This is a genomic window from Streptomyces sp. NPDC051567, from assembly GCF_044454165.1.
GTDB lineage: Bacteria > Actinomycetota > Actinomycetes > Streptomycetales > Streptomycetaceae > Streptomyces.
Map to the genome: position 1 here is coordinate 1 of NZ_JBITDK010000012.1, position 56,430 is coordinate 56,430.

The following is a 56,430-nucleotide window of genomic DNA, read 5'->3' on the forward strand; positions in this document are numbered from 1 at the left end:
GGGGGGGGGGGGGCCGGGGGGGGCCGGCGCGGCGCGGGGGGGGGGGGGGGGGGGGGGGGGGGGGGGCCGGCCCCCCCCCCCCCGCCCCGCGCCCCCGCCCCCCGCCGCCCCCCCCCCCCCCCCCCCGGCGCTCAGGCACGGAGGGAGCGTCCGGGTCGGACGGGTCAGACCTGGAGGGCCTTCGGGCTCGGGCCGTACTGGTTCTGCTCGCGGTTGCCCTCGATCGCCAGGAGGACGATCGCCCAGATCCAGCCGACGAGCGGGATCAGGCCGACGAGGATCCACCAGCCGGACTTGCCGGTGTCGTGGAGGCGGCGGACACCGACCGCCAGGTTCGGGACGAGGGTCGCGAGCACGTAGAGCAGGTAGAGCAGCGAGCCGGTGCCGAGCACCGAGTCGAGGATCGAGAGGACGATCAGGACGGCCGCGTTGAACAGGAAGAACATCCAGTACTCCTGGCGGCGGGCGCGCCCGGAGAAAACGGCGTACTTCTTCAGAACATCGGTGTAGTGGTGCATGTGCGTCCCCCCAGAGGACAGTTCTTCGGCCCGTTCCTGCTGGAGCGGGCCGGGGCAGAATTTATGCCCCCTTTATGGCTGGGTCAAGCCAGTTCCTGACGGCCGAAGCGCCTCCTTCCGGCAGCTTCCACGGCCAGAAAACACCGACCTCGCCCCCCGCCGGAACCCACCGCTCCCAGCCCGTCACCCGAGGTCACCGAAGGGAATGGACGGGGGTTCAGTGGTGGGGCGTGGGAGCCTCCCGGCGATGGAAGATATCCGTAATGTCCGCTCTATGCGTGTACTTGTCACCGGAGGAGCCGGATTCATCGGCTCACAGATCGTTACCGTACTGAGGCTCCGCGGCCATGACCCGGTCGTCCTCGACGCGCTGCTCCCGGCCGCGCACCCCGGCCCGCCCCACCCGGTGGACGCCGAGTTCGTCCGGGCCGACGTGCGCGACCCCGCGGCCGTGCGCGCGGCCCTGCGCGGGGTGGACGCCGTCTGCCACCAGGCCGCGATGGTCGGCCTCGGCAAGGACTTCGCCGACGCGCCGGAGTACGTCGGCTGCAACGACCTCGGCACGGCGGTGCTGCTGGCCGCGATGGCGCGGTCCGGGGTGCGCGCGCTGGTCCTGGCCGGCTCGATGGTCGTCTACGGGGAGGGCCGGTACGCGTGCCCGCGCCACGGCGTGGTCCGGCCGGGCCCGAGGCTCGCGGCGGACCTGACGGCGGGCCGGTTCGAACCGCGCTGCCCGGCGTGCGGGGCCGAACTGACGCCGGGCCTGGTCGACGAGGACGCCCCGGCGGACCCGCGCAACGTCTACGCGACGACCAAACTGGCCCAGGAACACCTGGCGGCGGCGTGGGCGCGGTGCGTGGACGGCCGGGCGGTGGCGCTGCGTTACCACAACGTGTACGGGCCGGGGATGCCGCGGGACACCCCGTACGCGGGGGTGGCCTCGTTCTTCCGCTCCGCGCTGGCCCGGGGCGAGGCCCCCCGGGTGTTCGAGGACGGGGGCCAGCGGCGGGACTTCGTCCACGTACGGGACGTCGCGGAGGCCAACGCGCTGGCCCTGGAGGCGCTGACCGCGCGGGCCCCGGCCGGGTTCCCGCCGGGCCGGTGCACCCCGTACAACACGGGCAGCGGGGACCCGCACACGGTCGGCGAGATGGCGGCGGCGCTCGCGGCGGCGCACGGCGGCCCGGACCCGGTGGTCACGGGCGAGTTCCGGCTCGGCGACGTCCGCCACATCACGGCGGACTCCGGCCGTCTCCGCGCCGAGCTGGGCTGGCGCCCCCGGATCTCCTTCACGGCGGGCATGACCGCGTTCGCCCGGGCCCCCCAGCGCACCTCGGCGGCCACCCCGGCCTGAGGGGGCCCCTGGCCGGGAGGCTCCACGGACGGGCGGAGGCTCCGGCCGGGCGGGGGCGGCCGTCCCACGGGGCGGGCGCATGCCGTCCCACGGGGCGGGCGGGGCCGGGCCCGTGGGACGGCCCGTGGGAGACCGGAAGGGGACGTCCGCGCAGGACCGGGAGGGGGGGACGTCCGCGTTTCGCGGGCGGCGGACGGCCTTCCGCCCGGCCCCGGTTCCTACGGTGAACCCGTGACCCCTGTGACCCCTGTGACCCCCGAGGTACCGGTACCCCCCACGGTCCCCGCCGCCCCCGTGACCGCAGACGTCGTCCTCCCCTGCCTGAACGAGGCCGAGGCCCTGCCCTGGGTCCTCGCCCGCGTCCCGGCCGGCTGGCGGGCCCTGGTCGTGGACAACGGTTCCACCGACGGCTCCGCCGGGATCGCCCGTTCCCTGGGCGCCACCGTGGTGACCGAGCCCCGGCGCGGTTTCGGCGCGGCCTGCCACGCCGGGCTGCTCGCCGCCGAGGCGGACATCGTCTGCTTCTGCGACTGCGACGCCTCGCTGGACCCGGGGCTGCTGGCCGCCTTCGCGGCGGCCGTCGCCGCCGGTGAGGCCGATCTCGTCCTCGGCCGCCGCAGACCCAGGGGCCTGCGCGGCTGGCCGCCGCACGCGCGGGCCGGGAACCTGGCCCTGGCCCGGCTGCTGCGCCGGCGGACCGGGCTGCCCCTGCGCGACCTGGGCCCGATGCGGGCCGCGCGCCGGACCGGGCTGCTGGGCCTGGAGCTGTCGGACCGGCGCTCGGGGTACCCGCTCCAGATGGTCGTACGGGCGGCGGACGCGGGCTGGCGGGTCCGGGAGGTGGACGTGCCGTACCTGCCGCGCGCGGGCAAGTCCAAGGTCACCGGCACCTGGCGGGGCACCTGGCAGGCGGTCCGCGACATGAGCCACGTCCTCGCCGAACCACCGCTCCCCCCGGGTGCCCCGGCCGGGGCGAGCGGGGCGAGCGGGGCGCCCGGCACTGCCACCAGCACCAGCACCAGCACCAGCACCGGCACCGGCACCGGCACCGGCACCGGTCCGGACGCCCCCGCGCGTCCCCCCGGCCCTCCCGCCGGGGGCGCCCGGTGACCACCCTGCTCGTCATCGCCAAGGCACCCGTGCCCGGCCGGGTCAAGACCCGGCTCACGCCGCCCTTCACCCCCGCCGAGGCGGCCTCGCTGGCCGAAGCCTGCCTCGCCGACACCCTGGCGGCCGTGGCCCTGGCCCCGGCCGCGCGGCGGGTGCTGGTCCTGGAGGGACGCCCCGGACCGTGGCTGCCGCCCGGCTTCGAGGTGGGCCCGCAGGGGGCCGGGACCCTGGACGAGCGGCTCGCGGCGGCCTTCGCGGGCTGCGCCGGGCCCGCGCTGCTGATCGGGATGGACACCCCGCAGGTCACGCCGGAGCTCCTGGCCGCCGCGACCGGCCCGGCGGGCTGGTCGGCGTACGACGCCTGGTTCGGCCCGGCGGTGGACGGCGGCTTCTGGGCGCTCGGCCTCGCCGTCCCCGACCCGGCGCTGCTGTACGGCGTCCCGATGTCCGTCCCGGAGACCGGAGCCGTCCAGTACGAACGGCTGCGCGCCGCCGGGCTGCGGATCGGCCGACTGCCGACGCTCCGCGACGTGGACACCGCCGAGGACGCCCACCTGGTGGCCGCCACCGCCCCGACCACCACCTTCGCCACCCGCCTGACCGCCTTGACCCGGCCCCCGACTCGTGCTCCGACCCCGGCGCCGACGGCGGACCGGTGACCCGGGGCGTACGTCTGGATCACGCACAAGTGGCCCTGCCCCCTACGCTGTTCGACGTCGAGCTGTGCAGAGAAGGGGCAAGGCCGTGTCATCAGATGCTTCCCCGACCCGTATGACAACCCCGTCCGACAACCCCGTCGCGTTCGGACAACGTGTCCAGATCTATCGCAACCGCCGAGGCATGACCCGCGAGCAACTGGCCGGGCTCCTCGGCCACCACACCTCGTGGGTCAAGAAAATCGAGACCGGCACGATGAGAATGCCGAGGCTGCCGGAGATCCTCCGCATCGCCGAAGTCCTCCATGTCCGCCGCCTGAACGACCTCGTGGGCGATGTCGGGGCCGAGCCGCACACGGACCTCTTCCTGGGGCCCGGACACGACCGGCTCCCCGCGGTCCGTGCGGCCCTGTCCTCGTTCCCGGCGCCCTCCTCCCGACAAGCTCCGTCCGTGGCCTACCTGCGGGCCGCCCTGGACGCCGCGTGGAGCGCACGGCACGGGGCACCGAACCATCGCGAGGTGATCGGCGGTCTGCTGCCGGGGCTGATCCGCGACGCCCGCCTCGCCGTCCGGGAGGCGGACACGACCGCGGCCCGGCGCTCGGCCCAGGCCATCCAGGCGGAGGTGTACTTCCTCGCCCAGTTCTTCGTCGCGTACCAGCCGGACCCCTCGCTGCTCTGGCGCGTGTCCGAGCGCGGAATGATCGCCGCGCAGGAGTCGGAGGACCCGCACGCCATCGGCGTCGCGGCATGGCTGGCCGCACAGGCGCACCGTGACTCCGGGCCCGGGCACTACGACGCGGCCGACACCGTCGTCATGGACGCGCTCCGCGTCCTGGAGCCGACCGTGTCCGGCGCTCCCCTGGACGTACAGGCCATCGTGGGAGCCCTCAAGTTCGAGGCCGGGTTCACCGCGGCCAAGCGCCGGGATTCCGGCACCGCCTGGGGGTGGTGGGACCGGGCGGACCGCGTGGCGCAGCGGCTTCCCGGTGGCTACTTCCACCGTGTCACCAGCTTCGGGCGGGCGGTGATGGGTGCCCATGGTGTGACCGTCGCCGTGGAGCTGCGGTCCGGGGGCGAGTCCGTGCGCCAGGCGAACCGGGCCGAGGCCGCGGCGATCCCCTCACGTCCCCGGCGGGCCCGGCACCGGATCGAACAGGCCCGCGCCTACTACCTGGACGGCAGGCACGAGACCGCGCTGACCACACTGGAACAGGCACACGCGGCCGCGCCGGAGACGATCCGCTACAACGGCTACGCCCGCTCCATCGTGCTGGAGGAGTCCACCTCCCGCACCCCCGGACGCCGACAGCGCGCCAGCCGGCTGGCTGTCGAGATCGGCCTGACGGCCGCCTGACCGAGGGGGCCCGGACCGGGCCCCTTCCCTCCCCGGACCGCCCCTACCGTCGTCCCACCACCCACTGACGACGGCAGGGAGCACCGCCATGGCATGTACGCGCGCTGAGCTGAACACCGGTACGGTCCTCGTGCTCAGGGCCCTCTCCCCCTACGCCGAGAAACCCGACGAACAGGGCGTCGCGGCGCTCACCGACGAGCTGCTGAGCCACGGTGAGCTCCTCCTCGGCCATGTCGCCCACCTCCAGGCCGCCGCCCCCGCACTCACCGACTGGCACACCCTCACCACCACCGGACCCCAGGACCACCCCGACGGGAACTGGAACCACACCCGGGCACTCGCCCGCACCCTGCGGACCCTCCACCGCATCCTCGGCATCGGCATCCCCGCACCCACCGACCACCACCCCGAACCACCCCGGAACCCCACCACCACCGGAACCGGGACCTCTGTCACCACCGGCACCGGCACACACGGGGCCCAGGGGCGGGCCGGTGCCTGAGCCGTTCGGGCACCTGCCCCACCCCCTCCCGCGCACCCGCGTCCGCGACCTCGCCTCCGGAGCCGAGGGCACCCTGACGGCCGTCGTCCACCAGAACCTCTCCGACGCACCCGCCCGACCGCACTGGACCGAACTCGCCTACGTACGGGCCCCCTCCGGGCTCGCATGGTCCACCGCCCTCGGCAACATCGAGCCCGCCGCGTGAAACGGGCCACGGGTACGGAAAGCCGTACGTCGTCGACCGCCCGACGCATCACGCACACCGGGTCCGGGCCCGGCCCGGTCACCCGCCCGCCGGGGCACCGCGCTGCCACGCTGACGCCATGACCCGCCCGCGCGTCCGCGCCGTCCTCACCCTGCTCCTGCTCGGCGCGCTGACCGCCGTCCTCGTGGCGGCCGTCCGTCCCCCCGGCCGCACCACCGGCGCGGCGGAACTCACGTGGTGGTACGCCGCCGCCTGGGGCCTCTTCGCCGCCGCCGCGTGGTCGCTGCGCGGGGTGCCGGGCCGGTACGTGGTGCCGCTCGTGGCGGCCGGGGCGGTCGCCGTCTGCGCGGCCGGGCTGGCCGGGCCGCCCCGGACGAGCACCGATTCCTTCCGCTACGCCTGGGACGGCCGGGTCCAGGCGGCCGGGATCTCCCCCTACGACCACGCCCCGGCGGACCCGGCGCTGCGCGCCCTGCGCGACGGCTGGCTCTTCCCGCCGGCCCCTGGTGGCTCCGGTACCTGCGGGCCGGACCGGGTCGCCGTCGCGCCGGGGCTCTGCACGCGGATCAACCGGCCCACCGTCCACACCCTCTACCCCCCGGCCGCGGAGGGCTACTTCGCCCTGGTCGACGTCCTGTCGCCGCCGGGGGTGCGCCACAAGGCCCTCCAGACCGGCGGGGCCCTGCTGTCGCTCGCCGTCACGGGGGCCCTGCTGCTGATCCTGCGGCGGCGGCGCGCGGAGCTCCGTACGGCCGTGTACTGGGCCTGGTGCCCGGCGGTGGCGGTGGAGGCGGTGAACAACGCGCACGTCGATGCCCTGGGCGTGCTGTTCTCCGTGGCCGCGCTGGGCGTCATCGTACGCCGCCGGGCCCTGGGCGGGGTGCTGTTCGGGCTGGCGATCGCGGCGAAGCTGCTGCCCGCGCTGCTGCTGCCGGGCGCGCTGGCGGGCGTCCGCAGATGGCGGGAGGCGGCGGCGGTGCTGCTGCCCGCCGCCGGGGTGGTGACGCTGGCGTACCTGCCGTACGTGCTCGTCTCCCGTTCCTCGGTCCTCGGCTACCTGGGCGGCTACGCCGAGGAGGAGGGGTACGACGATCCGGGCGCGGGCGGCCGGTACGCGCTGCTGCGGCTGGTGCTGCCGGACTCGTGGTCCGTCCCGGCCGTCGTGCTCGGCACGGTCGCGGTGGTGGCGTACGTGTGGCGGCGCGGCGACCCGGAGCGGCCGTGGAGCGCGGCCCTGCTGGTCACCGGGACCGTGTTCCTGCTGACGACTCCCGGGTACTCCTGGTACGCGCTGCTGCTGGTGGCCCTGGTGGCGCTGGACGGGCGCGCGGAGTGGCTGGGCGTCGCGGTCGCGGGCGCGGCGGCGTACGTCTCGGCGGACGCGCTGGGCGGGGCGACGGGCACGGTGGCGTACGGGCTGGCGGGCGCGCTGGTGGTGACCGGCTGGGCGGTGCGCAGGCGGGCGGGGGCCGGAAGTTCCTCCCCGGGGTGACCCATCCGGGAGGGCGCGGGCTCCGAAAGCAGAGAGAAGGCAGAGGGACCGGCCCCGATCCCCCTGCCCCGATCCCCTGCCCCGCCACCGCCGCCCGCCGCCCGTCACCCGTCACCCGCCGCCGCCGCCGCCCAACGCCGTACCGGAGGACCAGCCCATGACATGTACGCGCTTCCGACCACCGCACGGGCGGAGGAGGCCCGCGTGAGGCAGGCGGTGACCTTCGGCGCGCAGGAACGGCCCGGCGGCCCGGACCTCCCGGGGCTCATGGAGCGGATCGCCCGCGGCGACCAGGACTCCTTCGCCGCGCTCTACGACGTGGTGGCGGGCCCCGTCCTCGGCATCGTCGTCAAGGTCCTGCGGGACCGGGCGCAGTCCGAGGAGGTCGCGCAGGAGGTGCTGATCGAGGTCTGGCGCCAGGCCCCGCGCTACCGCGCCGACAAGGGCTCCGTCATGACCTGGGTGATGACCATCGCCCACCGCCGCGCGGTGGACCGGGTCCGTTCCGCCTCGGCGGCGACGGCGCGCGAGCAGGACAACGCGGTACGGGAGCACAGCCGCCCGTACGACGAGGTGAGCGAGCAGGTGGAGATCCGGCTGGAGGGCGAGCAGGTACGCCGCTGCGTGCGCGGGCTGACCGATCTCCAGCGCCAGGCCGTCACGCTCGCCTACTACGGCGGCCTCACCTACCGGGAGGTCGCCGAGACCCTGGACACCCCGCTGCCCACGGTCAAGACTCGCCTGCGCGACGGGCTGATCCGCCTGCGCGACTGCATGGGGGTGACCGTATGACCATCGACTCCGACCACCTGCACGCCCTGTCGGGCGCGTACGCCCTCGACGCCCTGGAGCCCGGTGAACGGGACGCCTTCGCCCACCACCTGCCCCGGTGCCCGGTGTGCGCGCAGGACGTGCGGGAGTTCTCGGCGACGGCGGCCCGGCTGGCCTCGGCGGTCGCGCTGGCGCCGCCGCCCGGGATGCGGACCGCGGTCCTGGGCCGGATCGACTCGGTGCGCCAGCTCACCCCGGCGCGCCGGACCATGGTCGCGCTGCGGCGGCGGGCGCTCCCGCTGGCCCTCGCCGCCTGCCTGGCCGGCGCCCTGGCGCTGGGCGGCGCCGCCCTCCGGGAACGCGACGAGGCCCGGCAGGCGGCCGTCGCCCTCCAGGAGCTGACGGCGGTGATGACCGCTCCGGACGCCCGTACGGTCGCGGGCCGGTCGGCGGGCGGCGCGGCGGCCTCGGTCGTCGTCTCCGCCCGCCAGGACCGGGCCGCCTTCCTCAGCTCCGGACTGCCCCCCGCGCCGGAGGGCAGGACCTACCAGCTGTGGTTCGCGGACGGCTCCGTGATGCGTCCGGCCGGGCTGGTCGGCGGCAACGGCGGCACGGTGCTGACGGGCGCCCTGGGCGGGGCCACGGCGGTCGGCCTGACCCTGGAACCGGCGGGCGGCTCGCCCCGGCCGACCAGCGCGCCGCTGGTGCTGCTGACCCTGTGAGCCGGCCCCGTGGACCGGCCCGGTGACCGGAAGGGGCGCGCCCCTTCCCGACCGCCCCGCCGGCCGGTGCGTTCAGGCTCCCGCGCACCGGCCGGCGGCCCCGCCCGGCCGCATGCCCTTCCTGTGCTTCCTCTACTGCTTCCTCTGCTTCCTCAGAGCCAGCCGTTGCGCCGGAAGCCCCGGTGGATGAGGAAGCAGGCGAGGGCCATGACCCCGAGGACGGCGGGGTACCCGTAGGTCCAGTGCAGTTCGGGCATGTGGTCGAAGTTCATGCCGTACACCCCGCAGACCATGGTGGGGACGGCGACGATCGCCGCCCATGCCGTGATCTTGCGCATGTCCTCGTTCTGGGCGACGGTCACCTGCGCCAGGTGGGCCTGGAGGATCGAGTCGAGCAGGGTGTCGTAGGCGGCGATCTGCTCGGTGGCCCGGGAGAGGTGGTCGGCCACGTCGCGGAAGTACGGGCGGATGTGGGGCGGGACGACCGGTATCGGCTGCGTGGCCAGTTGCTGGAGCGGGCGGCCCAGCGGCGCCACCGCCCGGCGGAGTTCGAGGAGTTCGCGCTTGAGCTGGTAGATCCGGCCCGCGTCGCCGCTGCCGCCGTGCTCGCTGAAGACGGCGGTCTCCACGGCGTCCACGTCGTTCTGGATGGCGTCCGTGACCGCGAGGTAGTCGTCGACCACCTGGTCGGCGACGGCGTGCAGAACGGCCGCGGGCCCCTTGGCCAGCTGCTCCGGGTCGGCCTCCAGCGCCTCGCGGACCGGGCCGAGGGTGCCCCGGCCGCCGTGCCGGATGGTGATGACGAAGTCGTCACCGGCGAAGGCCATCAGCTCGCCGGTCTCGACGACCTCGCTCGTCGCGGTCAGCTCCTCGTGCTCGACGTAGCGCACGGTCTTCAGGACGGCGAACAGGGTGTCCCCGTACGGCTCCACCTTGGGGCGCTGGTGGGCGTGGACGGCGTCCTCGACGGCGAGGGGGTGCAGGCCGAACAGGTCGGCCAGTCCGGCCAGTTCCTCCTGGGAGGGCTCGTGCAGGCCGATCCAGACGAAGCCGTGGCCCGCCTTGCGGACCTTCCGCAACGCCTCCTCGGCCTCCGCGCGGCCGTCCTGGCGTACGCCATCCTGGTAGACCACGCAGTTGACGACGGCGCTGCCCAGCGGGGAGCGGGCCGGATGGCTGAGGTCGACGGCCCGGCGGTAGCCGCGCCGCGCGGCCCGGCGCAGGTTCCTGAACATGGACACGACGTACTCCCCTTCGGCGGATCAGCGGCCAGTGTGCCACCGCTGCCGGGCCGCCCGCCCCTCACACCCCGCCGGGCGCGGGCCGGCGGAGCGACTCCCGGGCCACCTCGGCGACCACCTCGGCCACCGTCGACAGCACCGGCGACTCCAGCTTCCACTGCTGCCAGTACAGCGGTACGTCCATCGGCCGTCGCGGAGCCAGCAGCACCAGCGCTCCCGTCCGTACCAGTGGCCTCGCCTGTGACTCCGGCACCAGCCCCCACCCCAGCCCCGCGACCACCGCGTCGCAGAACCCTTCCGAGGTCGGCACCTGGTGGCGCACCGGGCTCGCGCCGTCCGCCGCGCCGTCCGTCAGCGCCCGCACGAAGGCGTCCTGGAGGTCGTCCCGCCGGTCGAACACGATCAGCGGCGCCTCCGGCAGTGCCCGCGCCAGGTCGCCCGTCAGATGCCGGGCCGCGAACCCGGGCGCGGCCACCGGCAGGTACCGCGCCAGCCCCAGCGGACGCACCGTGCACCCCGCCACCGGGTCCGGCGAGGAGGTCACCGCTGCCATCACCTGCCCCTCCCGCAACAGTTCTGTCGTGTGCGACTCGTCCTCGCGGTGCAGCTCGAAGCAGACGGGCGGGTCCTGCGGCACCCGGGTGAGCGCGGGCAGGAACCAGGTCGCCAGCGAGTCCGCGTTGACCGCGATCGGCAGCCGCGCCGGACCCGTCCCGGGCGCCATCCCCAGCTCGGCCCGCGCGTCCCGCTCCAGCCGGGCCAGCTGGCGGGCGAAGCGGATCACCACCTGCCCGGACCCGGTCGCCCGTACCGGCTTCGTGCGTATCAGCAGCACCCGTCCGGTCCGCTGCTCCAGCGCCTTGACCCGCTGGCTGACGGCGGACGGCGTCACGTGCAGGGCTGCCGCCGCGGCGTCGAAGGTGCCCTCGTCCACCACCGCCAGCAGGGTCCGCACCTGGTCCAAGGGGAGTTCGTCCATCACGAACGCTAAGGGTACGTAAAAATCTTTAGCTGTACTGAAGCCATGCCCCTTGCCTACGGTCGGGCTCATGACACACGGCATCACGGCGGCCCTCGCCGGTTTCGGAACCGGGCTCTCCCTCATCGTCGCCATCGGCGCGCAGAACGCCTTCGTCCTGCGCCAGGGCGCGCGCCGCCACGCCGTCCTCGCCGTGGTCGCCATCTGCGCCGTCTCCGACGCCCTCCTCATCGCCCTCGGCGTCGCGGGCGTCGGCGCCTTCGTCACCGCCTGGCCCGCCGCGCTCACCGTCGTCGCCCTGGCCGGGGGCGCCTTCCTGGTCTGCTACGGGCTCCTCGCCGCCCGCCGGGTCGTCCGGCCCGCGCCCGGGGCCGCCCTCACCGTGAGCGGCGCCGCCCCCGGCTCCGTGCGCCGGGCCGTGCTGACCTGCCTGGCGATGACCTGGCTCAACCCGCACGTCTACCTGGACACCGTCCTGCTCGTCGGCTCCCTCGCCGCCGACCGCGGCGACCTGCGCTGGGTCTTCGGCATCGGCGCCGTGCTGGCCAGCCTCACCTGGTTCGCCACCCTGGGCTACGGGGCGCGCCTCCTCAGCGGCCTGCTGGCGCGGCCCTCGGCCTGGCGGGTCCTGGACGGGCTCGTCGCGGCGACGATGATCACGATGGGCGGCCTCCTGCTGGCCCGCGCCTGACGCCCCGGCCTGCGTCCCTGGTCTGCGGCTCCGCGGTCTCGGGGCCCCGGCCGGGGTGAAGAACCGGGGTGAAGATCCGGCCGAAGAACGCGCGCCCCTCGGCCCCGGCCCCGGCAACGGACCCGGAGCTTCCCGCCGCGTCCCGTCGCTCCGCGTCCCCGGACGGGGGCGGCAAGTGCTCCTCCCCGGCGAGAGCGCGGGGGCTCCCCCGCGCGGACGTGCGGTACGGGAGCCATGCCGGGGGGCGGAAGCGAAGACTCCCCCTCCCGAACCTCATCGGCGCAGGTCAGGCCGGTCTCTACGGCAAACGGAGACGCTCGTTCCGGCCCCCGCTCCAGGCTGCGGCCCGGTCCGGCCGGGCCGTCTCGACGTCCCGGGAGCGGGGGCGGGAGCGGAAGGCGGGGGCGGCGCCCCACGGTCCGGACGGACACGGACGGCCCCGGACGGACACGGAGCGGCCGGTGACGGACCGTCTCCGAAGCTGGCTCGATCAGGCTCAACCCTTCCCGCCCGGTCAACTCCGCCGGACGCCCCGGGGTCCTTCCGCCCGACCGTGGCCGTTCCGGACCACGGCGGACTCCAGCAGTGAGGAAGACCATGCCCATCGCGACGAAGCGGACCTCCCGCGCCATCGGCCCCGTCCTGACGGCGGCGGTGATCTCGTCCCTGTCCCTGTCCCTGTTCGCGGCGCCCGCCTTCGCCGCGCCCGCCCCCGAGGGGAAGGCGTCGGAGGCGATGGCATCGGAGCGCACCCGGTACGCGGACACCCAGAAGGCCATGGACGACGTGGTGCGGGCCGGGATACCCGGCGCCCTCGCCTCGGTGAAGGACGGCCAGGGCACCTGGAGCGGCGACTCGGGCGTGGCCGACCTGCGCACCGGACGCGAGCGCGAGGCGCGGGACCACTTCCGGATCGGCTCGATCACCAAGACCTTCGTCTCCACCACCGTGCTGAAGCTGGAGGCGGAGGGGAAGCTCGGCCTGGACGACACGGTCGACAAGTGGCTGCCCGGCCTGGTCTCGGGCAACGGCCACGACGGGAGCAAGGTCACGATCCGCCAGCTCCTCAACCACACCAGCGGCATCTACAACTACACCCAGTCCGCCGAGTTCGACGAGACGCACGGCGGGGAGCGGTTCCTGAAGCACCGCTACGACGACTACACGCCCGAGCAGGTCATCGGCACGGCCATGCGCTACGCGCCGGCCTTCGCGCCCGGCACCGGATGGGGCTACTCCAACACCAACTACGCCCTCGCCGGACTCATCATCGAGAAGAGCACCGGCAACAGCTACGCGCAGGAGGTCGACCGCCGCATCCTGCGCCCGCTGGGGCTGCGCGACACGGAGGTGCCCGGCTCCAGGTCCGCCCTGCCCGGCCCTTCGGGTCGCGGCTACTCCAAGCTGCTGGGGCCGCAGGGCAGGACGTACGACGTCACGCGGCTGAACCCGTCGATGGCGGGGGCGGCCGGGGAGATCGTCTCCACCACCGGTGACCTGCACCGTTTCCTGCGCGCCCTGATCGCCGGTGAGCTGCTGCCCGCCGCGCAGCAGAAGGAGCTGACCACCACCGTGCCCACCGGGCAGCCGGGCATGCGGGCGGGCCTCGGGATCTTCAGCCAGACGCTTTCCTGTGGTGTGGAGGTGTGGGGCCACAACGGCGGCATCCACGGGTCCGTGTCCAACGCGTTCGCCACGAAGGACGGCGGCAAGTCCCTGACCATGAACCTCAACGGTGACTGGCTCAGCAGCGGCGACACCATCGTCGACGCGGGATTCTGCGGCAAGAAGTAACCCCGGCGGCGCGCCCGCACCGCCCTGCCGCCCGCACCGCGCGGTCAGCGGCGCGGGCGCGCCCGTCCCCGCGCCCCCGCCCGCGCCTGTGCCCGCCCTCGCACCCGTGCCCGTACCTGCCGGAGGGTGTCCGCCGGGTTCCACACCGGGCCCCGGCGGCGGGTGAGCGGGTAGCAGGCCAGGCCGATGAGGACGGAGGTGAAGTGCCCGAGGTCGGTGAAGGTGCGGCCGGTGACGAGCGGGGCTCCGTAGACGACGAGGACACCCGCGAGGTACCCGTACCGCCAGGGCGCGGCGATCCGGTAGGTGAGCACGGCCACGACACCCGCGAGCGCGTAACTGACGCCCACGTCCAGGGTGTTGACGGAGGACTGCGGCGCGAGGCCGTGCCGGATGCCCCACAGGAGGGCGCCCTCGCTGAGGAAGGTGGCCAGGACGTGCGCGGCGGCGGCGACCGCCAGCCAGCGGAGCGTCCCGAGCCAGCGTTCGGCCTGGGCGTGGAAGACGGTGTAGAGGACGGCGTACGGGAGCCAGCGCCCGCCGTCGATCCAGAAGGCGCTGGAGACCAGCACCCGGACGGGGTTCGTCGACAGTTCGTGGATGTTCGTCGAGCGCTGTCGCAGGAACTCCTCCTCGAACTCCGACGACATGTGGTGCATCAGGACCGTGGTGACCAGGAGCAGACCCAGCCAGAGGTAGGTGCCCGGCGCGCTGCGCACATAGGCGAGGACGTGGACCGTGCCGCGACGAAGAGCCGTGGCCACGGCTCTGGCCGGGCGGCTCGCGGTCACACGGGAGAAGGCGCTCATGACCTGAATTCACACATGCCCGGGGCCCCGTGGGCGTGAGCGACATCCCGCCCGCTCCCCCGACCGGCCCCGGGTCCGGCCCCGGTCCGGTTCCACTCCCGTTCCACTCCCGTTCCGGTCCGGTTCCGGTCCGGTTCCGGTTCGGGGCCCGCTCCCACCCGGTTGGCCCCGGACCGGCGAGGCGTCTTGCCGGGCGTGTCTCGCGGGGCGCCTTGCGGGCGACCTTCCCGCCCGGGAAGCTCTCCCCTGACCGGGCGTCGGACCCGGACCCGGACCCGAACCCGGCCCGGCTACCGGCCCCGGCCCCCGTACGGCGAGGAACCCCATGTACGACGCCCTCCTGGCAGAGACCGTCACCCTCACCGGCCACGGCGGTGACCGCGTCGAGGCGTACACGGCGCGCCCCCTGACGCCCGGCCCGCTCGGCGGAGTGGTGGTGATCCACCACATGCCGGGCTACGACCGCGCCACCCAGGAGATCGTGCGCAGGTTCGCCGCCGAGGGCTACGCGGCGATCTGCCCGAACCTCTACAGCCGGGAGGCCCCGGGCGCGGCCCCCGAGGAGGCCGCGGCCATCGCCCGCGCCCGGGGCGGTGTCCCCGACGAACGCCTCGTCGGGGACGTCGCGGGCGCCGTCCGCGCGCTGCGCGGGCTGACCTCCTCCAACCAGCGGGTCGCCACCGTCGGCTACTGCTCGGGCGGGCGGCAGTCCCTCCTCGCCGCGTGCCGGCTGGACCTCCAGGCCGCCGTCGACTGCTACGGCGCGTTCGCCGTCCGTCGCCCGCCCGAGGACTTCCCCCTCGCGGTCACCCCGGTCACGCCCCTGCTCGACGGCCTCTCCTGCCCGCTGCTCGGACTCTTCGGGGCGCAGGACCTCACCCCGTCACCGCAGGAGACGGCCGAGCTGGCGGCCGCCCTCACCGCCCGGGACAAGGCGTACGAGTTCCACACCCTCGACGGCGCCGGGCACGCCTTCTTCGCGGTGGACCGGCCGCACTACCGCGCCGAGCCCGCGCTGGAGGGCTGGCGGCTGCTGCTCGACTTCCTCGCGCGCCACATCGGCGCGGGGAGCGCGGGCGGCACGGGCAGCACGGACCGGCCGGCCGCGTGACGCTCACGCGCGCCGGAGCAGCCGCGCCGAAAGATGGTGCTGCAAGGGCCGGCCGACCGCCGCGAGGTCGTGGACGAAGTCGAGGGTGTCCTCGTCGGCCAGGGTGTAGCGGCGGCGGGTGGCGTCGACCACCTTGGCGGTGGGGGTGAGGGCCACCTCGTGGGTGGCGAGGTCGACGCCGCCGTCACCGGCCCGGCCGACCGCGATCTCCGCGATGCCGGTGGGCTGGGTGATCAGCGCTTCCACCCGCCCGTCGGGCTGCATCCGCCACCAGCCGCTCTCCCGGGCCGACGGCCGCAACGGACCCCCCTCCGCGTCGATCAGCCAGGCCCGCGCCTCGTAGCGGAGAAAGGGCCGCCCGTCATGGCTGAAGGTGACCTCCTGCGCGTACGCGAACTCCTCCTCCAGCGTCGGATACTCCCCACGCCCCCGGCCCACCCAGGTCCCCAGCAACCCGGCCACCGGCGCGAGCAACCCGTGCGGCACGGGCCCTTCACCCGCCCGCAGCCCATCGGGGTACGGGCACTCCCGTCCATGGTCACGATCACGATCGAACACGATGTGCACACTCCTGAGCTGGTAGGGGCCGGTGCCACGTGGCAGCCCAGTGTCCCGTACCTCCGGGGCCTCAGTCGGGGTGACCCGGCGACGGCCCCGGACGCGGTGTCCAGGGAGGGCACGGGGCGTGCCGGAAGCGGGTACTGGCGGTTGTTCACCCGGGGTTCGCACGGGCGCCGCGAGCGGACATTAGTCATGAACCCTGCAACCACGTCCCGGCATGGAGGCCCGTCGATGTCACCCAGATCCGCCAGCCCGTCCCCCGGTCGCCGTACCCTGCTGGGCGCCACCCTCGCCACCTCGGCCGCACTGGCGCTGCCCACCGCGCTCGCCCCGGCCCCCGCCCTGGCCCTGTCGGGCCGCCCGCGCGCCCGCTGGGGTGTGCAGAGCGGAGAGGTGACCAGTTCGTCCGGGCTGGTGTGGGTACGCTCCGACCGGCCCGCGCGCATGACCGTGGAGACCTCGGCGACAGAGTCCTTCCGACGGCCGCACTGCTGGCACGGACTCCTCATCGGGCGGGAGACGGACCTCACGGGGACGGTGGCGCTGCGTGGCCTGCCGCCGGGCGAGCAGATCCACTCCCGGGTGACGATCGCCGACCCGGACGATCCCCGCCGTACCGGAGAACCGGTCCACGGAACGTTCCGCACGGCCCCCGCCACACGTCGCCCAGGGGTCCGTTTCCTCTGGTCGGGGGATATCGCAGGCCAGGGCTGGGGCATCAATCCGGACATCGGCGGCTACCGCGCCTACGACGAGATGCTCCGGCTCGACCCGGACTTCTTCCTGTGCAGCGGCGACACCATCTACGCGGACGGAGTGATCGAGCCGAGCGTGACCCTGCCGGACGGGCGGATCTGGCGCAACGTGACCACGGAGGAGAAGTCCCGGGTCGCCCAGACTCTCGACGACTTCCGGGGCAACTTCCGCTACAACCTGCTGGACGACAACGTCCGGCGCTTCAACGCCCAGGTGCCCACGGTGGTGCAGTGGGACGACCACGAGGTGCGCAACAACTGGTATCCGGGCCAGATCCTCGACGATCCCCGCTACACGGAGAAGAACGTCGACGTCCTGGCCCGGCGGGCGATGCGCGCCTTCGGCGAGTACTTCCCCGTGCCGCCCCTGTCACCGTACGGCGGCTCCGCCCTCCCGGGGCGCGGGCGCGAGGGGCGGCTCCACCGGGTGGTGCGGCACGGACCGCTGCTCGATGTGTTCGTCCTGGACATGCGCTCATACCGGAACGCCAACTCCCCCGACAGGCAGGCCGACGACACCCAGGGAATCCTCGGCGCCGAGCAGCTCTCCTGGCCGAAGGGCGAACTGTCACGGTCACGCGCGGTGTGGAAGGTGATCACGGCGGACATACCGCTGGGGCTCGTCGTCCCGGACGGGTCGGCGGACATCGAGGCCGTGGCACAGGGCGACCCGGGGGCGCCGCTCGGGCGTGAGCTGCAGATCGCGGAGTTGCTGAGGTTCGTCAAGCACCGGCGGATCACCGGGACGCTCTGGCTCACCGCCGATGTGCATTACACCTCGGCGCAGCACTACACGCCGGAGCTGGCGGCGTTCAAGGACTTCGCGCCGTTCTGGGAGTTCGTCTCGGGCCCGCTGGCGGCGGGCGGCTTCCCGGCGAACGCGCTCGACCCCACTTTCGGGCCCGAGCAGGTCTTCGTACGGGCGCCGGAGCGGGCGAACGTGTCACCGATGGAGTCCCCGCAGTACTTCGGCGAGGTCGACATCGACGGCAGCACCGGTGAGTTGACGGTACGGCTGCGAGCGGAAGGCGGAACGATCCTGTACAGCAAGCTGCTCCAGCCGGGACGCGTGGGCCAGTAGGGCGACCAGATCCGAGACGTCAGCAGATCGTCCCCGTCGACGACACCGCGCTCCCGGGAGTGCCGGCACAAGGGCGAGTGGCCTTTGCCCTCGTACCGCGGATCGGCGTTCACGGCATACACCTGACATCGGCCAGGACACCCAGAGGAATCCCGCTACCACCGCTCCACCGGTCCTCGGTGGGCTGTTCGAATGGTTCAAGGTCCAGCTGACTGTCTGTAAGCATCCCCCGCCATACCGCGTGGGGCAGAGTGCGGGCATGTCCGTCGCGGTCGCGGCCGCCATCGAGAGTCCGCAGGTCGGGGACGCCGCGGGCCATGGCGAGGAGGAGCAGGTTGCGTTCCCTGTCGCGGTCGTCATAGGGCAGCCAGGCGGCCCTATGCACCCCCGCGGCGAGACCCAGTTCCTCACCGATACCGGGCGTCTTGCACGTCATGGACGTACTGGGGCCAGATACCCCCTTCCGATTCGGGCCTGGCCTGGATCGCCCAAGGCATGGGCGAGCACGATGAGTCTGCCCTACGGCTGGAGGGAAACGCTCTTGGTCTGCTACGTCGACGCCGCAGCGTGATGCTGGTCCATGAAAGGGGTGGGAACGCCCGAGGAGTCGAGCTCCTCGTACGGCGCATCGCAGAGTGAGGCGATGATCTCGTGTATCTGAGGCTCGCTGAGGCCCTGGAGAACACCGACGGTTTGGCTGACTGCGCCTGCCTGGGAGACGGTTCTCTGCCGACCCTGGCGAGTCTCGCACACATGCAAGGGAAGGCCGTGTGGACGGACAGCAAGGCGAGGTCGAGGCAATGGCGGGGTGCGCGACTGATACCGACTTCCGGAGGCGTTGTTTGCCGACCGTCAAGATCGGTCGGGTGATTGCGATATGACCGATTCCGATGACGGGACATGTGCCGTGAATCTGGCGAGGGTCGGGGAACGCGGTCCGGAGCCGTACGGATCGCTATCGGGAGCCGTGGACATGGACCAGGAGGGACGCGGCGAAGCCTGGCCGAGGGAAGGCGCCTCGCTCGCCCTCCGATGAACACTCTGTCAGGCGGCGACGCGCGCGTCTTCATCACAGACCTCACGGACCAGCCGCGCAGCGGATCGCGCCTTGACGAAGGCCGTTCAGACTGCCGTCACGACGCCGACGCCGGTCCGATCAAGAGCCAGCCAGTCGTCAGCTCCCAACGGTGGTGGCTTCGGGCGTGCCTGGAGGACGTGTAGGCGAGCGACCACGGCAACCTGGATAGTCCGGGCATGCCAACTCCGCTCGAATCATGATTGATTGGCCTCCAGCCATTACTGAAGGCCGACGAGGGCGAGATGCCGGCTGTCCTGCGTTCAGAGGCCGTCGCCAGTAGCGGCCTGGCGGGGCCTCCGAGGTGTCGGAACTGCTAATGGCCGCAGCGAGTAAGTCACCCGATTGCTGGTGGCAACTGCCGCCCTGTGGCCTTGACGCTGCCCCAACTCGGCCCCAAGGAGGCCCGCACGGATGGTTCAGGAGCGTACCTGAGCCGTGTTGGCGTTCTGGTCGGGCACCCGGGCCTGGCGTGCGGTGCGACCTGGTGACAAGGGCATCTTGTTTCCGTCCGGGTCGGCTGTTTCGTGCTGCACCTCGGTGGATCTGCTCGCCGAGCCAACGGGGCCGACTTCGGGCATACGCTCGTTGGGTCGGAAGTACGCCATCTCCCAGGCCTCGTCAGAGATCCATAGATTCCAGGTCTTGAGCAGCAGTCCCAGCTGAAGTGAGCTGACAGTGTTGCCGCGTCGAGGCCGGGCCGGATTCTGAAAGTAGCGGCGGACAACCCATCTGGGGTCGGCTGTGTCCAGGTGGGCTCCGGAGATCAGGCCCTGGAAGAAGGCGTCCGCCTGCGAGGTGCTCCCGCCATCCCGGTGGACCAGGTACGCGCATGCCAGTGACGCTGCGGGGGCGGAGTACACGCCGCTCTTCAGGGCGGTCATCAGTGGCAGGAAGTCCGGCAGGTCGAGGTACTCCGACTGGAAGAATCTTACGATCTCGGCATTGGTATAAATGACAGACCGCCATGCGGGCCAGGCAATCTTCTTGCGCTCGGCGTCGTAGAGTCGTAGCAGCCGGACGGTCGAAGAGATGTCCTTGCGGTGCCGCTCGACGCCCACCAGGGACAGCGCGGTGGCGGCGGAGCGCGCCTTGCCGCAGTCCATAGTGGTGGCTGTCTGGTGTGGCAGGTCCCGGGCGACAAGGAAGCTGCGGGGCGTCTTGCTGATGATTACCGCTTCGAGTCGGTGCTGTCCCTGGATTGCGGCTCCATGACTGCACAGAGACAGGACGTCGGGGTTGTAGTCATCCCAGCTACCGTTGCACATGTCACGAGCAAGCCGCCGGGCGTGAGAGGAATCCAGCTTGCGCGGGTTGCAACCGTGCAAGCGTGTCTTCTCAAGGATTTCGGCTGCCGCAGCAGGGGTCACGACCTCACGCACCGGCAAGGGAAGCGGTGCAGAGGAAGAAATGCTCTCGTCGTTCATGTCAGACTCCGATGGGATCCGAGGCAGGGGCGATTGGGTGGCGTTTTCCGTGGCGACGGTTCGTGTCTGCACAGTCAGGAGCGGGCTCACATCGCTGGATCTAGTTACCTTGGTTTGCGGGAAGTGAGCCCAGCGCGGTGGGTAATGCCCGCCTTTACCGACGTCTCGGCTTCCCTTTCTGGATCAAGAATGAGGCACGGTTGACGGCGAGGCGGGCGGCGCACCGTCAGCTCGGCAAGGACCGGTATCCAGTGGCCGGTGGTGTCAGTCCGTATTTTCATGGAGGAAGCCGAAGGTTCCACCGAATACGCAGGCTCCTGTGGCCAGCCCGGCCAGTGGATCGCCGCTGGCGGACGCCGTGATGTAGCCCACGCTGTTGGCAAGGGTGACCGCGGCGCACAACACGAGGAGGGTCCGCTGTTTGAACAATGAATTTTGCCGGGCTGCTCTGAGAGGGGCGCTCCCGGAAGGCTGCGGGTGCGAAGGGACACTGCAGAGCGGCGAAATTGCGTCCGGTTGAGGGACCGTATCATCGGGGATCCTGCGCCAGTGTGAAGCGGCGCCGGATCTGGGAGATTGACTCATGACCGTGTTTCTCCTTCTAGTCGATACACGGGAAGGTGGTGGGAGCCCTTCGAGAGAGGGCTCCCACCTCATATGATCAGTCACACCACCGCATATCAATGTCTGTGGCGCGAATCAATGTCGTGGCGTGACAACGTGAAACCGAGTGGCGCAACGAGGTGCCGCGGGAGTGACCATTCGCTCAATGATTCGGCGCTACGCCGGAGACGGACGGCCGCGGCTTGCCAGCAGCCCTGTCAGAAGACGTTCTGCTTGCGCCAGCGTGTTCTTGCCCGGTTCGATGAGCGTCGGGCTCCACCGACGTCCCGCCGTGCTCAGCATGGAGCGGCATCAACGCGAAATCACTCCTCGCTGCGCGGCCCGCTGCACCGGTAACGCCGTGACAGTGTCCGTCCCGGCCACTGGTCGCAGCGACACTCCGCAGTGGCCTCGCCGCAGGAGGCGACCAAGCATGTCGGCACCCTCGAGGCCGAGTCGAAGGCTCCTGACGCACGTCCACCTCGATGTCCAAGCCGGCAATTACGATCGAAGCTCGGCGGGGCATAGCGTTGCGTGTCGCCCGCCAAAGCCTTGGTGTCCAGCAGTACCTCTCGAACAGGTCGTGCAGGGCGATCCGTCAAACGCCATCGCCGTGTCAGGGATGTGCCATCCATACGGGGAAGCCCTCTTCCATGGGCAGGTGCATCATGCCCATCGTCTGTCCAGGAACGGCGGCTCGGTCTGCAGCTCGGCGGCGTGAAATGACGGGTCCGCCCTTGCTCGGATTCCTGAAGGCTTGCTGCACTTGTGCAGGACATGGCGCGTCGGCATTGACGATGTCGGGCATAGGTTGTGTCGCGCGAAAGTTGGCGATCTCCCAGGTCTGACCGGTGGCCCAGAGGTTCCACGTCTTCAGGAGCAGTCCCAGGTGGAGGGCGCTGGTGATGTTGCCGCGTCGTGGCCGGTCCGGATTCTGAAAGTAGCGGCGGACAACCCATCTGGGGTCGGCTGTGTCCAGGTGGGCTCCGGAGATCAGGCCCTGGAAGAAGGCGTCCGCCTGCGAGGTGCTCCCGCCATCCCGGTGGACCAGGTACGCGCATGCCAGTGACGCTGCGGGGGAGGAGTGCGCACCCCGCTTCAGGGCGGTCATCAGCGGCAGGAAGTCCGGCAGGTCGCAATACTTGGACTGGAAGAACCGTACGATCTCGGCATTGGTATAGACGACCGACCGCCATGCGGGCCAGGCAACCTTCTTGCGTTCGACGTCATAGTTCTGCAGCAGCCGGATGGTCGAAGAGATGTCCTTGCGGTGCCGCTCGACGCCCACCAGGGACAGCGCGGTGGCGGCGGAGCGCGCCTTGCCGCAGTCCATAGTGGTGGCTGTCTGGTGTGGCAGGTCCCGGGCGACAAGGAAGCTGCGGGGCGTCTTGCTGATGATTACCGCTTCGAGTCGGTGCTGTCCCTGGATTGCGGCTCCATGACTGCACAGAGACAGGACGTCGGGGTTGTAGTCATCCCAGCTACCGTTGCACATGTCACGAGCAAGCCGCCGGGCGTGAGAGGAATCCAGCTTGCGCGGGTTGCAACCGTGCAAGCGTGTCTTCTCAAGGATTTCGGCTGCCGCAGCAGGGGTCACGACCTCACGTACGAGATCAGGCAGCGTTACGGTAGCGGGCGCGGCATCTTCGGTCACGGTCAACTCCGGTTACGTACTGAATGAAAGGCGAGCCGGAGTGGTTCACCGTGCCGACTTGTCCGAGCGGCCGGACGACCGTTCTCCGAATTGGCGTCACTTGGCACGGTGGCCTGAAGCGCGGGCAGCGACGCGGCGGCGATTTATCACATCGGGCAGCTTCATCGCCCGCAAATGCCTAGGTCATCGAGCATACGAGACGTTGTGGCAATAGTGACGGATGGCTCACTGCCAGTTGGTGATGACACGCATCGCAGCGGCAGGTAACCGTCCACGTGCCGAAGGAGTATCGCGAGTGCGGTCTTGGACGGATCGAGGAGCCCGTCACGCCACCGGCCGCTGGATCCGATTCCAGGACGGCTTCCGTCGGCCCGCGTTCGACCAGGAGGGGCGCCAGAGGCGGACAACGTGCCGGAACCGTAGTGCAACGCGACGACGGCGGAGGTCGTAGCGCACTCGGGTGCGCTGTTTCGCGGCTCTGCCAGAACTGGTGCACCACGCTGTCGACCGGACCAGGGACTACACGGGCAGTCTCTTGAGCGACCTGCTCCAGAACCTCTCCGGGATCGTCCAGAACGCGGAGGCTCTGGGCGCCACCGACGTACGCGTCCTCGACGGGGAGATGGACTCTCCGGTGCCCACAGCGGCGCAGGCACGGCTGAGGAACGGGATAGCCCTGGCCTTGCCGTGGCAGTCGAGCAAGGCTGACCAGGCTGAGCTGACAGGACGGTTCGGGATCAGAGGCAGGAAACTGCACTCGCCCCGCCCATCTGAAGGAGCACAAAAGCCGCTACCAGGTGCGTATCGAAGACCCGTACTCTCCGTCGCCGAGGCGATTGCCGTGCCGGGATGGTTCGCTGAGGACGCCTGGGCAGTGCTCCGCATCCCCCTGGAACCGGGATGTTTCGATGCGGGGAAGGTGGACACGTGGCTCGACTCCTGTCCGGCACGCTGCTTGTCCTCGATTGGGCAGCTGATGTCACCCACCTGGGCGTGCAGAGCGACGTCCGGCATCAGCCCGCTTAGCCCTGGGGAGCCCGAGCCCGCCTTCAAGTCCGGGATCAGCCGAAGTCGAGCCCCATTTCGCAGGTGCCGCCGGAACCTTGTGGCTGGTGCGCCGCACCACTGGCCGAACTGTCCGGTGGCGGCGGGACCCAGAAGGCCGCTGGATCTACCACTACCCGCTAGTACTCCAGTGTGACTTCGCAGTTCCACGTCACGTGGCGCGTGTGGTGGCTACTGGGCGGTGGACTGTCCGATCGCACGGAGGACATCGGCGAGCCAGACCAGGTGGTGGCCCATGGCCCGGTTCGGGTCGGCGAGGAGGTCCTCAAGGTGCTGCCACGACTCGGAGAGCTGCCCGATTGTGATCGTTCTCGGTTCGTTGGGGACGTCGTAAAGTTCGTTGCCTGGAACAGACCAGAAGTAGTCGTGTTCGAGCGCCACTGTGCTGCCGGCCGACGCTTCGATGCGTTGCAGTGCCAGCTCGAAAGCGTGCCGAAGCTGATCAAGCGGGATCTGCAGAGGTTCGCTGCCCATGTGCCCATTTTGTCGATCAAGGGTAGTCGGACCGAACCAAGGAGTGCGGCACGGCCCAGGACCCGGCCTGGAGCGAGAGCGGCCACCGCGTGATCATCGGGGTTGTGCGGACTCCTGAAGAGCATGTGGTGGCCGCGAGTCATAATGTAGAGCCTGTCCGGTGGCGGGCGTTGTTCGACCAGGCCATGGCCCGGATCGCGGGCCGGTTCCAGCGGGTGGAACCGCGGGCGACCGCCCGCGCGTACCTGCTCAGGCTGCTGTCCGGCGTCGAACGTAAGAACTGCTGGCGGCTGGCCGGACAGGCTGGTCACGCACGTCCCGAACCGATGCAGCAACTGCTGCGAACTGCCCGCCGGGACGCTGGTTCCGTGACGAAGTCCGCGCTTATGCCGTGGATCACCTCGGCGGCGCTGGTGGGGTGCTGATCGTCGATGAGACCGGCTTCTTGAAGAAAGGCCGGTCCTCGGCAGGCGTGCAGACGCCGGGGTCCCCGCCCACGTCCCCCGCAAGATCGCCGGACACGGCTCCCTGCTCACCACCCAGCGTTACCTCCACCCCGACATGTCCCAAATCACCAACGCAGGGACAGCCCTCACCGCCCATCTCAACCCCGTCCGCGCACCCCTCAGCCTGGCCGTCCAGCCCACCCCCGGAAGGCGTCGCTGGACCGTGTGGTCCCCAACTGGTCCCCAAGACATACGGAAAGGCGGTACCGGATTTCTCCGGTACCGCCTGCGACCCGCGATAAAACGCTGGTCGGGACGACAGGATTTGAACCTGCGACCCCTTGACCCCCAGTCAAGTGCGCTACCAAGCTGCGCCACGTCCCGATGCCCGTTGACCTGGGGTTTTCCCGGGTTGAACGTGCAGGAGAACGATACCGCACTTCGGAGGGTGTTCGCGCGCGCCTTTTCCGTACGCGTCCACCGCAGGCCCGTACTCGTGCCCAGTTCCGGGTGCTTGACCTCAACCGGACTTGAGGTTGCACGGTTGGTGCATGACGCAAGTAACCGCGGACACCGGGTTCCGCTACGAGGATCTGAGCCGGCTCATCGCGCTCATGAGCGGGGCCGAGAAGCACGCCCCGGCCGCCCACTCCACGCTCGACGTGCTGTGGGTGCTCTACGACCGGGTGCTGCGGGTGGACCCCGGGACCGCCGAGGACGTGGAGCGGGACCGGTTCCTGCTGTCCAAGGGGCACGGGCCGATGGCGTACTACGCCGTCCTGGCCGCCAAGGGGTTCTTCCCCGTCGGCTGGCTGAACGGCTTCGGCACGTACGGCTCGCCCCTCGGCCACCACCCGGACCGTGTCCTGGTCCCCGGCGTGGAGATCGGCAGCGGCTCGCTCGGGCACGGGCTGCCCCTCGCCGTCGGCAGCGCGCTCGGGCTGCGGGCGCAGGGGCTGGACGAGCCCGCCGTGTGGGTGCTGATCGGGGACGCCGAGCTCGACGAGGGCAGCAACCACGAGGCACTGGCCTACGCGGGTCCGGCCGGGCTGGAGAACCTGCACACGGTGGTGATCGACAACGACTCCGCGACCCACGGCTGGCCGGGCGGGATCGCCTCCCGGTTCGAGGCGGCCGGCTGGTCGGCGGTCACCGTGGACGGCCGGGACCACGCCGCGCTGCACGCCGCTTTCACCGCACCCCACCCGGGCCGGCCCCATGTCGTCGTCGCCCGCGTCGAGAAGAAGCAGTAGCGGTAGCGGTAGCGGTAGCCGTAGCGGGACAGCAGAGAAGTCAAGAGAAGCAAGAGAAGCAGCAAAGGGGCAGGAAGATCATGGACACCATGCGGGAACGCTTCGTCTCGGTGACGTCACGCGCGCTCGACGAGGACCCGCGGCTGGCCCTCGTACTCGCGGAGATCAGCATGGACGGGTTCCGGCCCGCCCGGCAGCGCCACCCGGAGCGGGTGATCAACGTCGGAATCCGCGAACAGCTCCTGGTCGGTGTGGGTGGCGGGCTGGCCCTGACCGGGCTGCGGCCGGTCGTCCACACCTTCGCCAGCTTCCTCGTGGAGCGGCCGTTCGAGCAGGTCAAGCTGGACTTCGGGCACCAGGGGACGGGCGGTGTCCTCGTCAGCGCGAGCGCCAGCTACGACTGGCCGGCGGGCGGGTTCACCCACATGTCGCCGGGCGACGTGGCCCTGCTGGACACCCTCGACGGCTGGACGGTCCACGTCCCGGGCCACCCGGACGAGGCGGAGGCCCTGCTCCGGCACGCCTACGCGGCCGGGGACGACAAGGTGTACGTCAGGCTCTCCGAGCAGTCGAACACCGCGTCCCGCCCGGTGACGGACCTGCGGTTGCGGACCGTACGGGAGGGACGCGCGGGCGTGGTGGTGGCCGTCGGCCCCCTGCTGGACAACGTCCTCGCCGGGACCGAGGGCCTGGACGTCACGGTGTTGTACGCCTCCACCGTGCGCCCCTTCGACGACGCGGTGCTCCGCGAGGCGGTCGGCCGGGGCCCGGCCGACGTGGTCCTCGTCGAGCCGTACCTCGCCGGTACCTCCACCACGGCGGCGAACGACGCGCTGGCCGCCGTACCGCACCGCGTGCTGGGCCTGGGCGTCGGCCGCGCCGAGTTGCGCCGTTACGGCACGATCGGGGAGCACACCGCGGCCCACGGGCTGGACCCCGCCTCGCTGCGCCGGCGGATCACCGCCTTCCTGGACCCCGCCGCGGGCTGAGCCGGCCGGGCTCAGGAGCCGAGCGTCCGGCCGACCGCGTCCGGCCCACCGACCACGTTCGGCAGGTCTGCCCGGCTCAGTGGGCCTGCCGGTCCTCGCGCTCGTCCACCAGGGCCGCCAGCTCCCCGGCCAGCGCCTTCACGGTGGCCAGCCCCTCCGTCCCCCAGCGTCTGGGCACCACGTCCACCGCGCAGACCGTGCCCAGGACGACCCCCCGCCGGTCCGTCAGCGGGGCGCCCGCGTACGACCGCACCCCGCTCTCGTCGACCACCGCGTTGCCCGCGAAGCGCGCGAAGTCCCTCACGTCCTCCAGGACCAGTGCCCGTCCGCGCACCACCACGTGCGGGCAGTACCCGTGGTCCCGGGGCAGTACCCGGGCCGGGTAGGCGCTGGCCGGGGCGTGCGCCGCGTGGTGCAGTCCGGCGAAGAACTGCCGTTCCTCACCGACGAAGTTGACCCCCGCGTAGGGCGCGGCCAGCGTCTCGGCCACGCGGCGGGCGAAGGCGTCCAGCTCCGCTTCGGCCCGCTGCCCCAGGCCCAGCTCACGCAACCGGACGGCCCGTGCGGGCGCCTTCGGGTCCACCGGCGTGAGCAGCAGGTGGCCGGTCGATTCGTAGGACGTCATGGCGATTCCCCCAGCGGTCGGTGGACACGGAACAGGGACGGACAGGAAAGGGACGAACAGGAACAGGAACAGGGAGAGAGGCAGCGCGACAGGGCGGGATGCAGGTACAGGTACGGGTACAGGTACGGGTACAGGTACGGGTACAGGTACGGGTACAGGTACGGGTACAGGTGCAGCGGTGGGGGCGGGCCGGGGTGGTGGCGGGGGCGGGGGTGGTCACAGCACTCTGCGCAGGCCGTCGAGGACCGCCCGGAGGAGTGAGGCGTCGTCGGCGGCGAGGTCCTCCCCGCGCAGGAACCGGGGCGCCCGCACGACGACCGCCCCCTGTTCCACCAGGTCGGACAGGAGCACCTTCACCACCACCGCGGGCAGCCGCAGTTGCCCGGCGACCTCGGCGACCGTGACCGCCGCGACGCCCTCGCACAGCCGCAGCGCGAGGGCGTGTTCCGCCCCGAGCGGGGCGCCCGGCCGCGCCCCGGTAGCCGTGACCCGCGACAGCAGGTCCAGGACGACGGCCGGCCTGGTCCGCCCACCGCTGGCCGTGTACGGACGTATCACCCGGCCCGCCGAGTCGTCGAGCCACGGCGTGTCGCGCACGCGCCCCGTGCCGTCGTGCGGGACGCCCTCGTACGGGACGCCGTCGTACGGAGTTTCCCGGTGCGGGGTTTCCCGCGCGTGTGCCCCCGGCCTGCGGGCCCTCATCGCTCCGGGGTGACGGCGGACCGCCGCAGCGGGGCGGCGAGGTACGGTCGCACGCTCTTGACCAGCATCGCCATCTCGTAGCCGACCACCCCGGCATCGGCCTCCCGGTCGGCGAGCACCGCCAGGCAGGTCCCGGCCCCGGCCGCCGACACGAAGAGGAGCGCGGTGTCCAGCTCGACCACCACCTGCCGGACCTCCGCTCCGTCGCCGAACCGGGACCCGGCGCTCCGCCCCAGCGAGTACAGCCCGGAGGCCAGCGCGGCCATGTGGTCGGCGCCGTCGGCGTCCAGGCCGTAGACGCAGCTCACGAGCCCGTCGGCCGTGAGCAGGACGGCGTTGCGCGTGTACGGCACGCGCTGGACCAGGCTGCCGAGCAGCCAGTCGAGGTCGGAGAGCCGGCCGCCGGTCTTCGTCGCCACTTCGCCGCTCATGGGATGTGCTCCTTGCTGGGGTGGGGGGTCGGGGGCGCCGGGCCCGCAGGTGCACCGGGGGTCGTACCCGGTGTCGGCCCCGAGGGGGTACCCGGGGCCGTGGCCGGCGGTCATGCCCGGTTCTCCGGCTGGGCCAGGCCGAAGCCCCGCTGGAAGGCGGCCATCAGCCCCGGGTCGTGCAGGGGGTGCCCGAAGTCGTCGGGCCGCCGTGGGGCGGGGGTCTCGCGCAGCTGGTGGACGAGGTGTTCCTGCGCCCGCCGCCGGGGCAGCGGTGGCGCCTCCTCACCGGCCGGGATGCCACCGGGACCGGCCACCGGGACCGCGAAGGGCGCCGCCTGGACCGGCGCGGGGGCCGGGGCGGGCGAGGCGTGGCGCGGCGCGGGTGGCCGTGCCCATGCCGGCGCCTGCTCCTGCGCGCGCGCCCGTGCCTGCGTCCGCGCCCGTACCGGTGCCTGTACCTGCTCCGGAGCCGGAGCAGGTACAGGCGCCGGGGCCGGTGTCTGATCCGGCCTTGATCCTGCTGTCTGCTCCGGTGCCGGCCAGGACGGTACGGACGGTCCCGCGCCCGGCTGTTCCTGCCGGGGCAGGGGAACCCGTACGGGTTCCAGGGGCGGCAGGGCCATCCTGCCCTCGCCGGTCCCCCACGAGGTGGCCCGGGAGCCGCCCAGCGCGTCGGCCGCGGTCGCTGCCTGCGCGCCCAGCAGCTCCTGGGGCAGCACCAGCACGGCGACGACGCCGCCGTAGATGTTGGACTTGAGCTCGACGGCGATGCCGTGCCGGCGGGCCAGGACCGAGACGACGTAGAGGCCGATCCGCCCGTCCGCCAGCAGGTGCTGGACGTCGATCCGGTCGGGGTCGGCGAGCAGGGCGTTCATCCGGTGCTGTTCCGCGGGTGGCATGCCCAGTCCCCGGTCCTCCACCTCGATCGCGATCCCGGAGGTGACCCGTTCGGCGCGCAGCACCACATCGGTGTCCGGGGCGGAGAACACCGTGGCGTTCTCCACCAGTTCGGCCAGCAGGTGCACCACGTCGGCGACGGCGTGGCCCCGGACGCTGCCGCCCGCCGGGGGCACCACCTTGACCCGGGTGTACTGCTCGACCTCGGCGACGGAGGAACGCAGGACCTCGCTCAGGTCGATGGGACGGGTCCACTGGCGGCGGGAGGCGGCGCCACCGAGCACGGCGAGGTTCTCGGCGTGGCGGCGGATCCGGGTGGCCAGGTGGTCGACGTGGAACAGCTCCTTGAGCAGTTCCGGGTCCTCGACCGTGTCCTCCAGCGCGTCCAGCAGCGAGATCTCCCGGTGCACCAGCGACTGGAGGCGGCGGGCGAGGTTGACGAAGACCTCCACCTTCCGGTCGTTGTCGGACCCGGGGGGCGGGGCCGCCAGCCGTGCGAGAGCCTCGTGCGCCTGTTCCCGGGCGCCGCGCAGCTCCTGGGAGAGCGGCCAGAACTCGTCCACCCGGGCGGGGTCGGTGCCCGGCGGCGGTCCGGCCGGGTCCCCGGGCTCCGGGCGGGGCACGGGTTCGCCCCGCTCCAGCCGTTCGGCGGCGTCCCCCAGCTCCTGCCGGCCCCGCTCGCTGGAGCGGAGCAGCGCCTCGCACCGCTCCCGTACGGCCCTGGCGGCGCGGTGGGCGCCGAGCAGGGCGGCGGTGAGCGCCCCGGCGACGAGCAGGGCGCAGCCGGCGAGCAGCGGCCACAGCCGGGGGTCCCGGTCGCCGGCTCCCCCGCCGAGCTGGAGGGTGAAGATCACGGCGGCGGCGCCGCTGAGCCCGGCGGCGAGCGTGGGCAGCAGGGCGGCACGGACCAACTGGGGCCGTATCTGCCGACGGGGGCCGGGGGCGGTGTGCTTCGACGGGGAGTGGCGGGCGGCGCGGAGTCCGGACATCGGCGTCCTCGGTACGTGGGGCCCGGCCCCCAGCGGTTCCGGGGCCGGGTGTTGATCACCGGGAACCACGCTAGACCGCAGGCCACCGCCCCGGACGGGCAGTTGGGGAACTTGGCCATGCTGCTTCCCGCTCCCGATGGAGCGCTCGCACAACAGCCCGAATACGCCGGGAGCGCACACGCCCCGGCGCACCCCCGTCCTCACCGCCCCGGCCGCGAACCCCTCCGCCCCCGGCGGCGAAGGCCGGGGGCGGAGGGGTTCGCGGCGCCAGTATCCGACCGTCAGGAACCGACGGTCTCGGTCTCCTCCCGGGCTGCCGACGGCGGCCGGTCCGGGTCGCCCGGCCCGGGCCGGGCGGCCGGTGCGGGCGGGCCCTCCACCGCGAAGGGCCGCCACCAGGGTGCGGCCGGGACCTGTGCGGCGCCGGGTTCGAAGGGCTGGCCCGGCACCGGCAGGGCGAGCGCCGCCCCGGCCTTCCCGGCGGCGGCCAGCGTGCCCTCGCCCGGCTCGGCCCACGGGTGCAGGGCCAGGTTGAAGGTGCCCCAGTGGATCGGCAGCATCGTGCCGCGCGGGGCGCCGCCCTGAAGGTCGAGGTGGGCGCGCATGCCCTCCTCGGGGGTCATGTGGATGTCGGGCCAGTACTCCGAATAGGCCCCGATCTGGATCATCGTGGCGTCGAAGGGCCCGTGCGTGGCGCCGATCTCCTTGAAGCCGGGGAAGTAACCGGTGTCCCCGCTGTGGTAGATCCGGTGTTCCTCGCCCGCGACGACCCAGGAGGCCCACAGGGTGTGCTGCTGGTTGCGCAGACCGCGCCCGCAGAAGTGCCGGGCGGGGGTCGCCGTGAGGGAGAGGCCGCCGATCCGGGTGGACTCGTTCCAGTCCAGCTCGCGCAGCCGGGAGGCCGGGACGCCCCAGCGCTCCAGGTGCGCGCCGACGCCCAGCGGGACGGCGAAGACCGTGTCCGTCCCGGCCAGCTCCTTGATCGTGGGGAGGTCCAGGTGGTCGTAGTGGTCGTGCGAGATCACCACGACGTCGACCTTCCCCAGCGAGGCCAGCGGCACCGGCACCGGGTGGAGGCGCTTGGGCCCGGCGAAGGGGAAGGGGGAGCACCGCTCGCCCCAGACCGGGTCGAAGAGCACCCGGCGCCCGTCGATCTCCGCGAGCACGCTGGAGTGGCCCATCCAGGTCAGGCGCAACCCGCTGACCGGCGGCTTCGCCAGCTCGGCGAGGGTGGTCGGGTAGACCGGGACGGGCGCGCCGGGGCTGCGGCGGGCCCGCTGCTCCTTGTGGAAGAAGATCCTGGCGAACTCCTTGCGCGACCCGGAGGGCCTGGCCCGCGCCCCGACCGGGTTCTGGAAGACCCCGTCGGCGAAGTTCGGCGAGCGGCGGATGCGCTCCAGCCGTGCGCCGGACGGGTCCGCGCCGAAGGCTTCGGGCCGCAGCTCGCGCAGCCGTGGACGCAGGGGTCGGGAGCCGGTCAAGGCACCTCCTGGGACGATCGGTCGGGTCGGGATGGCCGTACGGACCACGATCATCCCAACGCGTACCGTCCCCGAACGATTCCGCCCGCGCACCCGTGCACCCGCGCACTCCCCGCAGGCCCCGCCCCGGCGGCCCGCCCCGCGGCCCCGCAGCCCTGCGGCGTCAGGTCAGGTCAGGTCAGGTCAGGTCACAACGGCAGCAGGTCCGGACGCTTCGCCGCGACGTGGTCCCCGGAGGACTCCCCGCGCAGCCGTCTGCCGATCCACGGGACCAGGTGCTCGCGCGCCCAGTGGATGTTGTCCCGGGTCACGTCCACCGATCCGCGCGGCCGCTGCGGCGGCCACGGCTGGTCCGGGTCGGCCGGCACCTCCAGGCCCAGCACCCGCGCGGCGCGCAGCGCGACCCGGGTGTGGCCTTCGGGCGACAGGTGCAGCCGGTCGCCGTCCCAGGCCCGCCGGTCCTGGACGGACTTCAGCGACCAGAGGTCGAGCACCGGGCAGCCGTAGCGGTCGGCGATGGCGCGGACGTGCGCGCTGTACGTCGCCACCTTGCCCCGGAGGTGCCGCAGGACCGGCACGCCCCGGGTGTCGAAGCCGGTGGTGATCATGACCAGGCCGACGGCCCCGGTGAGGTCGGCGACGGCCGCCTCGAACCGCTGCGCCACGTCGTCGGGGTCGCTGCCGGGCCGGATGATGTCGTTGCCGCCCGCGCAGAAGGTCACGAGGTCCGGCGCGAGCGCCCTGGCCCGGGGGACCTGCTCGGCCACGATCTGGTCGAGCAGGCGTCCCCGTACGGCCAGGTTCGCGTACCGGAAGTCGTGCTCGTCGCGCTGATCGGCCAGGAGCACGGCGAGCCGGTCCGCCCAGCCGAGAAACGAATCCCCGGGTCCCGGGTCCCCCACGCCTTCGGTGAAGCTGTCCCCGATCGCCGCGTACGAGCCGATGGTCTTGGGTGTCGTCGTCGTCGCTGCCACGGAACGACATCCTTCACCGCCGTACACGACCTACGCCAACGTAAGCAGGGGTTGACGGACCGTGATCTACACCACGGTGCAGGTGAGGAATACGTACGGGTGGGACCCGGCGCACGGGCGGCGGCGGCTCAGATGTTCGCGCCCTTCGAGCGGAGGTAGCCCAGCGGGTCGATGTCCGAGCCGTAGGACGGGCCCGTGCGGATCTCGAAGTGGAGGTGCGGGCCGGTCGAGTTGCCGGTGGAGCCGGAGAGGCCGATCCGCTGGCCGGTGGTGACGCTCTGGCCGGTCGAGACGGAGAGCACGGAGAGGTGGGCGTACTGGGAGTAGCGGCCGTCCGCGTGCCGGACGACGACCTCGTTGCCGTACGCGCCGCCCCAGCCGGCCGAGACCACGGTGCCCGCGCCGACCGCCTTGACGGTGGTGCCGGAGCTCGCGGTGAAGTCGACTCCCGTGTGGTAACCGGAGGACCACGCGGCGCCCCCGGCCCGGTACGGCGTGGAGACCCGGCCGCCGACCGGGGCGACGAAACCGGAACCCGTGGAGGCGCCCGGCCCGGTGGCGGGACCGGACTCCCCGGCCGTGCCTCCGGTGGAGGTGTCCTCGTCGGCGACCGGAGGCTTGGTGGAGGGCCTGACGGCAGAACCGGAACCCGACCCCGGACGGGCTCCGTGACCAGCGGCGGCGCCGGTACCGGACGCAGAACCGGAACCGGGTTCCGGGCTCTCGGCCGGAGCTGCGGGGGCCGGAACCGGGACAGGAACGGGAGCGGAGGCAGGAGCCGGGACGGGAGCCACGGGCTTCGCCTTGCCGCCGAGCGTCAGCCTCAGGCCCGGGTGGATCAGCGACGGGTCGGCGCCGACGGCCTCGCGGTTGTCCGCGTACAGCCGCTGCCAGCCACCGGTCTGCCCGCGCTCCGCCGCGATCTTGGAGAGGTGGTCCCCCGGCACGACGGTGTACACGGTCGGCGCGGCGGCCGCGGGCGCCACCGGAACCTCCACGGCCCGCCCGGGTACCGCGCCGAGAACCGCGCCGGGGGCGTGCGCCGCGACGGGAGCGGAGGCCGGGGCCGGGGCTCCGGCCGCGTGCGCCCCGGAGGCGCCCGTCAGCGGCAGCGCGAGAGCCGCGCCCCCGGTTCCGGCGTAAGCGAGACCACGCGTTATCGAAAGGGACCTGGGACGGCGGTGCTTACCCTTTGCGGGCATGGCGGATTCCTCTCCGACGCCTGCGAGGTGAGCTGTCGGGTTCGGACGGGAGATGTCCGGCCGTTCATGTGCGGCACATGACCGGCTTCACCCCGAGCCATCCCGGTGCGGAGATCCGGAACAGCGCCTTCCTGGTTCCCCCGCTCCTGCCGCGTACGTGAATAGTCGGATGCGGTTTCCGGGCGGCGGCAGGACGAGGCGGTCCGCCCGGATCGTCGCGAAGGTAATCCAGGCCGACCGCACGGAACAAGCCGCGAATTCCCTGACGGAATCACAGAAAGGAGGGACTGCCGGAATTCCCGTCACCCTCCGTCCATTCCCCACCGCCAACAGCCGCCCCGGGCGGGCTATTCGGATTTCGTGATCAGACACTCACGGTCACCGTATGATCTGGCTCACGGGGAGGCGTCCGATCTCGCCTCCTCATACGGCAACTCGGCGCCAATCAATGCAATTCGGACACCCTGCGACGATGACGATAGGGAGAAGCTCCATGGCCCAGCAGATACCTCCGGCACCGCCGAACCTTCCGACGCCGGAGCCCGATCCGGAGCTGACCGGGGTGCGCAACTTCCGCGACCTGGGAGGTCTGCCGACCACGGACGGGCGCGAGGTCGGGCCGGGGCTCCTCTTCCGCAGCGGGCATCTGGCGCACGCCACGGAAACCGGAACGGCGTTCCTGAGCTCGCTCGGCCTGCACACCGTCTTCGACTTCCGCAACCACACCGACCACGCCGTGGAGGGGCCGGACATCGCGCTGCCCGGCGTACGGAACGTCAACATCCCGCTCTCGGACCCGGCCGACGCGGGCGATTTCTGGAGGACGGTCCACGAGGGCGGCGTCGAACAGCTCCGCCCCCTGCTGGGCGAGGGCAGGGCCGCCGCGCGGATGTCCAACTCGTACCGCACCATGGTCGAGCGCCGCACCGCCGAACACGGCCGGGTGCTGCGCGCCCTCGCCGAGGACAGCGTCCCGGCCCTGATGCACTGCGCCGCGGGCAAGGACCGGGCCGGGCTGTCGGTCGCCGTCACCCTGCTCGCGCTGGGCGTCGAGCGCGGGGCCGTCATGGCGGACTACCTGGAGTCGAACGCCCCGCACCGCCGCTACCGCCTGCGCCGCGGCGGCGAACCGGTCGGGGCCCGCGACCCCGAGGTCAAGGCGTTGCTCGCCCCGCTCTTCGACGCCCGGACCGAGTACCTGGCCGCGGCCTTCGAGGCCGTCGACGGGCGCTGGGGCGGGGTCGGGAACTACCTGGCCGAGGGGCTCGGGCTCACGCCCGGGACCCTCGGCCGGCTCCGGGACCGGCTGCTCCGCTGAGGCGGGCGCGGCAGGCCGCCGCAGGACCGTCAGCGGTTGCCGACGGCCTGCTTCACCAGCGTCCTGCCGAACTCCCACATCAGGGCGGACCCGCCGTGCGCCTCGTCCATGACCTCACGGAAGGCGCCGACGAACCGGTCGATGTCCGCCTCGTCCAGGACCAGCGGCGGGATCAGCTTGATGACTTCCAGGTGGTCGCCGGAGACCTGGGTGAGGATGCGGTGCTTGTGGAGCAGGGGCGCCACGACCATCTGCGCGAACAGGCCCTTGCGGGCCGCCTGCAGCATCGACCAGCGTCCGCGCAGTCCCAGGGAGGACGGTCTGCCGAACTCGATGCCGATCATCAGGCCGCGCCCCCGCACCTCGTGCAGCAGCTCGTACTCGTCCACCAGCGCCGCCAGCCGCCCGCGCAGCAGCTCGCCCTTGGCGCGGGCGCCCGCCACCAGTTCCTCGTCCTCCATGACCGAGAGCACCGCCAGCCCGGCCGCCATCGCCTGCGCGTTGGAACCGAAGCTGGCGGAGTGGACGAGGACCCGGTCCATGGAGGAGTAGACCTTCTTGAAGATCCAGTCCTTGCCCAGGGTCGCGCCGACCGGCACGTAGCCGCCCGACAGCGCCTTGGCCACGCACACCAGGTCCGGCTCCACGCCCGGTTCGTGCTGGTAGGCGTAGAAGTCCCCGGTGCGGCCGAGGCCGGTCTGCACCTCGTCGGCGATCAGCAGCGCCTTGTGCCGGTGGAGCAGTTCCTGCGCGGCGGGCAGGAACCCGGGCGGGGACGCGAGGACGCCCTTTCCCTGGACGGGCTCGACGATCAGGGCGGCCACGTCCCCGCGCCGCAGCTCCCGCTCCAGCGCGGCCAGGTCACCGAGCCCGATCCGGGTGTCGGGCAGCAGCGGCGCGAAGCCGTCCCGGAAGCCGCCCTCCCCGTTGACCGAGAGCGAGCCGGCGGTCAGCCCGTGGAAGGCGTGGTCGCAGTAGAGGACCCTGGGCCGTCCGGTGGCGTACCGGGCGAACTTCAGGGCCGTCTCCACCGCCTCGGTGCCGCTGTTGCCGAAGAAGACCCGGTCCAGGTGCGGGGTGTACGACAGCAGCTTCTCAGCCAGCAGCCCCGGCAGCGGCTGGCAGTCGAAGCGGGTGAGGTCGGCGAGCTGGGCGTCCAGGACGTCGTGCAGGGCCCGGCGGACCACCGGGTGGTTCCGGCCCACCCCCATCACCCCGAACCCGGCCAGCATGTCGAGGTGGTCGTTGCCCTCGGCGTCCCAGAAGTGGGCTCCCTCGGCCCGTTCGTAGACCTTGTCGAAACCGATGGTGCGCAGCATCCGGGGGAGCTGGTGGTTGAGGTGGCGGGCGTGCAGCTCGTACCGTTCCCCGCCGCGCGCGGCCAGCAGGGCGCCGAGGTCGAACCCCTTCCCGGCGCCCCCGCCCGTGTTCCCGTCCGTGCTCCCCGTTCCGGCCCCGGTCCCGGTCCCGGCTGCGGTCATGCCCGCTTCTCGCGGTTGCTCGCCACCGTCTCCCGGGCCGCGCGCAGGGATTCCTTGAGCGAGCCCATGGTGGCGAGGACCGCCGTGGGCTCGTATCCGCAGTGCGCCATGCAGTTCGCGCAGCGCGGGTCCTTCCCCCGGCCGTACTTGTTCCAGTCGGTCTCCTCGATCAGCTGCCGGTACGTCGGCACGTAGCCGTCGCTCATCAGATAGCAGGGGCGCTGCCAGCCGAAGAGGCAGTAATTGGGAATGGCCCATGCGGTGCAGGGGAAATCGGCTTTCCCTTCCAGGAAGTCCAGGAAGAGCGGGGAGTGGTTGAGCCGCCAGCGGCGCCGGTTCCCGCCCGCGAAGGTCTTCCTGAAGAGTTCGCGGGTCTGTTCGACGCCGAGGAAGTGTTCCTGGTCGGGTGCCTTCTCGTAGGCGTAGGCGGGCGAGATCATCATCTCGTCCACCTGGAGGTCGTCGTTGAGGTAGTTCAGGACCTCGATGATCGTCTGCGGGGTGTCGGTGTTGAAGAAGGTGGAGTTGGTGGTCACCCGGAACCCGCGCTTCTTCGCCTCCTTGATGGCCGCGACCGCCTCGTCGAAGACGCCCTCCTTGGCCACCGACTCGTCGTGCCGCTCGCGCAGGCCGTCGATGTGCACGGCGAAGGCGAAGTAGGGGGACGGGGTGAAGTTCTCGATCTTCTTGCGGAGCAGCATCGCGTTGGTGCAGAGGAAGACGTACTTCCGCTTCGCCACCAGCTGCCGGACGATCTCGTGGATCTGCGGGTGCATCAGGGGCTCACCACCCGCGATGGACACCATGGGCGCGCCGGACTCCAGTACGGCGCCGACCGCCTGGGCGACCGGCATGCGCTGTTTGAGCACCCCGGCCGGGTGCTGGATCTTCCCGCACCCCTCACAGGCCAGGTTGCACGCGTAGAGGGGTTCCAGCTCGACGATCAGCGGGAACTTCTCGCGCTTGCGGAGCTTCTGTTCGAGAAGATAGGTCCCGACCCTGATGGACTGTCGCAACGGCATGGCCATCTGGCTCACCTCCTGGGGAGCAGCAAAGAACGGTGCCAGTCATAGAACGCGGGTAGTACGGCACGCAACACGCGGAAGGCCGATATTCCACCTCGAACCGTTCCGATTCGGACGAGCTCATGCTCCGGAGCGTCCACGACCACCCGGACGGCCGCAACCGGACGGGCCCGGCCCGTCCCGTCCCGGCCGGCGCGGGTGGCGGTCCACAGGGTGGCCGCGGACTCCATGTCGACCGCGATGGCGCCGGTGGCGCGCAGGTGTGCGCGTTCCTGGCCGCGGACGACGTGGTCGGTTCCGGTCAGTACGCCGGTGTGCACGGTCCGGCCGGGGACGGCCCGGGCCAGTGCCTCGGCGAGCAGGTCGGTCCCCGCGCAGGTGACGGTGGAGCGCGGGTCCCGGGTCTGGGCGGCGACGACCAGGTCGCCGGGGTTCATGCCGGGGACCAGCCCGGCGCAGAAGCCCGTCGCCAGGACGGCGGCCCGGCGCAGCCCCGGCTCGGCGAGGGCCCGGCCGAGGGCCCGTTCGGCCGCGCGCGGGCCCATCCCGGTGCGCAGGACGGCGTACCCGGGCGGGGCCGCGCCGCGCGCGCCGCGGCCTCCGCTGCGCAGGGCCGCCTGTTCGATCCGCAGGGCGCAGGCGACCAGCAGCGGGACGGGCTCCCCCAGCCCCGACTCCGACCCTGGCCCCGGCCCCGGCCCTGGCCCTGGCCCTGACCCTGGCCCTGGCCCTGGCCCTGGCCCTGGCCCTGGCCCGGCGGCGGCCATCAGGCCTCCCCGGCCGGTGCGGTGACGGCAACGCCGGGCCGGTGTCCGCCGGGGGCGAAGGGTTCGCCGTGCAGGTAGCGGCCGAGCGCGGTGAGCGGGAACACCTGCCGGTAGAGGTGGTAGTTGATGGAGAAGTCCCAGGGGAAGCCGGTGCCCGTGAAGTACGGCTCGTCCCAGGAGCCGTCGGTGTCCTGGGTGGTCACCAGGTGGGCGATGCCCCGCTCGACGGCCCGGCCGTCCCGCTCGCCCGCCGACAGCAGGGCCATCAGCGCCCAGGCGGTCTGCGAGGGGGTCGAGGCGCCCTTCCCGGCCCAGGAGCGGTCCTGGTAGGAGCGCTGGTCCTCGCCCCACCCGCCGTCCTCGTTCTGTACGGACTCCAGCCAGCGCACGGCCCGCCGGATCGCGGGGTGGCCCGGGGCGAGACCGGCGGCCGTCAGGGCCGGGACCACCGACCCGGTCCCGTAGACGTAGTTGGTGCCCCAGCGGCCGAACCAGCCTCCGTCCGGCTCCTGTTCGGCGAGGAGCCAGGCGATCCCGCGCCGGGTCCGCGCGTCGCCCGCCCGGCCTTCGGCGGCGAGCATCTCGACCACGTGGGCGGTGACGTCGGCCGAGGGCGGGTCGATGACCTCACCGAAGTCGCAGAAGGGGAGCCGGTTGGGGAAGGGGCTGGTGTTGTCGGCGTCGAAGGCGGCCCAGGCGCCGTTGCGGGACTGCATGCCGAGGTTCCAGGAGACCCCGCGGGCGATGGCCGCCTCCACCCGGGCCGGGTCGGGGTGCTTGACGCGGCGCAGGGCGAGGACGACCTCGGCGGTGTCGTCGATGTCGGGGTAGGTGGCGTTGTGGAACTCGAACGCCCAGCCGCCGGGGGCGAGCCCGGGCCGGCGCACCGCCCAGTCGCCGCTGCGCACGACCTCCTCGCCGAGCATCCAGTCGGCGGCCTTGACCAGCGCCGGATGGTCGGGGCGGAGCCCGGCGTCGGCCAGCGCGATCGCGGCGAGGCAGGTGTCCCAGACCGGGGACTGGCAGGCTTCGATCATCCGGGCGCCGTCCTCGCGCCAGATCGCGAACCGGTCCAGGGACTCCAGCCCGGCGCGCATCACCGGGTGGCCCAGGTCGTAGCCGAGCAGGTGCAGGGCGATGACGGAGTACACGGCGGGCGGCTGGATGCCGCCCCAGCAGCCGTCGTTCTCCTGGCGTTCGACGATCCAGCGGGCGGCGGTGTCCATCGCCGCCTTGCGCAGCCGGCGCGGGGCGAACCGCCGGTAGAGGTGCAGGGCCCGGTCCACGCGCTGGAAGGCGCCGTCCCAGGTGGTGAGCGGGGCGAGCCTCCCGACCGGGTGCGGCGCCCGGGCGTCGGCGTGCAGCTCGTCCAGGGCGAAGGGGGCCGGGCGGACCGGGCGCAGCGCGGAGACGACGGTGAGAGGGACGATGGTCTGGCGGGCCCAGCAGCCGAAGTCGTAGATGTTCAGCGGCACCCAGGACGGCAGGAAGACCAGTTCGGGCGGGAGTTCGGGCAGGTGGTCCCAGTTCCACCAGCCGAAGAGGGCCAGCCAGATCCGGGTGAAGACGCGGGCGGCGGCGATCCCGCCGTGGGCCCTGATCCAGGCCGAGGCGCGGGCCATGTGCGCGCTGTCCGGCTCGTCGCCGGCGAGGCGCAGGGCCACGTACGCCTCGACGGTGGCGGAGAGGTCCGGGGGGCCGCCGTGGAAGGTGGCCCAGGTGCCGTCCTCGCGTTGCTCGCCCCGGATGAAGAGGGCGGCGGCCCGGGTGGTGGCCTCGTCCCGGATGCCGAGGAACTGCCGCAGCAGCAGGTCCTCGGCGTCCATGGTGACGTTGGTCTCCAGGTCGCCCTTCCACCAGCCCTCGGGGTCCTGGCGGTCCAGCAGGTTCCGGGTGGCGCGGGCGGCGGCCCGCCGGGCCGCCTCGTGCGGGCTCTGCCGTACGGGTCCGGGCGCCGGTCCGGGCCGGGACCCGTCGGCGGGGCCCGGTGGTCCGGAGGTGCCCGGGTCGGTCCGCGGCGGGGTGCGCGGCTCGGCGAGCACCTCCGCCCGGACCTCGCCGCGGACCTCCGCCCGTACGTCGTTCCGTACGTCGTTCCGTACGTCGTTCCGTACGTCGTTCCGTACGTCGGCGCGGACCTCGGTCCGCACCTCGCTGCGCGGCTCCGCGTCGATGCCGCTGCCCGCGTCGGCGCCCTGGGCGCCGCCGTCGGTCGTCGCTGTCATGGCTTCCCCTTAGAACAGTGTCCTGTGCTGTGCTGGGGTCTGCCGTCGGCCGGTGCGCGCTCAGCAGGCGGCGGCTCCGGTCGGCGACTCGCGCTTCATATCTGCGAACGGGTGGCGGTCACCGCTTGCGCACGACGACGAAGTCGGCGAGGGCCACGAGCTGGTCGCGCACCCGCCGGGGCATGTCGACGTCGTCCAGGGCGCGGATCGCCACGGCGTGCTGGCGGCGTGCCTCGTCGGCGGTCCAGCCGCGCCCGCCCGCGGCCTCGATCAGCTCGGCGCGGTGCGCGAACTGCTCCTCGTCGAACGTCTCGAAGTCGTTGCTCTTGGCATCGGCGGCGAGGAGCGCGGCGAGGGCCTCGCTCGCGGGTCCGCCGGCCGCGAGGGCGGCGACGACGGGCAGCGACTTCTTGCGCTGGCGCAGGTCGCTCCAGGTCTGCTTGCCGGTGGCCTCCGGGTCGCCCCAGATGCCCAGGAGGTCGTCGACGGCCTGGAAGGCGAGGCCGAGGTGGTAGCCGTACTCCTCCAGTTTGTCGGCCGTGCGGTCGTCGGCGCCGCCGAGGACGGCGCCGATGGAGACCGCGCAGGCGAGGAGGGCGCCGGTCTTGTTGCCCTCCATCTCCAGGCACTCCTCGACGCTCACGTGCTCGCGGTGCTCGTAGGAGATGTCCTGGGCCTGGCCGTCGATGAGGCCCCGGGTGGCGGTGGTCAGCCGGCGCGCGGCACGGCCCGCCTCGACGGTGCCCAGCTCCAGCAGGACGTCGTAGGCGAGGGCGAAGAGCGCGTCGCCGACCAGGATGGCCTGGGCGGGGCCGTGCACCTTCCACACCGTGTCGCGGTGGCGGCGCTGCTCGTCGCCGTCCATCAGGTCGTCGTGCAGCAGGGAGAAGTTGTGGACGAGTTCGACGGCGACGGCGCCCGGGATGCCGACCTCGGGCGCGGCGCCCGCCACCTCGGCGGAGAGCAGGGCGAGGGCGGGGCGCACGGCCTTGCCGCCGTCGCCGTCGGCGGGGCGGCCCTGGGCGTCGATCCAGCCGAAGTGGTAGGCGGCGACGGTGTCCATGGGCGCCGCGAGCCGGTCGACGGCGGCGCGGAGCACGGGCGTCGACAGCGTGCGGCCACGTTCCAGGAGGGCGAGCGTGTCCGCCTTCTCCCCGTCGGCCGTGCCCGCACTGGCGTCCGTGTACTCGACGGCCGGATTCCCCGGGTTCACTGGCTCTCCTCTGGTTCCTGTACGTGCGGTCCGTGCTTGCGGCCCTGGGGCCGGCGCCGCCGGTACTGCTGTACCGGTGGTGCTGCTGGTCGTCATACCGCCTCCTGCAGAGGGTGTTCGCGACGGCGGCCGAGTGCGGCGAGCGCGGCGTGCGCCGCGCCCTGTCCGCTCCGGACAGCGCCCTCCATGGTCGCGGGCCAGCCGGTGGCAGTCCACGCACCGGCCAGGTAGAGCCCCGGCGTGTCGGTGCGCGCCCCGGGGCGCAGGCGGCCGACGCCGGGGGCGGGGGCGAAGGTGGCGGTGCGCTCGCGGGTGACGAAGAAGTCCCGTACCCCGGCGCCGCGCGCGGCGGGCAGGAGCCGTTCCAGCTCCGGCAGGTACTTGGCCCGCAGGGCGGAGACGGGTGCGTCGATGTCGTCCTGGGCGGCCGACTGGGACAGGGCGAGGTACTGGCCGCCGTCGGGGAGCCCGGAGGAGTCGGTGCGGTCGAAGACCCACTGGACCGGGGAGCCGAGGGCCGCGAAGAAGGGCCGGTCGAGGACCGTGCGGTCGTAGACGACATGGACGTTGAGGATGGGCGCGGTGCCGATGTCGAGGAGCCGGTCCGGGTCGGCGAGGGCGCCGGCCGGCAGGAGTCCGTGCGCCTCGCGCTGCGGGACGGCGAGGACGACGGTGCCCGCGTCGAGCGTGCTCTCCTCGGTGGTGACCCGCCAGGTTCCCTCGGGGGTGCGGGAGAGGGCGGTGGCGCGGGTGCGCAGCGCGGTGCGGACCCCGGCCGCGTCCAGGGCCTCGCGGGCGAGGGTGTCGTGGAGTTCGCCGAGGGGGACGCGGGCCCAGCCGATGTCGGCGGCGCCGTTCTCGGAGAGCAGGCCGGTCTTGAAGACCATGGCGGCCAGGCCCAGCGAGGACCGGTCGGCGGTGGCGTTGAGGGTGGCGACGCCGACGAGGTCCCACAGGGCCTCGATGGTCCGGGCGGACTGGCCGTGGCGGCCGAGCCAGGTCGCGAAGTCGACGCCGTCCAGGGCCGGGTCGGCGGGGTCGAGGCGGCGCAGGGCGAGGGCGGCGCGCCCGACGGAGGCCCGTTCGGCGAGGGAGAGGTGCGGGTAGCGGGCGAGGGAGCCGGCCAGGTGCAGGGGGACGGGCAGGGCGCTGCGGCGCAGCCGGCCCAGGCGGGGCGGGCCGGGGCGGCCGACGTCGAGCACGGGGACGTCGAGCCGGTCCTGGAGGGGGGCGAGGGCGGCGCCGCCGACGCGGTCGAGGAACCACCGGTAGGCGGTGCAGCAGCGCAGGTAGACGTGCTGGCCGTTGTCCACGGTGAGCTCGCCGCGCTTGAAGGAGAAGGCGAGTCCGCCCAGGCGCGGGCGGCCTTCGAGGAGGGTGACGCGCAGTCCGGCGTCGGCGAGTTCGAGGGCGGCCGTGACTCCGGCGAGGCCGCCGCCGACGACGACGGCGCGGTGGTCCGTACCGCTCACGCCGTCTCCTCTGTCGTGCGGTGGTGTGCCGGGCCGGCCGGGTGGGGCCGGTGTGCGGGGCCCGGGCGGTGAGACGTCGTGCGGTGCGCCCGGGTTGCCCGTGCGGGCGGCTTCGCCGCGGTCATGTCCGCCTCCGGGTGTTCTGGCGGGAGATGGTCCGCGCGTCGAGGCCGGAGAGGCCGCGCACGGCGACGTACGCCTTCTCGTGCGGCGGCAGGGAGACACGGCCCCGGAGCACGGCCTCGGGCTCGCGCTCGATGCGGTCCAGCAGGCGCCGGTAGATGCCGGCCATGGCGGCGACGCAGGCGCCGCTGCGGCGGTCGAGCAGCGGCAGGAGCCGGTAGCCCTCCACGAACAGGGCGCGGGCGCGGCGGACTTCGTGGTGGACGAGTCCGGCGAAGTCGGAGCCCACGGGGGCCCGGTCGCCGGTGAAGCCTTCGGCGCAGCCGAACTTGGTGAGGTCCTCGGCGGGGAGGTAGGTCCGCCCGTTGGCGGCGTCCTCGCGGACGTCCCGGAGGATGTTGGTGAGTTGCAGGGCGAGGCCGAGGGTGTCGGCGTACTCCGCGGCGCGCGCCGCGCCGGGGCCCGTGGTGTTCACGGTGCCGAACACGCCGAGGGAGAGCCGGCCGATGGCGCCGGCCACGCAGCGGCAGTAGGCCCGGAGGTCGTCCCAGGTCTCGTAGGTCTCGCCGCGGACGTCCATCAGGACGCCGTCGATGAGTTCGTCGAGGCCTTCGAGCGGGATGGGGAAGCGGCGTGCGGCGTGCGCGAGGGCGACGGCGACGGGGTCGGTGTCGTCCTCGTCCACCTCGTCGGCGCGGACCCGGCCGAGCAGGACGCGGGTCTCCTCCAGCCGGGCCAGCTTGGCGCCGGGCTCCAGGGTGCCGTCGCCGATGTCGTCGACGCGCCGGGAGAAGGCGTACAGCGCGGACATCGCCTGCCGCTTGTCGGTGGGCAGCAGCCGGATGCCGTAGGCGAAGTTGCGCGCCTGCGTGCCGGTGACGGCCTCGCAGTAGCTGTAGGCCGCCAGGACCGGTGCGGACGGTGCCGATGGTGCGGACGGGTGTGTGGGGCCCTCCACGGTCGGGCTCACCCCTTTCTCGGCGCTGTGCGCAGGACGGTGGCAACCTCACGGAGCAGGCCGCTCCTGGTGGGCTCGGGCGGACCTGGGAGGACGTCGAAACCGGCGGCCGTGACGGCTCGCAGGGCGGCACGCCCCCCTCCCACGAAACCCGCGAGCAGCAGCCGGAGTCTGCCGTGCACGCTACCCACGAGCGGGGTGCCTTCATTCAGGAGCTCGCGTGCGCGTTCTGTTTCGAAGGCGATCAGGGAGCGTACGGAGGCGCCGGCGGAGGGGGCCGACAGGTCGGCCTCGGTGACGCGGAAGCGGCGCATGTCCTCGGCGGGGAGGTAGATCCGGTCCCGGCCGAGGTCCTCGGTGACGTCCTGGAGGTGTTCGGCGATCTGCAGGGCGGTGCAGACGGCGTCGGAGCGGCGGACGCGCTCGGGGGTGCTGGTCCCGGTGAGGGAGAGCACCAGCCGGCCCACGGGGTTGGCGGACAGCTCGCAGTAGCCCAGGAGGTCGCCGTAGGTCTCGTAGCGGGTGACCCGCTGGTCCTGGCGGTTGGCCTCGATGAGCGCGAGGAAGGGGTCGGGGGTGAGGCCGTGGGCGCGGACGACGGGCCGCAGGGCCCGCAGCAGCGGGTGGCGCGGGAAGCCCGGGGTGGTGCGGAAGACGCGGTGCAGGTCGGCTTCGAGGGCGTCGAGCAGGGCGGGGCGGTCGTCCGCGGCGGCGGGGTCGAGGCCGAGGAGGACGGCGTCGCGCCCGCCGGGGGCGAGGTCGCCGTCGCCGATGTCGTCGACGAGGCGGGCGTACCCGTAGACCGCCGTCAGGCCGTCGCGCCAGGCGCGGGGCAGGAAGGCGGGGGCGACGGGGAAGTTCTCGGTGCGGGCCTTGCCGAGGGTGGCGAGGGTGTGGGCCGTGTCCGACCGGGGACCGGTGCCGTGCCCCGGGGTCACCGCCCGCCGCCCGGGGCGGGGACGGCCGTCGTGCCTGGGGGCCGGAGAATTCCCGTAGCCATTGCCGTCACATCTCCCGTTCTACACTGCCGACCCAATACATCCTATTTCGGACACGCCGCCGGACTTTCCCCGGGGTGCCGCACGGCCGTTCACCTGCGGGGAATCGTCCCCTCTTGCCGTGATTCAGGACCGCCTCAGCTTACGCTGTACAACGCCGCCGGAGCCTGCCGGGTGTTCGCCGCGACGGCGGACGGCACCCGTGCGCCGCCGTCCGTACGGCGAGGCCCCCGCCGCGCGGAGCGGCAGGGGCCTGCGGGACCGGTTCACGCTCCGCGGACGGCCGGAAGGTCAGCCGTTGGTGGCCTTCTCGTACGCCGAGACCACTTCCTCGGTGGGTCCGTCCATCAGCAGCTCACCCTTCTCCAGCCACAGCACGCGGCTGCAGGTGTCGCGGATGGACTTGTTGTTGTGGCTCACCAGGAAGACGGTGCCGGCCTTCTCCCGCAGTTCCCGGATGCGGTTCTCGGAGCGCGCCTGGAAGCTGCGGTCACCGGTGGCCAGGGCCTCGTCGATCATCAGGACGTCGTGGTCCTTGGCCGCCGCGATGGAGAACCGCAGGCGCGCGGCCATCCCGGAGGAGTAGGTGCGCATCGGCAGGGAGATGAAGTCGCCCTTCTCGTTGATGCCCGAGAAGTCGACGATCTCCTGGTAGCGCTCCTTGATCTGCTCCCGGGACATGCCCATCGCGAGACCGCCGAGGACGATGTTGCGCTCGCCGGTGAGGTCGTTCATCAGGGCGGCGTTGACGCCCAGCAGCGAGGGCTGGCCGTCGGTGTAGACCTTGCCGGACTCGCAGGGCAGCAGGCCCGCGATGGCGCGCAGCAGGGTCGACTTGCCGGAGCCGTTGGAGCCGATGAGGCCGATGGCCTCGCCCCGGTAGGAGGTGAAGGAGACGCCGCGCACGGCGTGGACCCGGCGCACGCCCGGGGCGTCGCCCTTGCCCCGGCGCATTATCTTGCTCAGCGCCGCGGTGGCGCTGCCCCGGCCGGAACTGCCGGTGTTGACGCGGTAGACGATGTGCACGTCGTCGGCGATGACGGTGGGGATCTTGTGCTCGGTGTTCTCAGCCACGGCCGTAACGCTCCTCAGCCTTCCAGAAGTACACGAATCCGCCGAGGCCGATCAGGAGGGCCCAGCCCACCGCGAACGCCCAGACGTGCGGCGGCAGGTTCTCCCGGCCGTACCCGTCGATCAGCGCGAAGCGCACCAGGTCCATGTAGATAGCCGCCGGGTTCCACAGGAGCACGTCCGCGATCCACTCCGGGCGGCCCTTGAGCATCTCGCTGATCGAGAACATGACGCCGGAGGCGTACATCCACGTCCGGGTGACGAACGGCATCAGCTGCGCGAGGTCGGGCGTCTTGGAGCCCATCCGCGCGAAGACCAGGGCGAGCCCGGTGTTGAAGACGAACTGGAGCACCAGGGTCGGGACGACCAGCAGCCACGAGAGCTGCGGGTAGTTCCCGAAGGCGATCGCGACGGCGAACACGACGAGCATCGAGTACATCAGCTGCTGGAGCTGCTGCATCGAGAAGGAGATCGGCAGGGAGGCGCGCGGGAAGTGCAGGGCGCGGACCAGGCCGAGGTTGCCGGGGATGGCCCGGACCCCCGCCATCAGCGAGCTCTGCGTGAAGGTGAAGACGAAGATCCCGATCACCAGGAAGGGGATGTAGTCCTCCTTGGCCATGCCCTGGCCGGCGTTCAGGATCAGGCCGAAGACCAGGTAGTAGACCAGCGCGTTCAGGAGCGGGGTCGCCACCTGCCAGACCTGGCCGAGCTTGGCCTGGCTGTACTGCGCGACCAGCTTGGCCCGGGAGAAGGCCATGATGAAGTGGCGCCGGCCCCAGAGCTGCCGCACGTACTCGCCCAGGCCGGGCCTGGCTCCGCTGACGGACAGGCCGTACTTCCTGGCGAGCTCGGCGGGGCCGAGCCCCGCGTCTACGGACGGCGGCGTGCTCGTGGCGAGGGCGCCGTCGTGGGTTGTGTCACTCACAAGTTGAAACTTTCCGTCTTCAAGATGCGGCAGGAGGGGGAGCGGGCCGGTGGCGCGAGGCCCGCGATCGCGCCATGTTCCCAGGCGCGGGCGGGTCAGACGACAGGTGGTCGGCCCAGCCGGGTCAACCGCCAGACCGTACGCCACCTCATGGGGCGCCGGGGACCGCACGGAGTGGTCCATCCCTCCTTGAACCCGCCGAACCATGCCTTGAGCGCGGGTGCCGAAGGCCTGCGCGCGAGCGTCAGGAGGAGCCAGACGCCCACGTAGACCGGGACCAGCGGGGCGGGCAGGTTGCGACGGGCGAGCCATACCCGGTTACGTGCCACCATACGGTGGTAGACCGCGTGCCGGGACGGAGCCGTCGTCGGGTGCAGCAGCACCATGTCCGCGCGGTAGTCGATCAGCCACCCCGCGTCAAGGGCCCGCCAGGCCAGGTCGGTCTCCTCGTGCGCGTAGAAGAATTCTTCCGGCAAGGCCCCGACCTGCTCGAACACCGTCGTGCGGACGGCGTTGGCGCCGCCGAGGAAGGTGGTCACGCGGGAGGAGCGCATCGGGTCGGAGGCGCGCAGCCGCGGGACGTGGCGGCGCTGGGTCAGGCCGGTCTCCGGGTCGGCGATCCGGAAGCTGACGATCCCGAGCCGGGGGTCCTCCGTGAACGCCTGGCGGCACAGCTCGGCGGTATCGGTGCGTTCCAGCAGTCCGTCGTCGTCGAGGAAGAGCAGGGCGTCCACCTCGCGGCCCCCGGGGCCGAAGGCCTCGATGCCCGCGTTGCGCCCGCCCGGGATGCCCAGGTTCTCGGGCAGCTCGACGGTGCGGACGCCCTCGGGCAGCCCGGTGAGCCGGACCCCCTGGCCGACGACGACGACCTCCACGGGGTCGCCCTCCTGGCGGGCCACCGAGTCCAGGAGCGCCTTGAGCTCCTCGGGCCGGTTGCCCATGGTGATGATCACGGCGCCCAGCCGCGTCACGGCGGTCACCTGAGCCTCCTGGACACCAGGATCGACACCAGGTGCAGGACCGTCTGCAGCAGCGCGATGCCGGCGAGCACGGCGACGCCCAGCCGGGTGAAGAACAGGTCGCCGCGGACCTGGTCCAGGACGGCGAGCACCACGATGAGCAGGGACGCCTCGATGCCGAGGACCAGCCGGTGGAACTTGAGCGCGGCGGCGGCCCGGCGGGCGAGGGCCATGCCGGAGGAGCGCGGCTCGGCCGCGGCGTCCTGGACGGGCGGCAGCCCGCCCTGGTGCCGGGCGACGCCGACCAGGTCGGTCTCGGCCTTGATCAGGATCGCGCCGAGCGCCGCGAGGGTGCCCAGGAAGGCCCACAGCCAGTCGATCCGCCCGCTGCCCCACAGGTCGGCGGCGCGCAGGCCGAGGCCCACGAGGACCGCCGCGTCGCACAGGTAGGCGCCGACGCGGTCCAGGTACACGCCGGAGAGCGAGAACTGCTTCTTCCAGCGGGCGACCTCCCCGTCGACACAGTCGAGCAGCAGGTACAGCTGGACCGCCACCACGCCGAGGACGGCGCCCCAGACGCCCGGCACGAGCAGGGCCGGGAGGGCGAGGACACCGGCCAGGGTCATCACGTAGGTCAGCTGGTTGGGCGTGACCTTGGTGGTGACCAGGAAGCGGGTGATGCGCAGGGAGACCTCGCGCATGTACAGGCGCCCGGCCCAGTGCTCACCGCTGCGCCGGTCCTTCACGCCCGCCGGGTGCACGACGGGCCGGAGTTCAGCTACGGATGGTCTTGGCATAGTCGGAGTAAGCGTCCCTGATCTCGGCTGCGGACAGGTTGAGGTGCTCCAGGATCGTGAACCGTCCCGGGCGGGTCTGGGGTGCGTACTCGACGGCCGCGACGAACTCGTCGGCGGTGAACCCGATCTCCTCGGGCAGCACCGGCAGGCCGTGGCGGCGCAGCACCTCGACGAAGAGCGCGGACTGCTGCCCGGCTCCGCGCAGGTGCATGGCGAAGGCGGCACCGAGGCCGACCTGCTCGCCGTGGAGCGCGGAGCGCCCCGGGTGGAGCAGGTCGAAGGCGTGGCTGATCTCGTGGCAGGCGCCGGAGGCCGGGCGGGTGTCCCCGCTGATCGACATGGCGATGCCGGTGAGGACCAGCGCCTCGGCGAGCACGGTGAGGAACTCGTCGTCGCCGCAGTCACCGGGGTGGCGCAGCACGGACTGGCCGGCGGTACGGGCCATGGCGGCGGCGAGGCCGTCGACGGGCTCGCCGGTGATCTCGCGGGAGAGCTCCCAGTCGGCGATCGCCGAGATGTTGGAGATCGCGTCGCCGATGCCGGCGCGGATGAACCGTACCGGGGCTTTCTTGATCACATCGAGGTCGATCACCATGGCGATCGGCGTGGGGACGCCGTAGGAGCCCCGGCCGTTGTCGTTGTCCAGGATGGAGACCGGCGAGCAGATCCCGTCGTGGGAGAGGTTGGTGGCGACGGCCACCATGGGCAGCCCGACCCGCGCCGCGGCGTACTTCGCCACGTCGATGATCTTGCCGCCGCCCAGGCCCACGACGGCGTCGTAGCGGCGGCCCTTTATGCCGTCGGCCAGCTTGACGGCGGAGTCGATGGTGCCGTCGCCGACCGGGTACCAGTCGGCGTGCGGCAGGACCGGCTCCAGCTTGGCGCGCAGCGCCTGGCCGGAGCCGCCGCTGATCGCGATCGCCAGCTTGCCGGAGGAGGAGATCCGCTGGTCGGCCAGGAGGCCGGCCAGGTCGTCCATGGCGCCCCGGCTGATGTCGACGACGACCGGGGAGGGGATGAGCCTCGTCAGTACTGGCATGCGATCGTCCGGCCCTTGGCGAGGTCGTCGTGGTTGTCGATCTCGACCCACGGGACGTCGCCGATGGGGGCCACGTCGACCGTGAACCCACGGTCGACCAGCTCCTGGTAGCCGTCCTCGTAGTAGAGGTCGGGGTCGCGCTCGAAGGTGGCCTTCAGCGCGTCCGCCAGCTCCTCGGCGGCCTCGGCCTCGATGAGGGTGACACCGATGTACTCGCCGGTCGCGTCGGCCGGGTCCATCAGCTTGGTGATCTTCCGGACGCCCTGGCCCTCGGCGGTGACGACCTTCATCTCCTCGTCGGCCAGGTTCTTGACCGTGTCGAGGGCGAGGATGATCTTCCGGCCTTCGCCGCGGGCGGCGAGCAGGGTCTTCTCGACGGAGACCGGGTGGACGGTGTCGCCGTTGGCGAGGATCACACCGCGCTTGAGGACGTCACGGGCGCACCACAGGGAGTAGGCGTTGTTCCACTCCTCGGCCTTGTCGTTGTCGATCAGCGTGATCGTGACCCCGTACGTGGCCTCCAGGGCCTCCCGGCGCTCGTAGACGGCTTCCTTGCGGTAGCCGACGACGACGGCGACCTCGGTGAGGCCGACCTCCGCGAAGTTGGCGAGGGTGAGGTCGAGAACGGTGAGGCTCTCCTCCTGGCCCTCGGGACCGACGGGCACGAGGGCCTTGGGCAGGGTGTCGGTGTAGGGACGCAGGCGGCGTCCGGCACCGGCAGCGAGGACAAGGCCGATCATGCTGGTTCTCCTTCGTCATGTACGGCGGGTGCTCCGGAGGAGACCCAGAACCGGATGCTCTCCACGAGCACCACGAGTGCCACGAACGCGGCCAGGGCCGTGAGCGCGACGGTGAAGTCGGCGGCGCGCGTCGCCAGGACCGCGGCCAGCACCGCGGTCAGCAGTACCCGGCCCTCGTGGCCGCCGATCGTCCGCACCAGCCAGTGCGGGGGCGCCCCGGTGCCACCGCGGATGCGGTACACCGTGTCGTAGTGATGGTAGGCGACCGCCGCCACCAGTCCGAATGCCGCGGGAAGGGCCCCGGGGACATCGGCCTTGGCGGCGAGGATCAGCACGGTGGTGTATTCGGCGGCCCGGAAGACGGGCGGGACGAGCCAGTCCAGGGCGCCCTTGAGGGGGCGGGCGACGGCGGCTCCGGCCAGGAGAGCGTAGAGGACGGCGGCGATCACCACCTGGCGGCTGCCGAAGTCGTGGGCCCAGGCCGTCCAGAGCAGGGCGGCCGAGCCGATGACGGCGGCGGCGATCTGGGCGCCGGGGGCCGTCCGGCCGACGATCCGGCCCGCGAGAGCGGCGATCGGGCCCGAGTCGGCGAGGTCGGCGAGGGCCTGGGCGGCCCGGTCCGTCCTCTTCGCTCTACGGGTCAGGGAGCGCAGCACCCGGCCCGCGGTGGTGTAGAGGGCGCCGAAGGCGCAGCCGATCAGCAGGGCGTAGAAGACGGTCCGCGGGGTGGTGAGGGCGGTCAGGACCGCGATCATCGCCCAGCGCTCACCGATCGGAAGGATGATCATCCGGCGGACCCAGACCGTCCAGCCGACGCTGTCGAGCTTGCCGGAGAGGGCCGCGGTCGGGCTCGTGTTGGCCGTCGCGTCGTGGTTGGCCTCGTTGAAGGCGAAGTCGACGACGTGCCGGCAGGTCATCAGGATCATCGCGCCGAGCGCGAGCGCCCACACGTCGTCCCCGCCGCGGGCGGCGCCGAGCGCCAGGCCCGCGTAGAAGGCGTACTCCTTGGCCCGGTCGAAGGTCGCGTCGAGCCAGGCGCCCATCGTGGAGTACTGGAGCGAGTAGCGGGCGAGCTGCCCGTCGGCGCAGTCCAGCACGAAGGAGACGAGGAGCAGCACACCGGCGGTGACGTAGCCCCAGCGGTCGCCGGTGGCCGCGCAGCCCGCCGCTGCCAGCGCGGTGATCAGCGAGGCGGTGGTGACCTGGTTCGGGGTCAGGCCTCGGCGGGCGCACCAGCGGGCGATGTAGCGCGAGTAGGGGCTGACGAAGAAGGTGGTGAAGAAGCCGTCGCGGGACTTCACGGCGGTCCGCAGGCGCACGGCCTCGTCGTCCACGGCGGCGACGGCGGCGACGGCCGCGTCACGTTCCTCGGCGGTGACGGGGACGGCGGCGACGAGGGTGCCCAGCTCGGGGCGGTGGACGGTGGTCCCGGCGGCCTCGACGGCGGCGGCGAGCCGGTCAACGCAGGGGACGGCGCCTGCGTCCGTGCCCCCGGCCGTGCCTTCGCCCGCGGCGGCGGCCCGGTCCAGGGCCGCGCGGGCGCCCGGCCGGACGGCGAGGGCGCCGGTGACGGCGCAGGCGTCGAAGCGCGGGTCGGTCAGCGCCAGGCGCAGCGCGTGCGGGTGCCCCACGAACGCGCTGTCCACGACGGCCACCCGCTGATCGGCGGGTACGGCGGCCAGCGCGGCGGCGATGCCTTCGGCGCGGTCGGCGGAGCGGACGTCGAAGCCGAGCGAGCGCAGCTCGTCCGTGAGCGGTGATCCGGGTACCGGCGGGCCGGCGAGGATGACGGTCGGCAGGACGGACTCACTCCTTGTGACGAACGCGGGAACGGGCGCGCCACAGGGTGGCGGCGGCACGTCGGCAGAGGCTATCCGATGAATGGAAGCAGGGATTCATCACCCGTTCGCGCCCTGGCGGGCCGGATGTCCCGGCTCCCGGGAGCGGGCGTGATCATCATTGACGATCACCTCGGGGGACCACAAACCGCCTGGATGTTAGGGTGACCGCAGACGCGTACGAGTGACGTAAAAGCGTTCTGAACGACTGATGGCGGTTGATACCGGGCGGAACACCCCGATGTCTTCCGCGACCCGATGGCCTCCGGGGACGCACCGCGTCCGCCGGTGACGAGAGAGAAAGAGGTGGGGCAGATGACCGTCGTCAAGGTCGCCGCCACGCGTGGCGAACTCCGGCACTCCCCCACTCTCCTGCGGGCTCCCGGCCAGGTCTGATCAGACCCGTCTGATCCTCCCCCCGTCACCACTGGGGGCGTTCCCGTGCCGGCCGGGGCCCCTCTTCCAAGGGTTCACGTTGACCGACATCACCCGCTCCACCCCTTCCTCCGACGCCTCGGACCTCTCCGGCGTCCCGGACCTCTCCGGCGTCCCCGCACGGCTGCTCTCCCTGTGCGGGCCGCTGCCCGCGCGCCCGCGCCTGCTCGACCTGGGTCCCGCCGGCCCGGGTCCCGTTCCCTCCGCCGGGGCCGCCCCGGACGCGCCCGCCTCGCCGGACGGCTCCTTCGACCTCGTACGGGCGCGGGTTCCCGCCCGCGCCACCGGGCCCCGCTCCGTGCTCACCCGGTACGGCCGGCTGCTCGCCCCCGGCTCCACCCTCCTGCTGACCGTGGACGAGGACGGCTCCCCGGCCGCCGGGGACCGCGCCCCGGACACCGCCGCGCGGTGGACCGCCGCCGCCCAGGCCGCCGGGTACCGGGTGCTCGGCGTCCACCACGAGCCCGGCTCCGGGACCACCGGCTACGCCCTGCGCCCGGTGACCGCCGGGGACGGCGACGCCTGGCCGGCCCGGCCGGAGACGGCGGCCGACGTGGCCGACGTACGGGCCGTCGACCTCGCGGCGTTCGAGACGCCGCTGGAGGCGGACCTCGTCGACGCGCTGCGCGCGGACGACGCCTGGCTGCCGGGGCTCTCGTACGTGGCCGAGGGCCCGGACGGTTCGGTGGCGGCGCACGCCCTGCTGACCGTGTGCGAGGTCGACGGCGCGCGGGCCCTGGCGCTCGCGCCGGTGGCCACGGACCCCGCGCGCCAGCGCTCGGGGGCGGGCAGCTCGGTCGTCCGGGCGCTGCTCACGGCGGCCCGGGAGCGCGGGGAGTCCCTGGTCCTCGTCCTGGGGCACCCGGCGTACTATCCGCGCTTCGGGTTCGTCCCGGCCTCGGTCTTCGGCATCCGGGCCCCCTTCGAGGTCCCCGACGAGGCCATGATGGCGCTGGTCCTGGACGACTCCGTCCCGGTCCCGTCGGGCACCGTCGCCTACCCGGCCCCGTTCGGCGTCTGACCCGGACCGCCCGGAGACGCAGGTGATCCAGACGATCCGTCCGCCCCTGGCCACGGCATTAGCACGTGGCCGGGGGCGGACATGCGTGGATCATCGAAGTCGGGACAAGTCGCTTCCGTACGGCAGACTGAGAGCCGAAGTCCGAAGCGAAGGATGGGTATGCCGATCACACCAGCCACCGCCGCGAGCAGCGCGTCCACCGGCACCGGTACTCAAGACGCGATCATGCTCGAACTGGTCGACGAGTCCGGCAACACCATCGGCACGGCGGAGAAGCTCTCCGCGCATCAGGCGCCCGGCCTGCTGCACCGGGCGTTCTCGGTGTTCCTCTTCGACGCCCAGGGCCGCCTGCTGCTCCAGCGGCGGGCCCTGGGGAAGTACCACTCGCCCGGCGTCTGGTCGAACACCTGCTGCGGCCACCCCTACCCCGGGGAGTCGCCGTTCGCGGCGGCGGCCCGGCGGACCCACGAGGAGCTGGGGCTGTCGCCCTCGCTGCTCGCGGAGGCGGGGACGGTCCGCTACAACCACCCGGACCCCGCGTCGGGGCTGGTCGAGCAGGAGTACAACCACCTCTTCGTGGGGCTGGCCCGGGAAGGGCTGCGGCCCGACCCGGAGGAGGTCGGCGAGACCGCCTTCGTCACCGCCGGGGAGCTGGAGCGGCGGCACGCCGAGGCACCGTTCTCGGCCTGGTTCATGACCGTGCTGGACGCGGCCCGGCCCGCGATCCGTGAGCTGACCGGGGACGCGGCGGGCTGGTAGTCCGCCCCTCCTCCCGCCCCCTCGCCCCGGCGGCGGGCCAGGCCGGGCGGGTCTACTCGGGCCCGCCGGGCGGCGGGGTGAACGGCAGGGCCGCCCAGACGACCTTGCCGCCGGTCGAGGTCCGCTCGACATCGCAGATCCCGCCGGACTCCCGGGTCGTCTCGCGCACCAGGAGCAGCCCCCGGCCGCCGGTCCGGCCGGAGTCCGCCTCCAGCTCCAGCGCCTTGGGGCGGTACGGGTGGTCGTCCTCGACGGCCACCCGTACCCATGCGCGGCCGATCGCGATCTCGACCGCGACCTCCGGTGAGAGCAGGGCGGCGTGCCGGACCGAGTTCGTCACCAGTTCGGAGACAATCAGCAGCAGGGCGTACACCAGGTCCCGCCGGTCCGGGACTCCCTGGCGGCCGAGCAGCTCCCGGACCGTCCGGCGGGTCTGCGGAACGGATTCTTCTACTGCGGGAACGGTGAACCGCCACACTCCCTCGTACGTGGGGGGGGCGGCCGGTGCCTCCGCGCCGCCCGCCCCGGCCGGCGGGGCACTCCCGCTGCCATCCATCGTCAGGCCCCCGTCTGCACGCTCGATCGTCTCCACGCGTCAAGAGTGGGGAACGCTCTGGTCCGGACCGCCCTACTGACCAAAAGTCAGCAGCAATCGGACGCTTTCTGACCGTTGGCGTATGACGGGGTCAGTTGTCCGACCGTTATTGACTCCCTGTCGGCCCTCCCCCGGCCGCACCGCGCGCCCCGCCCGCCGCGCCCGTACCCGTACCCGGTTCACCCTCCGGGACCATCCCCAGCACCCGCCGGGCCCCCAGGCCCAGGGCCACCAGGCTCAGCCCGTCGAAGAGGAGGGCGAGGGAGAAGAAGATCCCGATCACGTACAGGCTGCTGCTGGGCCAGCTGTAGAGGATCAGGACGCCCAGGAGGATGCCGAAGGCACCCTGGACGAGCGCGATCCCGAAGTTGGTGCCGCGGATCACCAGCGCCCCCACCAGCCGGAAGAGCCCGCCGGTCAGGAAGAGCAGCGCGGCGAACATGGTCAGCGCCTCGGCGCTCGCCTCGGGCCGGCGCAGGACCACGAACCCGGCCGCCAGGTAGATCGCGGCGACGATGACCGCGAGCCAGAAGTAGTTGTCCCCGCGCCACTGGATGGCCTGGAGCAGGCCGACGACTCCGCCGATCAGCAGCAGCCAGCCGAAGAGGAACATCGAGGTCAAGGTGGCCACGCTGGCGTAGACGAGGCCGACGAGCCCGGCCACCACCAGCACCG

At 72.6% G+C, this 56,430-nt stretch carries 51 protein-coding genes, 1 tRNA gene and 1 riboswitch (1 of these 53 only partly in view); of the genes, 19 read left to right on the plus strand and 33 right to left on the minus strand.

What is annotated here, in order from left to right; all coding sequences use genetic code 11:
- Positions 1 to 164: 164 nt before the first annotated feature.
- Positions 165 to 518, minus strand: coding sequence for a DUF805 domain-containing protein (locus ACIA5F_RS15625; protein WP_399353083.1), 354 nt, complete (start codon positions 516 to 518; stop codon positions 165 to 167).
- A gap of 274 nt (positions 519 to 792) precedes the next feature.
- On the opposite strand from ACIA5F_RS15625, the gene ACIA5F_RS15630 reads away from it, so the two are divergent.
- From ACIA5F_RS15630 to ACIA5F_RS15670, 9 genes are all read left to right on the plus strand, one after another.
- Entirely contained in the window at positions 793 to 1,872 is a 1,080-nt protein-coding gene (locus tag ACIA5F_RS15630; protein ID WP_399353085.1) for an NAD-dependent epimerase/dehydratase family protein, read from the plus strand.
- A gap of 231 nt (positions 1,873 to 2,103) precedes the next feature.
- Positions 2,104 to 2,982, plus strand: a complete 879-nt coding sequence (locus ACIA5F_RS15635; protein WP_399353087.1) for a glycosyltransferase family 2 protein — start codon at positions 2,104 to 2,106, stop codon at positions 2,980 to 2,982.
- Entirely contained in the window at positions 2,979 to 3,641 is a 663-nt protein-coding gene (locus ACIA5F_RS15640; protein ID WP_399353089.1) for a DUF2064 domain-containing protein, read from the plus strand. Before ACIA5F_RS15635 ends, ACIA5F_RS15640 begins: the two co-directional genes overlap by 4 nt.
- An 85-nt stretch (positions 3,642 to 3,726) precedes the next feature.
- Entirely contained in the window at positions 3,727 to 4,995 is a 1,269-nt protein-coding gene (locus ACIA5F_RS15645) for a helix-turn-helix domain-containing protein (protein ID WP_399353091.1), read from the plus strand.
- Positions 4,996 to 5,083: 88 nt separating this feature from the next.
- Positions 5,084 to 5,497 (plus strand): DUF6415 family natural product biosynthesis protein, encoded by a 414-nt coding sequence (locus ACIA5F_RS15650; RefSeq protein ID WP_399353093.1) that lies wholly within the window; start codon positions 5,084 to 5,086, stop codon positions 5,495 to 5,497.
- A complete protein-coding gene (locus ACIA5F_RS15655) occupies positions 5,490 to 5,702 on the plus strand; it encodes a hypothetical protein (protein ID WP_399353095.1) in 213 nt (70 codons plus the stop codon). Before ACIA5F_RS15650 ends, ACIA5F_RS15655 begins: the two co-directional genes overlap by 8 nt.
- A gap of 118 nt (positions 5,703 to 5,820) precedes the next feature.
- Positions 5,821 to 7,194: a glycosyltransferase 87 family protein gene (locus ACIA5F_RS15660; protein ID WP_399353097.1), complete on the plus strand. Its 1,374-nt coding sequence runs from the start codon at positions 5,821 to 5,823 to the stop codon at positions 7,192 to 7,194.
- Positions 7,195 to 7,461: 267 nt separating this feature from the next.
- Complete coding sequence (gene sigK, locus ACIA5F_RS15665) at positions 7,462 to 7,986, plus strand: ECF RNA polymerase sigma factor SigK (RefSeq protein ID WP_399353382.1); 525 nt, start codon at positions 7,462 to 7,464, stop codon at positions 7,984 to 7,986.
- On the plus strand, positions 7,983 to 8,687 hold the full coding sequence (locus ACIA5F_RS15670; RefSeq protein ID WP_399353099.1) for an anti-sigma factor domain-containing protein: 705 nt from the start codon (positions 7,983 to 7,985) through the stop codon (positions 8,685 to 8,687). Before sigK ends, ACIA5F_RS15670 begins: the two co-directional genes overlap by 4 nt.
- Positions 8,688 to 8,839: 152 nt before the next feature.
- Here ACIA5F_RS15670 and corA read toward each other — a convergent pair whose 3' ends face one another.
- Together corA and ACIA5F_RS15680 are read right to left on the minus strand one after the other, a co-directional pair.
- Positions 8,840 to 9,922: a magnesium/cobalt transporter CorA gene (gene corA, locus ACIA5F_RS15675; protein WP_399353384.1), complete on the minus strand. Its 1,083-nt coding sequence runs from the start codon at positions 9,920 to 9,922 to the stop codon at positions 8,840 to 8,842.
- Positions 9,923 to 9,989: 67 nt separating this feature from the next.
- Positions 9,990 to 10,907, minus strand: coding sequence for a LysR family transcriptional regulator ArgP (locus ACIA5F_RS15680; RefSeq protein WP_399353386.1), 918 nt, complete (start codon positions 10,905 to 10,907; stop codon positions 9,990 to 9,992).
- Between the two features lie 70 nt (positions 10,908 to 10,977).
- Here ACIA5F_RS15680 and ACIA5F_RS15685 point away from each other — a divergent pair, with 70 nt between their 5' ends.
- Together ACIA5F_RS15685 and ACIA5F_RS15690 are read left to right on the plus strand one after the other, a co-directional pair.
- Complete coding sequence (locus ACIA5F_RS15685; RefSeq protein WP_399353101.1) at positions 10,978 to 11,598, plus strand: LysE/ArgO family amino acid transporter; 621 nt, start codon at positions 10,978 to 10,980, stop codon at positions 11,596 to 11,598.
- Positions 11,599 to 12,195: 597 nt separating this feature from the next.
- Positions 12,196 to 13,392, plus strand: coding sequence for a serine hydrolase domain-containing protein (locus ACIA5F_RS15690; protein WP_399353103.1), 1,197 nt, complete (start codon positions 12,196 to 12,198; stop codon positions 13,390 to 13,392).
- A 44-nt stretch (positions 13,393 to 13,436) separates the two neighbouring features.
- Here the strand turns inward: ACIA5F_RS15690 and ACIA5F_RS15695 are convergent, their stop codons facing one another.
- Entirely contained in the window at positions 13,437 to 14,201 is a 765-nt protein-coding gene (locus tag ACIA5F_RS15695; protein ID WP_399353104.1) for a rhomboid-like protein, read from the minus strand.
- Between the two features lie 325 nt (positions 14,202 to 14,526).
- On the opposite strand from ACIA5F_RS15695, the gene ACIA5F_RS15700 reads away from it, so the two are divergent.
- Positions 14,527 to 15,312, plus strand: a complete 786-nt coding sequence (locus ACIA5F_RS15700; RefSeq protein WP_399353106.1) for a dienelactone hydrolase family protein — start codon at positions 14,527 to 14,529, stop codon at positions 15,310 to 15,312.
- A gap of 3 nt (positions 15,313 to 15,315) precedes the next feature.
- On the opposite strand, the gene ACIA5F_RS15705 is transcribed toward ACIA5F_RS15700, so the two are convergent.
- A complete protein-coding gene (locus ACIA5F_RS15705; RefSeq protein WP_399353108.1) occupies positions 15,316 to 15,870 on the minus strand; it encodes an FABP family protein in 555 nt (184 codons plus the stop codon).
- Between the two features lie 234 nt (positions 15,871 to 16,104).
- On the opposite strand from ACIA5F_RS15705, the gene ACIA5F_RS15710 reads away from it, so the two are divergent.
- Positions 16,105 to 17,709 (plus strand): alkaline phosphatase D family protein, encoded by a 1,605-nt coding sequence (locus tag ACIA5F_RS15710; RefSeq protein WP_399353110.1) that lies wholly within the window; start codon positions 16,105 to 16,107, stop codon positions 17,707 to 17,709.
- A gap of 1,494 nt (positions 17,710 to 19,203) precedes the next feature.
- Here the strand turns inward: ACIA5F_RS15710 and ACIA5F_RS15715 are convergent.
- From ACIA5F_RS15715 to ACIA5F_RS15725, 3 genes are all read right to left on the minus strand, one after another.
- Complete coding sequence (locus ACIA5F_RS15715) at positions 19,204 to 20,211, minus strand: hypothetical protein (RefSeq protein ID WP_399353111.1); 1,008 nt, start codon at positions 20,209 to 20,211, stop codon at positions 19,204 to 19,206.
- Positions 20,212 to 21,430: 1,219 nt separating this feature from the next.
- Entirely contained in the window at positions 21,431 to 22,468 is a 1,038-nt protein-coding gene (locus ACIA5F_RS15720; RefSeq protein ID WP_399353112.1) for a hypothetical protein, read from the minus strand.
- Between the two features lie 1,236 nt (positions 22,469 to 23,704).
- Positions 23,705 to 24,007, minus strand: a complete 303-nt coding sequence (locus tag ACIA5F_RS15725) for a hypothetical protein (protein WP_399353114.1) — start codon at positions 24,005 to 24,007, stop codon at positions 23,705 to 23,707.
- Between the two features lie 170 nt (positions 24,008 to 24,177).
- On the opposite strand from ACIA5F_RS15725, the gene ACIA5F_RS15730 reads away from it, so the two are divergent.
- The gene (locus ACIA5F_RS15730; RefSeq protein WP_399353116.1) at positions 24,178 to 24,432 is read left to right on the plus strand and encodes a hypothetical protein; all 255 of its coding nucleotides are present in this window, start codon (positions 24,178 to 24,180) and stop codon (positions 24,430 to 24,432) included.
- A gap of 328 nt (positions 24,433 to 24,760) precedes the next feature.
- Here the strand turns inward: ACIA5F_RS15730 and ACIA5F_RS15735 are convergent.
- Positions 24,761 to 24,837 (minus strand) — tRNA-Pro (locus ACIA5F_RS15735).
- Between the two features lie 167 nt (positions 24,838 to 25,004).
- On the opposite strand from ACIA5F_RS15735, the gene ACIA5F_RS15740 reads away from it, so the two are divergent.
- Positions 25,005 to 25,706: a transketolase gene (locus tag ACIA5F_RS15740; protein WP_399353118.1), complete on the plus strand. Its 702-nt coding sequence runs from the start codon at positions 25,005 to 25,007 to the stop codon at positions 25,704 to 25,706.
- An 80-nt stretch (positions 25,707 to 25,786) separates the two neighbouring features.
- Positions 25,787 to 26,695, plus strand: a complete 909-nt coding sequence (locus ACIA5F_RS15745) for a transketolase family protein (protein WP_399353120.1) — start codon at positions 25,787 to 25,789, stop codon at positions 26,693 to 26,695.
- A 76-nt stretch (positions 26,696 to 26,771) separates the two neighbouring features.
- Here ACIA5F_RS15745 and ACIA5F_RS15750 read toward each other — a convergent pair whose 3' ends face one another.
- From ACIA5F_RS15750 to ACIA5F_RS15780, 7 genes are all read right to left on the minus strand, one after another.
- Positions 26,772 to 27,320, minus strand: a complete 549-nt coding sequence (locus ACIA5F_RS15750) for a GAF domain-containing protein (protein ID WP_399353122.1) — start codon at positions 27,318 to 27,320, stop codon at positions 26,772 to 26,774.
- A gap of 216 nt (positions 27,321 to 27,536) precedes the next feature.
- On the minus strand, positions 27,537 to 27,917 hold the full coding sequence (locus tag ACIA5F_RS15755; protein WP_399353124.1) for a DUF742 domain-containing protein: 381 nt from the start codon (positions 27,915 to 27,917) through the stop codon (positions 27,537 to 27,539).
- Between the two features lie 101 nt (positions 27,918 to 28,018).
- Positions 28,019 to 28,453, minus strand: a complete 435-nt coding sequence (locus tag ACIA5F_RS15760) for a roadblock/LC7 domain-containing protein (RefSeq protein WP_399353125.1) — start codon at positions 28,451 to 28,453, stop codon at positions 28,019 to 28,021.
- Between the two features lie 110 nt (positions 28,454 to 28,563).
- Entirely contained in the window at positions 28,564 to 30,339 is a 1,776-nt protein-coding gene (locus ACIA5F_RS15765; RefSeq protein ID WP_399353127.1) for a sensor histidine kinase, read from the minus strand.
- A 281-nt stretch (positions 30,340 to 30,620) separates the two neighbouring features.
- Complete coding sequence (locus tag ACIA5F_RS15770) at positions 30,621 to 31,820, minus strand: MBL fold metallo-hydrolase (protein WP_399353129.1); 1,200 nt, start codon at positions 31,818 to 31,820, stop codon at positions 30,621 to 30,623.
- Between the two features lie 188 nt (positions 31,821 to 32,008).
- Positions 32,009 to 32,794, minus strand: a complete 786-nt coding sequence (locus tag ACIA5F_RS15775) for an SGNH/GDSL hydrolase family protein (RefSeq protein ID WP_399353131.1) — start codon at positions 32,792 to 32,794, stop codon at positions 32,009 to 32,011.
- 128 nt (positions 32,795 to 32,922) lie between these two features.
- Positions 32,923 to 33,996 carry a peptidoglycan DD-metalloendopeptidase family protein gene (locus tag ACIA5F_RS15780; protein ID WP_399353133.1) on the minus strand — a complete coding sequence of 358 codons (1,074 nt, stop codon included), beginning with the start codon at positions 33,994 to 33,996 and terminating at the stop codon, positions 32,923 to 32,925.
- Positions 33,997 to 34,000: 4 nt separating this feature from the next.
- A riboswitch (cyclic di-AMP (ydaO/yuaA leader) is annotated at positions 34,001 to 34,174 on the minus strand.
- 315 nt (positions 34,175 to 34,489) lie between these two features.
- On the opposite strand from ACIA5F_RS15780, the gene ACIA5F_RS15785 reads away from it, so the two are divergent.
- Positions 34,490 to 35,314, plus strand: coding sequence for a tyrosine-protein phosphatase (locus ACIA5F_RS15785; protein ID WP_399353135.1), 825 nt, complete (start codon positions 34,490 to 34,492; stop codon positions 35,312 to 35,314).
- A 29-nt stretch (positions 35,315 to 35,343) separates the two neighbouring features.
- On the opposite strand, the gene ACIA5F_RS15790 is transcribed toward ACIA5F_RS15785, so the two are convergent.
- From ACIA5F_RS15790 to ACIA5F_RS15860, 15 genes are all read right to left on the minus strand, one after another.
- Entirely contained in the window at positions 35,344 to 36,795 is a 1,452-nt protein-coding gene (locus ACIA5F_RS15790) for an aspartate aminotransferase family protein (protein ID WP_399353137.1), read from the minus strand.
- Complete coding sequence (gene hpnH, locus ACIA5F_RS15795; protein WP_399353139.1) at positions 36,792 to 37,823, minus strand: adenosyl-hopene transferase HpnH; 1,032 nt, start codon at positions 37,821 to 37,823, stop codon at positions 36,792 to 36,794. The genes ACIA5F_RS15790 and hpnH overlap by 4 nt, the downstream gene beginning before the upstream one ends.
- Positions 37,824 to 37,828: 5 nt before the next feature.
- Entirely contained in the window at positions 37,829 to 38,470 is a 642-nt protein-coding gene (locus tag ACIA5F_RS15800) for a 1-hydroxy-2-methyl-2-butenyl 4-diphosphate reductase (RefSeq protein WP_399353388.1), read from the minus strand.
- A gap of 116 nt (positions 38,471 to 38,586) precedes the next feature.
- On the minus strand, positions 38,587 to 40,812 hold the full coding sequence (shc, locus tag ACIA5F_RS15805) for a squalene--hopene cyclase (RefSeq protein ID WP_399353141.1): 2,226 nt from the start codon (positions 40,810 to 40,812) through the stop codon (positions 38,587 to 38,589).
- Positions 40,813 to 40,930: 118 nt separating this feature from the next.
- Complete coding sequence (locus ACIA5F_RS15810) at positions 40,931 to 42,025, minus strand: polyprenyl synthetase family protein (RefSeq protein WP_399353143.1); 1,095 nt, start codon at positions 42,023 to 42,025, stop codon at positions 40,931 to 40,933.
- A gap of 92 nt (positions 42,026 to 42,117) precedes the next feature.
- Positions 42,118 to 43,497 carry a hydroxysqualene dehydroxylase HpnE gene (hpnE, locus tag ACIA5F_RS15815; RefSeq protein ID WP_399353145.1) on the minus strand — a complete coding sequence of 460 codons (1,380 nt, stop codon included), beginning with the start codon at positions 43,495 to 43,497 and terminating at the stop codon, positions 42,118 to 42,120.
- A gap of 121 nt (positions 43,498 to 43,618) precedes the next feature.
- Positions 43,619 to 44,590 (minus strand): presqualene diphosphate synthase HpnD, encoded by a 972-nt coding sequence (gene hpnD, locus ACIA5F_RS15820; protein ID WP_399353147.1) that lies wholly within the window; start codon positions 44,588 to 44,590, stop codon positions 43,619 to 43,621.
- A complete protein-coding gene (hpnC, locus tag ACIA5F_RS15825; RefSeq protein WP_399353149.1) occupies positions 44,587 to 45,516 on the minus strand; it encodes a squalene synthase HpnC in 930 nt (309 codons plus the stop codon). Before hpnC ends, hpnD begins: the two co-directional genes overlap by 4 nt.
- A gap of 351 nt (positions 45,517 to 45,867) precedes the next feature.
- Positions 45,868 to 46,650, minus strand: coding sequence for an ABC transporter ATP-binding protein (locus ACIA5F_RS15830; RefSeq protein ID WP_399353151.1), 783 nt, complete (start codon positions 46,648 to 46,650; stop codon positions 45,868 to 45,870).
- Positions 46,643 to 47,572, minus strand: coding sequence for an ABC transporter permease (locus ACIA5F_RS15835; RefSeq protein ID WP_399353153.1), 930 nt, complete (start codon positions 47,570 to 47,572; stop codon positions 46,643 to 46,645). Before ACIA5F_RS15835 ends, ACIA5F_RS15830 begins: the two co-directional genes overlap by 8 nt.
- A 95-nt stretch (positions 47,573 to 47,667) precedes the next feature.
- A complete protein-coding gene (locus tag ACIA5F_RS15840) occupies positions 47,668 to 48,513 on the minus strand; it encodes a glycosyltransferase family 2 protein (RefSeq protein ID WP_399353390.1) in 846 nt (281 codons plus the stop codon).
- Between the two features lie 35 nt (positions 48,514 to 48,548).
- Positions 48,549 to 49,328, minus strand: coding sequence for a CDP-alcohol phosphatidyltransferase family protein (locus ACIA5F_RS15845; RefSeq protein ID WP_399353154.1), 780 nt, complete (start codon positions 49,326 to 49,328; stop codon positions 48,549 to 48,551).
- A complete protein-coding gene (locus tag ACIA5F_RS15850; RefSeq protein WP_399353156.1) occupies positions 49,306 to 50,367 on the minus strand; it encodes an iron-containing alcohol dehydrogenase family protein in 1,062 nt (353 codons plus the stop codon). Before ACIA5F_RS15850 ends, ACIA5F_RS15845 begins: the two co-directional genes overlap by 23 nt.
- Positions 50,355 to 51,107 (minus strand): sugar phosphate nucleotidyltransferase, encoded by a 753-nt coding sequence (locus tag ACIA5F_RS15855; RefSeq protein ID WP_399353158.1) that lies wholly within the window; start codon positions 51,105 to 51,107, stop codon positions 50,355 to 50,357. The genes ACIA5F_RS15850 and ACIA5F_RS15855 overlap by 13 nt, the downstream gene beginning before the upstream one ends.
- Positions 51,104 to 52,906: a DUF5941 domain-containing protein gene (locus ACIA5F_RS15860; protein WP_399353392.1), complete on the minus strand. Its 1,803-nt coding sequence runs from the start codon at positions 52,904 to 52,906 to the stop codon at positions 51,104 to 51,106. The genes ACIA5F_RS15855 and ACIA5F_RS15860 overlap by 4 nt, the downstream gene beginning before the upstream one ends.
- Before the next feature lie 514 nt (positions 52,907 to 53,420).
- Between ACIA5F_RS15860 and ACIA5F_RS15865 the strand changes: the two genes are divergently transcribed.
- Positions 53,421 to 54,401: a GNAT family N-acetyltransferase gene (locus ACIA5F_RS15865; protein ID WP_399353160.1), complete on the plus strand. Its 981-nt coding sequence runs from the start codon at positions 53,421 to 53,423 to the stop codon at positions 54,399 to 54,401.
- A gap of 159 nt (positions 54,402 to 54,560) precedes the next feature.
- Complete coding sequence (gene idi, locus ACIA5F_RS15870) at positions 54,561 to 55,160, plus strand: isopentenyl-diphosphate Delta-isomerase (RefSeq protein WP_399353162.1); 600 nt, start codon at positions 54,561 to 54,563, stop codon at positions 55,158 to 55,160.
- A 52-nt stretch (positions 55,161 to 55,212) separates the two neighbouring features.
- On the opposite strand, the gene ACIA5F_RS15875 is transcribed toward idi, so the two are convergent.
- Together ACIA5F_RS15875 and ACIA5F_RS15880 are read right to left on the minus strand one after the other, a co-directional pair.
- Positions 55,213 to 55,752, minus strand: coding sequence for an ATP-binding protein (locus ACIA5F_RS15875; protein WP_399353164.1), 540 nt, complete (start codon positions 55,750 to 55,752; stop codon positions 55,213 to 55,215).
- Positions 55,753 to 55,861: 109 nt separating this feature from the next.
- Positions 55,862 to 56,430: the 3' portion of an HdeD family acid-resistance protein gene (locus ACIA5F_RS15880; RefSeq protein WP_399353166.1), read on the minus strand. It continues 85 nt past the right edge of the window; 569 of the gene's 654 nt are visible here — the last part of the coding sequence; its start codon lies beyond the right edge, outside the window — the gene reads right to left on this strand; it ends in the stop codon at positions 55,862 to 55,864.

Excerpts from the sequence above, each read along its gene's own strand:
- ACIA5F_RS15625 (WP_399353083.1), bottom strand. The coding sequence starts at position 518 with ATGCACCACTACACCGATGTTCTGAAGAAGTACGCCGTTTTCTCCGGG.
- ACIA5F_RS15630 (WP_399353085.1), top strand. The coding sequence starts at position 793 with ATGCGTGTACTTGTCACCGGAGGAGCCGGATTCATCGGCTCACAGATC.
- ACIA5F_RS15650 (WP_399353093.1), top strand. The coding sequence starts at position 5,084 with ATGGCATGTACGCGCGCTGAGCTGAACACCGGTACGGTCCTCGTGCTC.
- ACIA5F_RS15660 (WP_399353097.1), top strand. The coding sequence starts at position 5,821 with ATGACCCGCCCGCGCGTCCGCGCCGTCCTCACCCTGCTCCTGCTCGGC.
- sigK (WP_399353382.1), top strand. The coding sequence starts at position 7,462 with ATGGAGCGGATCGCCCGCGGCGACCAGGACTCCTTCGCCGCGCTCTAC.
- ACIA5F_RS15670 (WP_399353099.1), top strand. The coding sequence starts at position 7,983 with ATGACCATCGACTCCGACCACCTGCACGCCCTGTCGGGCGCGTACGCC.
- corA (WP_399353384.1), bottom strand. The coding sequence starts at position 9,922 with ATGTTCAGGAACCTGCGCCGGGCCGCGCGGCGCGGCTACCGCCGGGCC.
- ACIA5F_RS15680 (WP_399353386.1), bottom strand. The coding sequence starts at position 10,907 with ATGGACGAACTCCCCTTGGACCAGGTGCGGACCCTGCTGGCGGTGGTG.
- ACIA5F_RS15685 (WP_399353101.1), top strand. The coding sequence starts at position 10,978 with ATGACACACGGCATCACGGCGGCCCTCGCCGGTTTCGGAACCGGGCTC.
- ACIA5F_RS15690 (WP_399353103.1), top strand. The coding sequence starts at position 12,196 with ATGCCCATCGCGACGAAGCGGACCTCCCGCGCCATCGGCCCCGTCCTG.
- ACIA5F_RS15695 (WP_399353104.1), bottom strand. The coding sequence starts at position 14,201 with ATGAGCGCCTTCTCCCGTGTGACCGCGAGCCGCCCGGCCAGAGCCGTG.
- ACIA5F_RS15700 (WP_399353106.1), top strand. The coding sequence starts at position 14,527 with ATGTACGACGCCCTCCTGGCAGAGACCGTCACCCTCACCGGCCACGGC.
- ACIA5F_RS15710 (WP_399353110.1), top strand. The coding sequence starts at position 16,105 with ATGTCACCCAGATCCGCCAGCCCGTCCCCCGGTCGCCGTACCCTGCTG.
- ACIA5F_RS15715 (WP_399353111.1), bottom strand. The coding sequence starts at position 20,211 with ATGAACGACGAGAGCATTTCTTCCTCTGCACCGCTTCCCTTGCCGGTG.
- ACIA5F_RS15725 (WP_399353114.1), bottom strand. The coding sequence starts at position 24,007 with ATGGGCAGCGAACCTCTGCAGATCCCGCTTGATCAGCTTCGGCACGCT.
- ACIA5F_RS15740 (WP_399353118.1), top strand. The coding sequence starts at position 25,005 with ATGACGCAAGTAACCGCGGACACCGGGTTCCGCTACGAGGATCTGAGC.
- ACIA5F_RS15745 (WP_399353120.1), top strand. The coding sequence starts at position 25,787 with ATGGACACCATGCGGGAACGCTTCGTCTCGGTGACGTCACGCGCGCTC.
- ACIA5F_RS15750 (WP_399353122.1), bottom strand. The coding sequence starts at position 27,320 with ATGACGTCCTACGAATCGACCGGCCACCTGCTGCTCACGCCGGTGGAC.
- ACIA5F_RS15760 (WP_399353125.1), bottom strand. The coding sequence starts at position 28,453 with ATGAGCGGCGAAGTGGCGACGAAGACCGGCGGCCGGCTCTCCGACCTC.
- ACIA5F_RS15765 (WP_399353127.1), bottom strand. The coding sequence starts at position 30,339 with ATGTCCGGACTCCGCGCCGCCCGCCACTCCCCGTCGAAGCACACCGCC.
- ACIA5F_RS15780 (WP_399353133.1), bottom strand. The coding sequence starts at position 33,996 with ATGCCCGCAAAGGGTAAGCACCGCCGTCCCAGGTCCCTTTCGATAACG.
- ACIA5F_RS15785 (WP_399353135.1), top strand. The coding sequence starts at position 34,490 with ATGGCCCAGCAGATACCTCCGGCACCGCCGAACCTTCCGACGCCGGAG.
- ACIA5F_RS15790 (WP_399353137.1), bottom strand. The coding sequence starts at position 36,795 with ATGACCGCAGCCGGGACCGGGACCGGGGCCGGAACGGGGAGCACGGAC.
- hpnH (WP_399353139.1), bottom strand. The coding sequence starts at position 37,823 with ATGGCCATGCCGTTGCGACAGTCCATCAGGGTCGGGACCTATCTTCTC.
- shc (WP_399353141.1), bottom strand. The coding sequence starts at position 40,812 with ATGACAGCGACGACCGACGGCGGCGCCCAGGGCGCCGACGCGGGCAGC.
- ACIA5F_RS15840 (WP_399353390.1), bottom strand. The coding sequence starts at position 48,513 with ATGGGCAACCGGCCCGAGGAGCTCAAGGCGCTCCTGGACTCGGTGGCC.
- ACIA5F_RS15845 (WP_399353154.1), bottom strand. The coding sequence starts at position 49,328 with ATGCCAAGACCATCCGTAGCTGAACTCCGGCCCGTCGTGCACCCGGCG.
- ACIA5F_RS15850 (WP_399353156.1), bottom strand. The coding sequence starts at position 50,367 with ATGCCAGTACTGACGAGGCTCATCCCCTCCCCGGTCGTCGTCGACATC.
- ACIA5F_RS15855 (WP_399353158.1), bottom strand. The coding sequence starts at position 51,107 with ATGATCGGCCTTGTCCTCGCTGCCGGTGCCGGACGCCGCCTGCGTCCC.
- idi (WP_399353162.1), top strand. The coding sequence starts at position 54,561 with ATGCCGATCACACCAGCCACCGCCGCGAGCAGCGCGTCCACCGGCACC.